Annotated in this window: 46 protein-coding genes and 1 pseudogene (2 of these 47 only partly in view); 20 read left to right on the top strand and 27 right to left on the bottom strand. The window is 47.1% G+C overall.

The genetic code is table 11. The features are described from left to right. The 4 genes from J2X05_RS10520 to J2X05_RS10505 all read left to right on the top strand — a co-directional run. Nucleotides 1–70 carry the end of a glutaminyl-peptide cyclotransferase gene (locus tag J2X05_RS10520; protein ID WP_310072199.1) on the top strand. Its footprint begins 728 nt before the window's first position, so 70 of the gene's 798 nt are visible here — the last part of the coding sequence; its start codon lies beyond the left edge, outside the window; its stop codon occupies nucleotides 68–70. Between the two features lie 262 nt (nucleotides 71–332). After that, on the top strand, nucleotides 333–1,793 hold the full coding sequence (locus tag J2X05_RS10515; RefSeq protein WP_310072196.1) for a DUF5666 domain-containing protein: 1,461 nt from the start codon (nucleotides 333–335) through the stop codon (nucleotides 1,791–1,793). Between the two features lie 140 nt (nucleotides 1,794–1,933). Then, nucleotides 1,934–2,815 (top strand): DUF6502 family protein, encoded by an 882-nt coding sequence (locus J2X05_RS10510; protein WP_310072194.1) that lies wholly within the window; start codon nucleotides 1,934–1,936, stop codon nucleotides 2,813–2,815. Next, on the top strand, nucleotides 2,815–4,281 hold the full coding sequence (locus J2X05_RS10505; protein WP_310072192.1) for a DUF5666 domain-containing protein: 1,467 nt from the start codon (nucleotides 2,815–2,817) through the stop codon (nucleotides 4,279–4,281). The genes J2X05_RS10510 and J2X05_RS10505 overlap by 1 nt, the downstream gene beginning before the upstream one ends. Before the next feature lie 98 nt (nucleotides 4,282–4,379). On the opposite strand, the gene J2X05_RS10500 is transcribed toward J2X05_RS10505, so the two are convergent. The 3 genes from J2X05_RS10500 to J2X05_RS10490 all read right to left on the bottom strand — a co-directional run bounded on the left by J2X05_RS10500 (nucleotide 4,380) and on the right by J2X05_RS10490 (nucleotide 8,219). After that, entirely contained in the window at nucleotides 4,380–6,224 is a 1,845-nt protein-coding gene (locus J2X05_RS10500) for a cellulose binding domain-containing protein (RefSeq protein ID WP_310072190.1), read from the bottom strand. 368 nt (nucleotides 6,225–6,592) lie between these two features. Then, nucleotides 6,593–7,411, bottom strand: coding sequence for an SDR family oxidoreductase (locus tag J2X05_RS10495; RefSeq protein ID WP_310072188.1), 819 nt, complete (start codon nucleotides 7,409–7,411; stop codon nucleotides 6,593–6,595). A gap of 28 nt (nucleotides 7,412–7,439) precedes the next feature. Continuing rightward, entirely contained in the window at nucleotides 7,440–8,219 is a 780-nt protein-coding gene (locus tag J2X05_RS10490; protein WP_310072186.1) for an enoyl-CoA hydratase, read from the bottom strand. A gap of 191 nt (nucleotides 8,220–8,410) precedes the next feature. Here J2X05_RS10490 and argS point away from each other — a divergent pair, with 191 nt between their 5' ends. Further along, complete coding sequence (gene argS, locus J2X05_RS10485) at nucleotides 8,411–10,168, top strand: arginine--tRNA ligase (protein ID WP_310072536.1); 1,758 nt, start codon at nucleotides 8,411–8,413, stop codon at nucleotides 10,166–10,168. A 97-nt stretch (nucleotides 10,169–10,265) separates the two neighbouring features. Here argS and J2X05_RS10480 read toward each other — a convergent pair whose 3' ends face one another. Next, nucleotides 10,266–11,795 carry an amidohydrolase family protein gene (locus tag J2X05_RS10480; RefSeq protein ID WP_310072185.1) on the bottom strand — a complete coding sequence of 510 codons (1,530 nt, stop codon included), beginning with the start codon at nucleotides 11,793–11,795 and terminating at the stop codon, nucleotides 10,266–10,268. Between the two features lie 152 nt (nucleotides 11,796–11,947). On the opposite strand from J2X05_RS10480, the gene J2X05_RS10475 reads away from it, so the two are divergent. From J2X05_RS10475 to J2X05_RS10460, 4 genes are all read left to right on the top strand, one after another. Next, nucleotides 11,948–13,120 (top strand): helix-turn-helix domain-containing protein, encoded by a 1,173-nt coding sequence (locus J2X05_RS10475; RefSeq protein ID WP_310072184.1) that lies wholly within the window; start codon nucleotides 11,948–11,950, stop codon nucleotides 13,118–13,120. An 80-nt stretch (nucleotides 13,121–13,200) separates the two neighbouring features. Continuing rightward, on the top strand, nucleotides 13,201–14,244 hold the full coding sequence (locus J2X05_RS10470; RefSeq protein WP_310072182.1) for an alpha/beta hydrolase: 1,044 nt from the start codon (nucleotides 13,201–13,203) through the stop codon (nucleotides 14,242–14,244). Nucleotides 14,245–14,479: 235 nt separating this feature from the next. Beyond that, complete coding sequence (locus J2X05_RS10465) at nucleotides 14,480–15,382, top strand: hypothetical protein (RefSeq protein WP_310072180.1); 903 nt, start codon at nucleotides 14,480–14,482, stop codon at nucleotides 15,380–15,382. A 67-nt stretch (nucleotides 15,383–15,449) separates the two neighbouring features. Further along, nucleotides 15,450–17,051, top strand: coding sequence for an SGNH/GDSL hydrolase family protein (locus J2X05_RS10460; RefSeq protein ID WP_310072179.1), 1,602 nt, complete (start codon nucleotides 15,450–15,452; stop codon nucleotides 17,049–17,051). A 118-nt stretch (nucleotides 17,052–17,169) separates the two neighbouring features. Here J2X05_RS10460 and rpoS read toward each other — a convergent pair whose 3' ends face one another. The 19 genes and pseudogenes from rpoS to J2X05_RS10365 all read right to left on the bottom strand — a co-directional run bounded on the left by rpoS (nucleotide 17,170) and on the right by J2X05_RS10365 (nucleotide 33,296). Further along, nucleotides 17,170–18,174 (bottom strand): RNA polymerase sigma factor RpoS, encoded by a 1,005-nt coding sequence (gene rpoS / locus J2X05_RS10455; RefSeq protein WP_310072177.1) that lies wholly within the window; start codon nucleotides 18,172–18,174, stop codon nucleotides 17,170–17,172. 147 nt (nucleotides 18,175–18,321) lie between these two features. Then, nucleotides 18,322–19,146, bottom strand: coding sequence for a peptidoglycan DD-metalloendopeptidase family protein (locus J2X05_RS10450; RefSeq protein WP_310072175.1), 825 nt, complete (start codon nucleotides 19,144–19,146; stop codon nucleotides 18,322–18,324). 236 nt (nucleotides 19,147–19,382) lie between these two features. Beyond that, nucleotides 19,383–20,057: a protein-L-isoaspartate(D-aspartate) O-methyltransferase gene (locus J2X05_RS10445; RefSeq protein WP_310072172.1), complete on the bottom strand. Its 675-nt coding sequence runs from the start codon at nucleotides 20,055–20,057 to the stop codon at nucleotides 19,383–19,385. Between the two features lie 116 nt (nucleotides 20,058–20,173). After that, on the bottom strand, nucleotides 20,174–21,154 hold the full coding sequence (gene truD, locus J2X05_RS10440) for a tRNA pseudouridine(13) synthase TruD (protein ID WP_310072171.1): 981 nt from the start codon (nucleotides 21,152–21,154) through the stop codon (nucleotides 20,174–20,176). Between the two features lie 13 nt (nucleotides 21,155–21,167). Beyond that, nucleotides 21,168–22,148, bottom strand: a complete 981-nt coding sequence (locus tag J2X05_RS10435; RefSeq protein ID WP_310072168.1) for a YheT family hydrolase — start codon at nucleotides 22,146–22,148, stop codon at nucleotides 21,168–21,170. A gap of 26 nt (nucleotides 22,149–22,174) precedes the next feature. Continuing rightward, the gene (gene ispF, locus J2X05_RS10430) at nucleotides 22,175–22,648 is read right to left on the bottom strand and encodes a 2-C-methyl-D-erythritol 2,4-cyclodiphosphate synthase (protein ID WP_310072534.1); all 474 of its coding nucleotides are present in this window, start codon (nucleotides 22,646–22,648) and stop codon (nucleotides 22,175–22,177) included. 41 nt (nucleotides 22,649–22,689) lie between these two features. Next, the gene (gene ispD, locus J2X05_RS10425) at nucleotides 22,690–23,403 is read right to left on the bottom strand and encodes a 2-C-methyl-D-erythritol 4-phosphate cytidylyltransferase (protein ID WP_310072167.1); all 714 of its coding nucleotides are present in this window, start codon (nucleotides 23,401–23,403) and stop codon (nucleotides 22,690–22,692) included. 47 nt (nucleotides 23,404–23,450) lie between these two features. After that, entirely contained in the window at nucleotides 23,451–23,729 is a 279-nt protein-coding gene (locus J2X05_RS10420; protein ID WP_310072165.1) for a septum formation initiator family protein, read from the bottom strand. A 92-nt stretch (nucleotides 23,730–23,821) separates the two neighbouring features. Then, entirely contained in the window at nucleotides 23,822–25,111 is a 1,290-nt protein-coding gene (eno, locus tag J2X05_RS10415; protein WP_310072163.1) for a phosphopyruvate hydratase, read from the bottom strand. Between the two features lie 60 nt (nucleotides 25,112–25,171). Beyond that, complete coding sequence (gene kdsA, locus J2X05_RS10410; RefSeq protein ID WP_310072161.1) at nucleotides 25,172–26,023, bottom strand: 3-deoxy-8-phosphooctulonate synthase; 852 nt, start codon at nucleotides 26,021–26,023, stop codon at nucleotides 25,172–25,174. Between the two features lie 77 nt (nucleotides 26,024–26,100). Then, on the bottom strand, nucleotides 26,101–27,720 hold the full coding sequence (gene pyrG, locus J2X05_RS10405; RefSeq protein WP_310072159.1) for a CTP synthase: 1,620 nt from the start codon (nucleotides 27,718–27,720) through the stop codon (nucleotides 26,101–26,103). 226 nt (nucleotides 27,721–27,946) lie between these two features. Beyond that, nucleotides 27,947–28,429, bottom strand: coding sequence for a regulatory protein RecX (locus tag J2X05_RS10400; RefSeq protein WP_310072157.1), 483 nt, complete (start codon nucleotides 28,427–28,429; stop codon nucleotides 27,947–27,949). 65 nt (nucleotides 28,430–28,494) lie between these two features. Continuing rightward, nucleotides 28,495–29,064 (bottom strand): DUF4136 domain-containing protein, encoded by a 570-nt coding sequence (locus J2X05_RS10395; RefSeq protein ID WP_310072154.1) that lies wholly within the window; start codon nucleotides 29,062–29,064, stop codon nucleotides 28,495–28,497. 214 nt (nucleotides 29,065–29,278) lie between these two features. Next, on the bottom strand, nucleotides 29,279–30,322 hold the full coding sequence (recA, locus tag J2X05_RS10390; protein ID WP_310072152.1) for a recombinase RecA: 1,044 nt from the start codon (nucleotides 30,320–30,322) through the stop codon (nucleotides 29,279–29,281). A gap of 207 nt (nucleotides 30,323–30,529) precedes the next feature. Further along, a complete protein-coding gene (locus J2X05_RS10385) occupies nucleotides 30,530–30,880 on the bottom strand; it encodes a DUF6488 family protein (RefSeq protein WP_310072150.1) in 351 nt (116 codons plus the stop codon). A gap of 518 nt (nucleotides 30,881–31,398) precedes the next feature. After that, nucleotides 31,399–31,878, bottom strand: a complete 480-nt coding sequence (locus tag J2X05_RS10380) for a hypothetical protein (protein ID WP_310072149.1) — start codon at nucleotides 31,876–31,878, stop codon at nucleotides 31,399–31,401. Nucleotides 31,879–31,974: 96 nt separating this feature from the next. Then, nucleotides 31,975–32,052: pseudogene (locus tag J2X05_RS10375) on the bottom strand (thrombospondin type 3 repeat-containing protein); the annotation flags it as partial. 28 nt (nucleotides 32,053–32,080) lie between these two features. After that, nucleotides 32,081–32,839 carry a hypothetical protein gene (locus tag J2X05_RS10370; protein WP_310072146.1) on the bottom strand — a complete coding sequence of 253 codons (759 nt, stop codon included), beginning with the start codon at nucleotides 32,837–32,839 and terminating at the stop codon, nucleotides 32,081–32,083. A gap of 10 nt (nucleotides 32,840–32,849) precedes the next feature. Further along, a complete protein-coding gene (locus J2X05_RS10365; RefSeq protein WP_310072144.1) occupies nucleotides 32,850–33,296 on the bottom strand; it encodes a TonB-dependent receptor domain-containing protein in 447 nt (148 codons plus the stop codon). A 245-nt stretch (nucleotides 33,297–33,541) separates the two neighbouring features. Here J2X05_RS10365 and J2X05_RS10360 point away from each other — a divergent pair, with 245 nt between their 5' ends. Together J2X05_RS10360 and J2X05_RS10355 are read left to right on the top strand one after the other, a co-directional pair. Beyond that, nucleotides 33,542–34,534: a hypothetical protein gene (locus tag J2X05_RS10360; RefSeq protein WP_310072142.1), complete on the top strand. Its 993-nt coding sequence runs from the start codon at nucleotides 33,542–33,544 to the stop codon at nucleotides 34,532–34,534. Nucleotides 34,535–34,550: 16 nt separating this feature from the next. Continuing rightward, nucleotides 34,551–35,642 carry a CARDB domain-containing protein gene (locus J2X05_RS10355; RefSeq protein WP_310072140.1) on the top strand — a complete coding sequence of 364 codons (1,092 nt, stop codon included), beginning with the start codon at nucleotides 34,551–34,553 and terminating at the stop codon, nucleotides 35,640–35,642. A gap of 98 nt (nucleotides 35,643–35,740) precedes the next feature. On the opposite strand, the gene J2X05_RS10350 is transcribed toward J2X05_RS10355, so the two are convergent. Beyond that, complete coding sequence (locus tag J2X05_RS10350; RefSeq protein ID WP_310072138.1) at nucleotides 35,741–36,334, bottom strand: hypothetical protein; 594 nt, start codon at nucleotides 36,332–36,334, stop codon at nucleotides 35,741–35,743. A 327-nt stretch (nucleotides 36,335–36,661) separates the two neighbouring features. Between J2X05_RS10350 and J2X05_RS10345 the strand changes: the two genes are divergently transcribed. Continuing rightward, nucleotides 36,662–38,788: a winged helix-turn-helix domain-containing protein gene (locus tag J2X05_RS10345; protein ID WP_310072136.1), complete on the top strand. Its 2,127-nt coding sequence runs from the start codon at nucleotides 36,662–36,664 to the stop codon at nucleotides 38,786–38,788. 134 nt (nucleotides 38,789–38,922) lie between these two features. On the opposite strand, the gene J2X05_RS10340 is transcribed toward J2X05_RS10345, so the two are convergent. The 3 genes from J2X05_RS10340 to J2X05_RS10330 form a co-directional block, all read right to left on the bottom strand. Next, nucleotides 38,923–40,029 (bottom strand): outer membrane beta-barrel protein, encoded by a 1,107-nt coding sequence (locus tag J2X05_RS10340; protein ID WP_310072135.1) that lies wholly within the window; start codon nucleotides 40,027–40,029, stop codon nucleotides 38,923–38,925. 76 nt (nucleotides 40,030–40,105) lie between these two features. Further along, nucleotides 40,106–42,394, bottom strand: a complete 2,289-nt coding sequence (locus J2X05_RS10335) for an Ig-like domain-containing protein (protein WP_310072133.1) — start codon at nucleotides 42,392–42,394, stop codon at nucleotides 40,106–40,108. Between the two features lie 328 nt (nucleotides 42,395–42,722). Beyond that, nucleotides 42,723–43,205, bottom strand: a complete 483-nt coding sequence (locus J2X05_RS10330) for a CinA family protein (protein ID WP_310072131.1) — start codon at nucleotides 43,203–43,205, stop codon at nucleotides 42,723–42,725. A gap of 136 nt (nucleotides 43,206–43,341) precedes the next feature. Between J2X05_RS10330 and J2X05_RS10325 the strand changes: the two genes are divergently transcribed. The 8 genes from J2X05_RS10325 to J2X05_RS10290 form a co-directional block, all read left to right on the top strand. After that, nucleotides 43,342–44,940, top strand: coding sequence for a protein kinase domain-containing protein (locus tag J2X05_RS10325; protein WP_310072129.1), 1,599 nt, complete (start codon nucleotides 43,342–43,344; stop codon nucleotides 44,938–44,940). A gap of 443 nt (nucleotides 44,941–45,383) precedes the next feature. Beyond that, a complete protein-coding gene (eat, locus tag J2X05_RS10320; RefSeq protein ID WP_310072127.1) occupies nucleotides 45,384–46,748 on the top strand; it encodes an ethanolamine permease in 1,365 nt (454 codons plus the stop codon). Between the two features lie 83 nt (nucleotides 46,749–46,831). Then, on the top strand, nucleotides 46,832–48,220 hold the full coding sequence (locus J2X05_RS10315; protein WP_310072125.1) for an ethanolamine ammonia-lyase subunit EutB: 1,389 nt from the start codon (nucleotides 46,832–46,834) through the stop codon (nucleotides 48,218–48,220). Next, entirely contained in the window at nucleotides 48,121–49,020 is a 900-nt protein-coding gene (gene eutC, locus J2X05_RS10310) for an ethanolamine ammonia-lyase subunit EutC (RefSeq protein WP_310072123.1), read from the top strand. Before J2X05_RS10315 ends, eutC begins: the two co-directional genes overlap by 100 nt. Nucleotides 49,021–49,242: 222 nt before the next feature. Continuing rightward, nucleotides 49,243–51,957 (top strand): TonB-dependent receptor, encoded by a 2,715-nt coding sequence (locus tag J2X05_RS10305; protein WP_310072121.1) that lies wholly within the window; start codon nucleotides 49,243–49,245, stop codon nucleotides 51,955–51,957. A gap of 117 nt (nucleotides 51,958–52,074) precedes the next feature. Continuing rightward, nucleotides 52,075–53,202, top strand: a complete 1,128-nt coding sequence (locus J2X05_RS10300; RefSeq protein WP_310072119.1) for a glycoside hydrolase family 53 protein — start codon at nucleotides 52,075–52,077, stop codon at nucleotides 53,200–53,202. 45 nt (nucleotides 53,203–53,247) lie between these two features. Continuing rightward, the gene (locus J2X05_RS10295; protein WP_310072117.1) at nucleotides 53,248–55,590 is read left to right on the top strand and encodes a glycoside hydrolase family 2 protein; all 2,343 of its coding nucleotides are present in this window, start codon (nucleotides 53,248–53,250) and stop codon (nucleotides 55,588–55,590) included. Nucleotides 55,591–55,941: 351 nt separating this feature from the next. Beyond that, nucleotides 55,942–57,671: the 5' portion of a hypothetical protein gene (locus J2X05_RS10290; protein WP_310072115.1), read on the top strand. The gene runs 1 nt beyond the window's last position; only the first 1,730 of its 1,731 coding nucleotides appear in the window; the start codon lies at nucleotides 55,942–55,944; the stop codon is cut by the window's right edge — 2 of its three bases fall inside, at nucleotides 57,670–57,671.

Below are 57,671 nucleotides of genomic sequence, written 5' to 3'. Positions count from 1 at the left end.
AAAACGGCAAGCATTCTGGATTACCGGCAAAAACTGGCCAAAAATGTTTTTAGTCCGCATCAACCATTAATCCCGCACTTTAATCTCCACTCCCGCCCAAACCACTAGGCCCGCAACCCGGGCCTGATGGTTTGTTTTACCTGTTTTTTCACCGTCTCCGATTGCAGGCGCATTGCTGCTTGAATTGTTCCGGCTTAACAAAAGCTTGACCTATCGCACATTAGATTTTTTTATCCAGCGATAAAATTGCCATAATTGGTATAAAAAATACCAAATATGGAAATTTAAACCAAAAGGTCATTAACAATGGCCGCTACTGAGAGGTAATAATCATGAACTACAAACTGGTTTCCCCCCTGTTAATCAGCTTGCTACTGGCCGCCTGTGGTGGCGGTGGCGGCAGCGCAAGCACTGACAATACCGGCATCAACAATAGTGTTGCCAATGGCGAGATTGCCCAAGGTATGGTGACGGGTTTCGGCAGCGTGATAGTAAATGGCGTACATTACGATGTGAAAGACGCCGAGATAGTGGTCGATGGAGAAACATTGGTTGAATCTGATCTGGAAGTTGGCCAGATAGTGCGGATCACCGGCAAGGTAGGCAGCGATGGCATCCACGGCACAGCAACAAAATTGGAAGGCGAGGCGCAATTGGTCGGCCCTATTACCAGTATCGACCTGGTTGCAGGCAGCCTGGTTGCCCTTGACCAAACCATACTGGTCACAGCCGATACGTTCTTTGATGACGATCTGAGCCTCGAGCTATTGGCTGTTGGCAAGGTGATCAAAGTCAGTGGCCAACTCAATACGGATGGCGTTTTGGTGGCAACACGTATCGATGTAAAAAATGGGCTCGCCAACAACAAATTCCAACTCTCCGGGGAAATTGCAAACCTGGACACCGCAGCCATGACATTTACCCTTAACGGAACATTGGTGGATTACAGCAAAGCAACACTCTCCCCCCTGCCCGATAAAACCCTGGTAAATGGGTTAAAAGTACGTGTCATCGGCAGTTTTAGCGGCGATGTATTTGTAGCAGTCGGAAATGTTCACCCTAGCTGCCTGGGCTTTAAACACCATGATGATTTTAAAAATCACACGGGCATTACCCTCAGTGGATTGGTGTCAGAACTGGTTACCGGTACCAGCTTCACGCTCGACGATACCAAGGTGCTCATCACTGCCGACACCCGATTTGATGGCGGCAGCGCGAGCGATTTAATCGATGGCATTCAGGTAAAAGTTTATGGAGCACTGGATGCAGAACAAAACCTGGTCGCTAAAAAAATAAAACTCAATTACAAGGCAAAAATTAGCCACAAAGGTTTGGTTGAGGCTATTGATCTGACCGCCCAAACGTTCACTGTCAACGGCATTCTTTTTGAAGTGACTAGCGATACCAGCTTCAACGACCGCAGCCGCAACAAAGTGCGCTTCTTTGATCTGGAAGATTTGGCAACTGGCGATACCCTGCACATCCGCGGCTACAAAGTCCCTGCGACAGCAACTGCCCCTGAGCGCAATATCGCCACCCGTGTTGAACGTCACAACCCCCACGCCTTTGGTGACAATGATTGGAAACTGGAAGTGGAAGGAATTGTTGAGGCCGTAGGGGATGGCAGCATTACCGTTGCTGGCCAAATAATTCAAGTGAACACTCTGACGCACCTTGAAGGCTTCGCTAATCTTGAGGATTTTTTCTCCAACGCCTTGGGCGCCACAATTGAAGTGAAAGCACTAACGATGAACGGTGTAGCCACTGCATTGAAAATTGAGCTTGAAGATTAAGGTCTAAGCATTCCCTGTGTGTTCTGCTATTGGGACACACGGGGCTTTTTCGCGAGAAAGATATATTTCTGTTAAATTTCGCAACTGAACAATTAACAACTCTGTGGAAACACTGAAATGCGATTTTTTCGGAAGCCTGTATGACAACCACCAAAGACACCGTACTCTCCGCTTGTCGGCAACTTATGCAACCGATTATCGGAATTCTACTGCGCAACGGTGTCACTCACAAAGAACTCGCGTCAATTTGCAAACAACTCTACGTTCAGGTCGCCTCAGAAGAATTCGGTATTCGCGGCCGCCACACCAATCTCTCACGTGTTGCCATGCTCACTGGAATCGACCGCAAAGAAGTTGCGCGCATTAAAGAAGCCTGGCAAAACAATGAACAAAGTGAACAAAACCAGCAGCACCAGGACCGCCTGACGCGCCTGCTTTCTGCATGGCATCAAGACCCGGACTTTAGCACTGCAGATCATCATCCACTGGCATTGACGATTGACGGAGACCGGCACAGTTTTGCGGCCCTCGCCCGCCGTTACGGTGGCGACCTGCCTGCAAGCGCACTATTAAAAGAATTAAAGCGCGTGGGTGTAGTTGCAGATGTTGATGGCAATCTAGATACCAGTGAACACAAAGTTATCGCCACCAAACGCTATTTTGTACCAGCGCAATCTGACCCGGGCGCACTCTTGCGCGCCGGTAGTGTGCTCCATGATATGGGTGCAACCTTGCATCACAACCTTTACAAAGCCAACCAGCAGAAACAGCAGCCACTGCGTTTTGAACGACGCGCAAGCAATGCGCAGATGCCCGTGGAAACAGCTGCCGCATTTCGCGAATTTGTGGAGCAAGAGGGCCAGGCATTTTTAGAAAAAATTGACGCTTGGCTCAGCGCACACGAACACAGCAATCCAGACAAAATTACCCCGCACCTGCGTTTAGGTGTGGGTACTTATTTATTCAGCAATCCCATTGAGCCTGAAGCCAATGAGGATGCCAGCAATGAGGAAGACAAATAATGTTGCGCGCAACTTATCTGATAGGATTTATTATCAGCCTGACACTCTCGCTATCAGGCTGCGGCAATTCCAGCGGCAGCCAGACTGCCGGTATTGATGGTAGTGGTGAACCCGTTGCCACCACCACTAACGGCACTATCGATGGTTTTGGCAGTGTGATTGTGAATGGCCTGCGCTACAACTCCGACAAAGCGCACATACTGGTCAATGGCGAAACCGCAATGGAAGATAACCTGCGCGTAGGTTATCAAGTGCGAATTATCGGCAGCATCGCCGCCGATGGCTTGGCTACGGCTGACAAAATTGAATTTACTCCGACACTGGTTGGCACCATCGAACAAATTGACCTTGCCAGCAATAATCTGGTGCTACTCGGGCAACAGGTGCACATCACCAACAACACTATTTTTGATGCAACCATTAGCCCTAACAACATCACAGGTTTAGCGATAGGAAATAAAATTCTTGTGAGTGGTTCGCAGGCTATTGATGGCAGCATCAGCGCCACCCGCATTGATGCAATTAGCGCAAACCAAATCCAGCTACTGGGCTTTGTGCGCGAACTGGATGAAAACAACAACACATTTAAACTCAACCAACAACAGGTCAGTTTTGCTGCAGCACAATTAACCAATGTTGATAACAACCGCCTGCAAAACGGGATGTTGGTAACCGCTATGGGGATGCTGGACACAGGTAAAAGATTACAAGCCACACGCATTACCAAACTCAACACCCAGTTTTCCAATTCAATAAAAAATGCAGATGTTGAAGGTTTTGTGACCCGTTTTGTTTCTATGACCGATTTTGATGTGGCAGGCACACGCATTACCACCAACGCCCAAACCCGCTATGAAAATGGCAGTGCAACCAGCCTGATGATCGGCGCTAAAATAGAAGCCAAAGGTAAACTCGATAGCACCGGAAAATTAGTTGCGGAAAAAATTGAATTTGAACCGCGCAGCAACAACAAACTCAGCGGTACGGTTACCAGCCTGCAAATTACCAATAACATTGGCATAGTCACCGGCCAATTGGAGCTGGATGGCACGCGCATCCAAACCACAATTAACACGCGCTATGAGGATAAAGGCCGCAGCAATGTGAAACGCTTTAACCTCGGCGCAATCCAAGTGGGCGATTATCTGGAGATTACCGGTTATTCAACCGACACCGGATTTATCGCCACCAAAATTGAACGTGAAGAAACAGATGAAGCAATGTTTGAACGCGAATTTGAGGGGCTGGTAATCAGTATTGGGGTTAATACTTTTACGCTTTTTGGGCGCACTATTACCACTGATGAGAACACCGAATTCCGCGATGCAAGCCGCACCAGAATCAGCGCCAATACTTTTTTTGCACAGGCAGTTGGAAAACGCGTGGAAGTGAATGTAGCCCAATCCAATGGGATATTTTTAGCTACCCGGGTTGAATTGGAAGACGATGACATATTGGACTTTTAAATCCCTAACAACACCATTAATAAATTCACTAACAAATTTATTAACACAACAAAGGATTTTTTTGAAAAAAGCCCCGCTGCTCGCGGGGCTTTTTTAATTTATAGACAAGGGCTACCGCGCACTACAGGAACCTGAGCCGCGCTAGCAGGCTTGGTTCCCTGGAAACCAAACTCTACCGTCTGACCAGGCTGAATAATGGCATTCCAATCCAAATTACCCGCTGCATAACTACCGGGAATTCCGCTATCCCACAGCTGGGCATTCCATAAATTAGTCACCTTGGAACCATCGGTGTATTGCCAATTGATCGACCAACGATTAATCGCGCGTGCACCGGTGTTTTTAATGCGAATCGCCGCCGTAAACCCGTTCTGCCATTGGCTATTCACAACGTAACTGCAAATAGCAGTAGGCGCCAGAGAGCTTGAGGAGCTGCGCGAAGAACTGGAGAGGCTGGAAGGTCTAATTGAACTCGACGATACGCTCGATGGTACAGACGAGCTGGATGGCTTAATAGAAGAACTTGATGACCTAATTATCGACGAACTTGAACTTGAGCTGATGCAATTATCCGAGTATGAATGCGACAGTGTTTTAGTTGCAGTACTTACTCCACCTTTACCATCACGCACGGTCACAGTGAAACGATAATTCGTGACAGGACGCATTCCATAAGTCAGCGTTGGGCCAGAAAAATAACTATTAGTAGCTGAATAGGGATTATAAACCTCCCATTCATAAGTTAACGTATCTCCATCAGGATCAGACGAGTTGGCTGCAGACAATTCTGCATTAACATAACCGCAACGTACCTGCTGAACACCACCCTCAAGTACTGCAAGAGGATTTTGATTAGCGATTGAGCTGCTACTGGACGACGAACTACTGGAATTAACAAAAATCGATGCAGGTTTAGCCGTTGATTTAATACCGTTGGCACCGTTAAAAAGTAAATTTCCCCAAACCGTTAAATTATTTACATCCCAATTATTGGCAAGATCTAAAGCCGGGTTCTGGTTACCACTCCAACTCCAACCAAAATAACCCGCACCATATTGTTCGGCATAATGCATCACAGCATCTTCCGGCAGATCATAAACGACAGCAGGACGAGGAGATGTGTTATTTGGATGATAATAAGAGGTGGGAGCGAAACCACCAACAACCAGGGGCGCACCAATTTGTGCAAAATTGGCAATATAATCCTGCACAGCCTCAGGGGTTGTGTAAGCGTCAAACATTTCTACCGAATAAAGAATTTTAGGCCCATAGATACCGTTGTTTGTATATTGTTTCGCAAATTCCAACATCCCCTTATTCTGATCCTGCCCCCAACCACTACCGTCAATCATTATCACAAAACTACGCAAAGACCCTTGGCCAAAATCACTGAGATAAGACTGCATGCGTGCAATATATTCAGACGAACTCATAGGGGATAGATACTGATTACCAAAGCCAAGAATGATGTAACTTTGTTGGCCAAGTATTGCCTCACGAATACCTGGCCAAGCCCAAAAGCTTGTCGCCGTAGAGGGGATGCCTGCATTAGCAAAATCCGGATAACCAGCGACATCATTTGGCTCTAAAACACAAATTACTTTGTTAGCTTTACATGCCTGGATAATTTCGCTCAATTGATTTCCCGTAATCAATGTCGCTTGATTATAGAGATTCGCATTAATTTCCACTTGCACGGCATTAGCACCTAATGCGGCAACATCTTTAATTGCTTGCACTGTCTTTTCAGGAGCCAATGCGTGCTCAATAGTAACGCCACGAAAAATAAATGGCTTACCATTAGGGTCTAGTAATTTTCCACCCTGAATACTCCACGGGTTAACAGCAGGAGACAACGCGAAGGCAGCAGAGGAAAGCATAGCGACAGCGGCGGCTAAGGATTTTATTATCAGTGAACGCTTTTTCGGGGAACAGTTTTTCATAGCATTTCCTTTTGAAATATAGCGGATAAATAATTGGATTTATGATTATTAAAAAGTTACTTACTCCACGGCAGATGTTATCTGCAAAAAGCCAACAACGCAGTGCCATGATGGTTGAGACCAGACTCTCTCATCGTTGAATAAAAAACTATTGATGAATGAAAAAACGCCTGATAATTATTAGGATAAAAACAGCAACCAATTGGTCTCTGTAGCTTTATTGTTGGCGAGGCACAGATTGCATTGATAAGGAGAAAGACGCAATCGATTTGAAATTTATTCAACCAGCAAAATTGCGACTTGATCTACAATTTTTGCTGGTTCTCACTAAAACTTTTGCCTATGAAAAGCAGCTTATAAAGCTGCGTTTATTTTGGCGTGGCTTTTAACATCTCCGCCAACCCGGCCCCCACCAATGCCGCCCCACCCTGCGCCCATCCACCATCAACCGGAATGACAGCGCCGGTGATATAGCTGGCAAAATCCGATGCTAAAAATAAACAGGCATTGGCAATATCATCAGTTGAACCCATACGTTGTAAAGGCACGGATTTGGTGACTGCTGCGCGTATTTTTTCATTCGGCGCCAAACGTTTCATACCTTCAGTGTTATCAATCGGGCCGGGAATAACCGAATTGATACGAATGCCTTCAGCGCCCCATTCCAAACATAAAGTACGCGTAATCATATCCACGCCCGCTTTAGCGGCACACACATGGCTCTGCCCCGCCATGGGAATTTCTGCTTGCGGCGCCGATATATTGATAATCGATGCCCCCGGTTTTTGCAGATGCGGATACACCGCTTGCATTACATGAAAGGTACCGAGCAAATCAATTTCGATAACCGAGCGAAAACCGTTGGGCGACATGCCCATCGCCAGCGCCGGAAAATTCCCTGCTGCACCAGATACCACCACATCCAATTTTCCCCAAGCGGCTGCGATTTCGGCAACGCCATTTTTTATCGCATCGGCTTCACGCACATCTGCTGCAAATCCGCGTGCATCTGCAGTGCCACAGGCTTTTAGCGATTGAATAGTATCGTCAACTTTTTCCTGTGCGCGGCTCACCACTGCAACCCGCGCACCGGCTTTGGCAAAAGTTTCCGCAATACCGCGATTAATACCGCTCGTACCACCAACAACAAGGACATTTTTATTTTTAAAATCAAAGGGCGTGCTCATAATATTTTTCCCAGCTGTTTTACCAAGATTAAAAACGTGAAAAATCCGGTGCGCGTTTTTCAAAAAATGCGGTGACAGATTCTTTGCATTCGTCGGATGCCAAACCTGCAGCAAACCCGGCATATTCAGTACTTAAGGATGCATCCACCGCAACATTGGTTGCCGCGCGCAGCAGGGCTTTAGTGCGCCGCACAGCGCCAGGCGGTTGCAGTGCGAGGCGCGCAATTTTCGCACGCGAATACTCCGTCAATTCATCCCAGGGAACGGCTTTGGTCACTAATCCTAATGCAGCTGCATCGGCACCAGAGAAGGGTTCGCCCAGTAAAAATAATTCCGCTGCTTTTTGTTGTCCCACCAACCGCGGCACCAAATAGCTACTCGCGTATTCCGGGCACAATCCCAAATTCACAAAAGGCAACTGCATACGCGCATCATCAGCGGCGTAAACCAGATCGCAATGCAAGAGCATGGTGGTACCAATGCCCACGGCATGGCCGCGCACCACGGCAACTACCGGTTTACCACAGTGGCGCAAGGCCTCCATAAAACGCACAACCGGATGGTTATCATGAATTTCAGGCTCATTCATAAAATCCATCAGGTCGTTGCCGCTGGTAAAAAATTCGTCGGTGCCGGTCAATACTAAAACGCGCACCTCGTTATCCGCATCAGCCGCTTTAATCAAATCGGCTAGCGCGCCATACATGGCGAGCGTCAGGGCATTTTTGCGCTCGGGGCGATTAAAACTCAGTGTCAAGACACGGCTATCGAGCTGGGTAAGAATCTGGGGAATCGGGCTAGTTATCATTATCGGATCCTTCTTGGGCAGAAGTGGAAAGTACAGATACAGGGTTGGATTCAAGAGTCGTATGAGTATAGACAAACTCATCCAGCCTGCGCTGGTGAACAGTCACAAGCCTATAAAAGATGGCATCACCCACCCTCGGCGGGTACAATTCGCCACCTTCCGTATTTAGCTACAGCGACCGAATTTACCCTATGAATATCCGCGAATTACTGAACCAAAAAGTCCTCCACGCCATGAAAGTTGTGGGAGTACCCTCTGAACTGCCCGCCCTGATTGCCCCCGGTAAAAAGGCCGGTTTTGGTGATTACCAAGCTAACTGCGCTATGGGCGCGGCCAAAGCCATGGGCACGAACCCGCGGGATTTGGCTGCTAAAATTGTTCAAGCAATGAAAGCAACGGCCGTACTTGAAAAGGATGAAACAATTGAGGAGCTGGAAATCGCCGGCCCCGGTTTTATCAATATCGACCTCAACCCTGAATGGCTGGGTGCTCAGATCGCCAAAGCGCAAAGCGATGCGCGGCTGCAGGTTGAGCAGGTCGCTGCCCCGCAAAATGTGGTGATCGATTATTCCGGCCCCAACCTCGCCAAAGAAATGCATGTGGGCCACTTGCGCTCCACCATTATTGGCGACTCCCTCGCTCGCCTGCTGGAATTCCAAGGGCACAATGTTATTCGCCAAAACCACGTAGGCGATTGGGGTACACAATTCGGTATGTTAATCGCCGAATTGGAAGAACAATTGGGAGCCAAAGGCGATGAAGCCATGGCACTCAAAGATTTGGAAGTGTTTTACCAGCAAGCCAAAAAACATTTTGATGACGACGAAGCCTTTGCCAATAAAGCGCGCGAATATGTTGTGCGCTTGCAATCCGGCGATGCGCAAATGTTAAAACTCTGGGAACAATTTAAAACCATTTCCCTGCACCACAGCACCGAGATTTACCAACAGCTCAACGTCACACTGAAAGACACTGATGTTCGCGGAGAAAGTTTTTACAACAATGACCTCGCGCCTGTTGTAAAAGAATTACAAGACCAAGGCCTCGCCGTAGAAAGTGACGGCGCCCAAGTCGTATTCCTGCAAGAACTCGCCGACAAAGAAGGCAATCCATCGCCAATGATTATCCAAAAACAAGGCGGTGGATTTTTGTATGCCACTACCGACTTGGCTGCACTGCGCTATCGCGTAAATACGTTAAAAGCCAATCGCATTATGTATTTTATTGATGCGCGCCAATCGCTGCATATGCAACAAGTATTTACGCTTTCACGCAAAGCAAAATTTGTGGATGAATCCGTAAGCCTTGAGCATTTGGCATTCGGCACCATGATGGGCAGCGATGGCAAACCCTTCAAAACCCGCACCGGCGGCACCGTTAAACTCGCCGAGTTATTAACCGAAGCCGTTGAACGCGCAGGCGCATTGGTAAGCGAAAAGAATCCCGATTTGTCTGCCGATGAAATCGCGGAAATCTCACGCAAGGTGGGCATCGGCTCAGTGAAATACGCCGACCTATGTAAAACCCGCACCAATGATTACATATTTAGCTGGGAATCCATGCTCAGCTTTGAGGGTAACACCGCACCTTATCTACAATACGCATTCACTCGTGTACAAAGTATTTTCCGCAAAGCCGGTGTTACTCCGGAGTCACTGACCAATGCGATTATCATTGGCACAGAGCAGGAAAAAACCCTGGCAATTAAATTACTGCAATTCAGTGAAGTTTTGGATCAAGTTGCACGCGAAGCCATGCCACACTTGCTCTGCACTTATTTGTATGAAATCGCCAGCCTCTACATGACCTTCTACGAAGCCTGCCCGATTTTGAAAGACGGTATAGCACCGGACGTGCGCGATAGCCGTTTGCGTTTGTGTCATTTGGTTGCGAAGACTATTGAGCAAGGGTTGGAATTGTTGGGGATTGAGGTGATGGAAAAGATGTAAATATTGCAATACAAAAGTGTTGCCAAAGCCCGGCATAACCGCCGGGCTTTTTTATGCATGCCAGAATGAAGGCAAGCCACTGAAGCGCAAAACCAATCTAATAACCAGCCGGATTTTTAATAAATTCCCATAATATTTTACATGCAATGCTCCAGCTCTTTGCCCTACTCTCAACCGTATCTGATATTTCGTCGAGCTTGTTACGATCATATAGATTCCCATTAAATATGACCGCCTCAATACTCTGCGTATTGCGAATATCTTCGAAAGGATTTTTATTGAGTAGGATCAGGTCTGCATTCATACCTGCGGCAACACTGCCGTATTCTTTTTGTAAACCAAAGTATTCAGCAGGCAAGATAGTCGCTGCTCGCAGCGCATCGACGGGTGAGAGACCAGCCATTACCAGTTGCTCTAATTCATTGTGCACAGTTATTCCAGCAACAATGTAATCTGTGCCTACTAACACTTTTACTTCAGCGCGATGAGCTGCCCCCGTCAACTCAAGTCCTTTGTGGTAAAAATCACGATAGGTTTTTCGCGCTTCCGGTGACGGTTCTTCACTAATAACCTTATTAACATCTTCAAGCCATTGCCATTTCATTAACGGATGCAAATAACGCAGAATGGGGTCTTCCAAAATAAGCGCTTCATCACCGTAAGCATCAACCCTGCGGGTGAGATGTGTAGGCACATACCAGGTACCTGAGTTTTTCATCGCGCTAAAAATAGCTGTAGCCATTTGTGGTTCATGCTCGTCCAACATTCGCCGCCGGTCTTCGCTCCACAATCCTTTGGCAACTGACTCTCGCAATGCTGCGCTGCCCGCAAAAGATTCATGCAAAATAAATCGCGCGTGTTCAATACTTTTTTGATGTTGCGCCGCTTCGATTGCACTTATCGCAAGCGGGCGATGCCCAACTACATCAATGCCCACTTTTTTTGCTTCATCAACCAACGCAAAATACGCTTCACGTGAAATGTAATTATAAACTTTGATCGCATCTACCTTGCCGGAATAATAGCGGACAAATTCCCTTGCCTGTTGCTCATTGGCGGTGCCGAAAAACTCAGGTAAACCTTTAATCTGATCGTGAATACCAGGGCCATTCAAATGCCAGCTTGAAATACCCTGCACACGCGGCCCCACCAACTCATCATTATTCGCTTGATGAGTCCAACGCTTAAAATCTTCAGGGCAGGCAGCAAATGGATCATCAGCTTTTGGGCAACTCGCCATATCCCGCACATTGGTAACGCCATAACCAATGTAAAGAGGCAGATCCAATAAGGGAGTTACCTTGAAAATATGGGTGTGCATATCCCATAGGGAGGGCATCAAAAATTGATTGGCACCATTAATACGAATAGCATTTTCTGGAATAGCGACATTATTTGCAGCACCAACAATTCGGATCTTTTTACGCTCTATTATGACGGTTTGATTAGGCAGGATTACACCGCCAGCAACATCTACGACGGACGTGTTTATTATTGCGATTGGAGCATTAGTTTTAACAGCTTCCACTGTGGCAGGAGGCAAAAGTACACCAATAGCAAACAGTGCAGACAACAGTAAAATAAATACTAACAAATAGAGAGTGGCTTGTTTTAATATCCTGATCATCAATATTTCCATTTATTCATTATGTAAACCCAAGGTAAGTAGGTGTATCTTAACGACTATTGCAGTAAAGGAAATGATCTATCTATTCAAAGTTTCAAAAATACCAGGCATAGCATTCTGACTTAAGTTTTCAATCACAGCCGTGAGGAATCGTGAATACATTCCAAACCTCCTTATTTGCCATCGCCATAGGTTACTGCCTCTTGAGTGCAACGGGGTTACGCAGTTTATTGCCGCAATGGCGGCTGCGGTATTTCTCAGTATTCCTGCTGTTAGAAGCACTCGGGTTTGGCTTTGAATGGTTGATGTTACACCCGAGCACAGGATTCAAATCCTTGTGGCTTGGAGGACTGATGTTGTTGTCGTTGTTGATTGCCCCTTGCCTGTGGTTGTCTACGCTGGAAATTACCCGCCAGCAAACACCAAGCCCCTTTGTTTTGCCTAAATTACACAAATGTTTGTTGGCGATAGCAAGCTTGTGTTTGCTTCCCCTGCTCTTGTCCGCGCACGCTGGTAATGAATTCGGTAATGCGGTTGCACCGGCATCAGCTTATCAGGCGATGTTTATTCATGGTTGTATGTTGGTATGCATCGCTATATTTACCCTACAAGTTCCGATGCTTGTGGTGCGAATTCGATTAATGTTGCAGAAATATGAACAACAGGTTTTTGCGAATGTTTCCAACCCGCATGAATATTCGTTGCAGGCAATAAAATGGCTGCTGTTGATTTTGGTGGTGAAGTGGATGATGGCAATCCTGCGTACATTGCACTGCATGTATATCGGGCCGGTGGGTGGACTGGGAATAAATCTGTTTATGACGATAGAGATTATTTTTACCCTGCGCGCCCTTTTTGGCCTAACGCGACTTAAGCCTTTAGCATTAACCCCTGCATCGTCAGAAGATGTAAATCTGGCACCTTCCGCCAAAAGTAATACAGAGAAATACACCAATTCGCCGTTAGACGAAGGGATAAGACGCCGCATCAAAACCAAATTGTTCGCAGCGATGGAAAACGAAAAGCTTTACACGCAACCAGGTTTCAGCCTGAAACAACTGAGCGAGCAGTTGCGTGAGAGTCCGCATTATTTATCCCAAGTAATTAATCAAGATCTGCAAACCAATTTTTATGAGTGGGTCAACAGTTACAGGATCAATGCCGCCAAACAGGCGTTATTAACTTATCCAGACAAAACTATTCTCACCATTGCTGAAGACGCAGGTTTTAATTCCAAATCCACATTCAATACCGCATTTCGCCAACAGACGCAGATGACACCCAGCGAATACCGCGCCCGCAACTTGAAAATGGCGAGCGAATAGCGTTCGTCCCGATCGGATCAGCCGCTGATCACTGCATTACGGGGTAGCCTCCAGGAAACTATCTGCCACTGGAGGCGCTTATGAACACCGCTACAATATTCTTCTGCCTGTTACTACTGACTATTGGCATGGATGCTGAGGCTACCGATAGCCAAATTACCGACTTCACGATCAAATCGACCGCCCTGGATGGAAATCTTATTGGTATTAAGCGCGAGCGAAATATCAAAGTTTATCTTCCTGCCTCTTATCAACAAGGTAAACACCGCTATCCCGTCATTTACTATTTCCATAGTTTGGGATGGAGCAATACGAAATTTTTTGAGGATGGAAAAGTACAACGTACATTGGATGAGGCCATCCGCACAGGCCGCCTGAAGGACTGCATCCTTGTCGCCGGGGATTTCACAGGCCCTGGCTTGGGAAGTTTTTACAGTAACGCGCCCAGCAGCGGCCGCTGGATGGACCACATTATTCAGGAATTGATACCAGCCATAGACCAGCGCTTCCGCACCAATCCATCTTCAGCTGCACGCGCAGCCGTCGGGGATATGATCGGCGGTTATGCCGCCATTAAGCTGGCAATGGATTACCCCGGCTTATTCGGCAGTGTTTACGCTATGCATCCGTTCGGCACAGCGACAGGGGAAACGCTGATGCAATCCAAGCCTGACTGGCGCCAGATGAATCAGGCTAAGAACTGGAAAGATCTTGAATCCAATATTTATTCGCGGGTATTTATGCTGATGGCACAGGCGTATTTACCTAATCCGGATAAACCGCCCTTCTATGCTGACTTGATGGTGGAATTAAAAGGCGATCAATTAATTACCAACACCACCCATGTCGCCATGCTGCGCGATAATTTTTTATTGGACAGCCGCCTACCTACACGCGCAGAAAATTTGCTCCAGCTACACGGCTTCAAAATGGACTGGGGACGTTATGACGACAACCCAGACCATGTGTATGCCAACCAAAAATTCACACGTATATTGGACGATTTTGGTGTTCAACATCAGGCAGAGGAGTACAGTGGCAATGCGTGGAACCAATACTGGGAGGGAGAGGAAAGGTTTATTAACGATGTCATTCCATTCTTAAACCGTCATTTGGCACCTTAAGCTGGCGGGTTAGAGTTAACCCTCTAAATTGGTATGTGTTCACACTGCGAAATGAGGTGATTTTATTATCACCTCAAAAGCTTGAAGCCATCAGGAAAATGTAATCTAATCCAGCTTCAAAAAAACAGCTATCAACAAGAACGTTAAAACAATAACCAGCTGTGCATACTCCGGCAAGTCCTCGGTCAGATTTACCTCACACCCCACTAAAGAATCCGTATTTACGGAGGTAAAGATGAAACTGGTAAGCATAATACTTGCGACGCTATTTTTATTGGTATCAGTACGATACGGCGTGCTCTATCTGGATCACCAAACCCTGCAGCAGCAGTTAACGCAGCAACAAGTAGACTTTGATGCTCGCTTGCAGGAAGAGCGCGAAACCTATCAGAAAAAAATTGATAGTTTGCAGGAGTTTATTGCCTTTGGGCAAAACACCTTACACTCCACCAAACAAGCTCCCCTGACGGCAAACCCTGTTGTTACGTCTTCCAAGCTGGACGAGTTTGCCAGCATCCAGCAAGAAAACCTCAAGCGCACTCTGGAAAAAAAATATGTGCTGTTGATGTCGCAATTGGGCTTGGCGGGACAAGCGCGCAATGAGCTACAAGAATTATTATTACAGCGAGAACAAATTTTGGGGGCATCCAGTATCGGCTATTATTCATCTCAAGCGGATACCGAAGAAGCAATTCGCAAACAGCAAGAAAGTCTGGCAGAAATAGATCGCCAAATTGCCCAACTGCTCAGCTCACCTGAAGATAGAAAAACCTATGATTTGCTAAAAGATTCTGCTTACGAGCAATATCAGATGAACAACTTTTTTGATCAAGTACAAGCAGGCTCGCCTATCCCCAGTGAAAAACGCGACGCACTCCTACTCAGTAAACTGGAGCAAAAACAAGAGTTTTCCCAATATTTGGAAACAACAGGCCAAACCATTGCAAACGCATCTGCAGCAGAAAAACCTTTTTTAATCGAAAAAGCACATGAAGCGCTGCTCGATTATAAAGACAATTATTTGGCAACGGCGCGTGCAAGCCTGAATGAAGCGCAATACGACGCCCTGCGCGCACACGAACAAAAACATTTTGATGAGATGTGGGAAAGCTTAAAAGCAGGATGGGGAGCACAGTAAAATCACCAACATTAGAGATATGCACCACCCACTATCTTCTCATTACATTGAACGATCCGGATTTGCTATGAATTACTACAAAAAAAAGCTCTTTGCTACTCGCTGTCGCTCCCTCTTGATAGGACTCAGTATTTTATTGACTTGCTGCCAGAGTATTCCCAAATCACCGCACTTAACAGGACTGGTGATTGAGCAAGAACCATTAACTGACGCACAAGTACAATTAATCGATGCAAATGGTAAACAACTACAAACAACTACTGACGCTTCCGGACGTTATGAATTTCCTCTAGCTGGCATTACTGCACCGCTACTGCTTTCTGCTGTTAGCGAAGGCAATGCAGAAGACTGCACCAAAAATTCAATTTTACGCCCCATCTGCATGGCAGCCGTTATTGAAAAAATAAATCCCAATCAGCATCAAATTGGCAACATCAATCCACTGACCGATCGTATCGTCTCAGATCTGGCGGTAGCGCTGGGCTTTATTGGTCCGCAGCAATGGGTAAACAGCAAAAAAATAGGCGCGTTCAACCCCATCCAATTGCATGCAGCACAAAATGAATTGCGCAAAGGTTTTAAACAAGCGCTGCAATTACTAGACGTTAAGAATAGCGGGAGTTTTAATCCTGCAACTTATTCCATTCAGCCAGATGATAAGTTGATTGAATTATTTTCACTGATTCATCACAACCGCAATTACGACAACAATACCGGCGAAACCGGCCATACCACGTTGGCAGATATTAGCTTTCGGCCAATTGTGGGGCTGTTGCCTCAGGGTGCCTATGAGCCTTTTGATTTGCTGCGGGCGCAACAGGAGTTAGTGCAAATTAACAATGCAAATCGCCGTATTTTTATTGTGGGCGATTCAACCTCTGCGGTTTACGAGCAACTACGTTTTCCACGCATGGGATGGGGACAAGCATTTGAAGCTAGGTTCAACCAAGATAGCGGGATAAAAGTGATTACCGGATCACGCGCTGGCCGCAGCTCGCGCGATTTTTTTAATGGCCGCTGGTTTGCACAGATGGAACCGCTGATCCGGGCCGGCGATTATGTCTTTATCAACCATGGCCATAACGACCAGAATTGCGATTCCAGTAAACCAATACGTGGGGCAGCGGACGTAAATAATCTCTGCACCTACCCCAACAACAGCGAAGGACAACCACAATTTCCCAATGAGCAACCCGAACTTTCATTCCAGCACTCACTTGAACGATATATAAAAATTGCACGGGAACGCGGTGCAATACCGGTATTGTTTACCCCCACTACACGCATTAAAAATGCACAGGGGCAGCAAACCACACCCGTGGTACACAGTCACGTTACCAAACAAAATAACAAAAACGGTTATTTGTACACCGGCGACTACACTCAAACTATTAAAGACACTGCCACCGCTAACGCAGTGCCGCTGATTGATCTGGAAGCAGCAAGCATTCAATTTGTGAATGGTTTGGCAGCCAATGAATGGAAACATTATTGGCTGGTTGTTGACCCCGCCACCAATAGTTTTTATGCCAATGGCGCCCCTGGCAGCATTGAGGCACCCGATGGAACCCACTTTCAAAAAAATGGAGCAGAAATAATAGCAACTTTGGTGGCTCAGGAAATAAAACAGAATCGGGAACTAATAGATTTGGGAGGGGGGTTAAAATAAAGCCATGAACACGAAACAATAAAACATGCTAACGCTGATGCAGGATTCATTTTTACTTAACAAAAAAACCTGAGTGATTAGCTCAGGTTTTTCACTCAAAAAATATCACCGAGAAAAATTAAACGCTAAACAAAGCGGCACTATCCAAACCTTGTTTTTCCATGATATCGCGCAAACGCTTTAATGCCTCTACTTGAATTTGGCGAACCCGCTCGCGAGTCAAACCTATTTCAAGACCCACTTCTTCAAGTGTACTGACTTCGTAACCACGCAAGCCAAAACGGCGCGCAAGAACTTCACGTTGCTTTTCGGTTAACTCATCCAACCAATGGTCGAGACTGGTAGTCAAATCCGCATCTTGCAAAAGTGCTGCAGGGTCTGACACATGAGTGTCTGCGATGGTATCCACAATTGCGCGGTCAGATGAATTACCGATAGGTGCATCAATTGAAGTAACGCGCTCATTCAGACTCAACATATGCTCAACATCAGCTACTGGTTTATCGAGCAGATTGGCAATTTCTTCCGGCGTTGGCTCATGATCCAGTTTTTGCGACAGCTCGCGCGCCGCGCGCAGATAAATATTTAATTCTTTAACAACATGAATGGGCAAACGAATTGTGCGAGTCTGATTCATAATCGCACGTTCAATGGTTTGGCGAATCCACCAAGTGGCGTAGGTTGAAAAGCGGAAACCGCGCTCTGGGTCAAATTTTTCAACAGCGCGGATCAACCCGAGATTGCCTTCTTCAATCAAATCAAGAAGCGCCAGACCACGGTTAACATAGCGACGGGAGATTTTTACAACAAGGCGGAGGTTACTTTCAATCATGCGCTTGCGCGCTGCTTCATCACCTTTCAGCGCTTTACGTGCAAAAAATACTTCTTCTTCGGCGCTTAGCAGGGGGGAAAATCCAATTTCGTTAAGATAAATCTGGGTAGCATCAAGTGTCTTGTTGTACTTATCATCGATAATTCGTTCACTTACATTGGCCGATGAAGACTTGGGTAATTCGTCATCTTCTTCAGCCAACATCAACTCTGCTTCATCCAACTCTACATCCGGTGCAATAAATACATCATCGCGATCAAATGTGGTTGTGTCCCTATTTTGTAAAGTCATTTTTTCAGCCCCTTATATCAATTTTTATTTAACCGGCTGGCTTTTTGTAAGTCATCCAGCTCGCTCAAGCTGTACCTCTGCACATAGATGCCATATGTTCTGAGATATTATCCGTAAGTTCCCGTTCTAACTTATGAATGTGACACTTTAGCGTCGTGGCAGAAACTTTAACGGATCTACCGGAGTACCATCACGACGAATTTCAAAGTGAAGCTTTACTCTGTCGGTACCACTCGAACCCATATCGGCAATTCTTTGCCCAGCTTTAACAAAATCACCTTCTTTTACTAACAACCTATCGTTGTGGGCATAGGCGCTGAGGAAAGTTTCATTGTGCTTGACGATAAGTAACTTGCCGTACCCGCGCAGTCCGCTTCCGGAATAAACAACCTGTCCACCAGCAGCTGCAAGCACAGGCTCTCCCAATTTACCGCCAAGATCAATACCCTTATTTAACGCGTTACTGCCCTGAAATGATGAAATTAATGGCCCCTTAACAGGCCAGCGCCATTGTGGTGCGCCCCAGGCCTGTGTTTTGCTGGTGGAATTGGCACTTTTGACTGTTCTATTTTCTTGACGATTATTAGTATTTTTTAGCGTTGAAACAGGTTTTTTAGTTACTGCCGGGCTCACTCTGGCATCACCCTTTCCCGACTGTTGTTTTCCTGCTATCGCTCCCCCTGTTCCAGCAATATCCAACCGGATTACTTGTGAAGGGCGAATGACATAAGGAGGATAAATCCGATTATGCTTAGCGAGGATTTCGTATTTCAAACCGTAACGCCAAGCAATTGAAAACAAGGTATCACCGGGGATAACCACATGTGTTTTAGGTCGAATAACAGAAGATTTGGATCTATCAAATACAGGGGCAGGAGAATGGGAGGCACAGGAAACCAGCAGCAATAGAGCGATCAGTATTACGAACAGTTTTAATGATTTAACCCGGTAATTAGATGACACTTCCGACATGAAATCACTCAAGAACTATGGTTGTTTTTTGATCGCTCTTATACGATTTAGAACTTAATAATCGAAATTTATTTTAAAATTATCTAATATTTTTATAAAAACGTGCACAAAAAGAGGATTTAAACAACTAAAACACTGGGTAGATGAGTAAATTCGCACGTTTCCTATTCATTATTGGTGCATTTCTAAACATGCAACGTATCGTTACTTACAAACTTTAGACTTAAGATTAAGTATTAGCGTGAAGTACCTGAAAGAAAAGGAACAAATTTAACAGGCTCCAATATCTGGGTAATATAGTTCTCTGTCTCGCCATCGCGAAGAATGAGGTGCAGTTGCTGCTCCCTTCCACCAATCGGTATTACGAGTACACCACCGGGTGCCAACTGCTTCAGTAGTTCGTCAGGAACAGCCTGCGGCGCTGCAGTGCTGAGAATAGCATCGTATGGGCCAGCTTCCGGCCAGCCAAAACCACCGTCAGCATGACGCAATTGCACATTACGTAACCCCAACTGACGCAAGCGCTCGCGGGCTTTGTCCTGCAGAGGTTTGATCCTTTCTACACTGTAAACATTTGGCACTAATTGTGCGAGAACGCTTGTCTGGTAACCAGAACCAGTGCCGACTTCCAATACTTTATTGAGCTTGCCACCTGCCGCTCCCAGCAGTATTTCTGTCATGCGCGCCACTATGTAAGGTTGGGATATGGTCTGACCATGGCCGATAGGCAGTGCCGTATCTTCATAGGCGCGATGAGCAAGGGCTTCGTCAAGGAATATATGACGCGGGGTATTAAGCAATACATCTAACACACGCATATTGGTGACGCCCTGATCGCGTAAACGCTGAATAAGACGCTCACGGGTGCGTAGCGAGGTCATGCCTACACCTTGCATCAATAAGTTAGTCATCCCCAGATTCTCTCCTATTTTTATACAGCGGCAACGCAAATAATAAATGCACAATTAACCAGCTGGCGCCGAAACAACCAAAGCAGCAACTATACCATGGGTTGCGACGTTTCCTGCTAGGCGGGATCAGACACTTCCGTCGATTGGTTCTGGAGCTGGGCAAGCTCGTGCAAAATCGCCGTAGCAAACTCACCGGCATCGAGCGAAAAATGCAATACCAGATCATTATCAACCCAAGACCAACTGGCGTTACGGGGGATCAATTGCAGTGAGCGACGCTCTTGCGAGAGACCCGCATGCTCAAGACCATCACACCAGGCAGCCCAATTCGCCAACGCATTTTGCTCTAACTCAAGCAGCGCACCCGATACCAGTGGTCGCCCCCTACCCCAAAGTGGCCCAGAGGGCTGGGGGTTGATATCCCCTTCGATCTGGTTTGCCCAATTATTAGCAAGTACACGCGCGGCGAGTACCTGATTGAATAAATAGGAGCGCGCGGCTGATAACATCAAACCGCGTTTTTGCTTGTCGCGATAACGCTTTCCACCCACAAGGATAGCTTCAGCCTCGCGTAAATTATTTCCACCCAGCCCAAAACGCTGCTCACCAAAATAATTGGGTACACCTTGCGCAAAAACAGCATCAACTTTTTGTTGTAGCAGGTTGCGATCTTCTGTCTGCACATCGCGCAAGCGGATCACAAAATTGTTCTGCTGGTGCTCACCACGGCGCAACTTGGTTTGATGTCTGGATGCAGATAAGAGTTGGATCGACTCCGTATTCAACAATCTCCAATCGGGCTCAGGAGCCTTGGGAAGATAAACACTAAACCATTGGGCTGTCACCGCATGGCGATCTTTGCGCCCACAATAACCGACGTCAGTTACATTGACATTGGCAAGCTCGGCAATTTTTCCAGCGACCCACGCAGTATTTTCGCCACGCTTAACAATGTGCAAAAAAACATGTTCGCCTGCCCCTGAAGGAACATAACCCAACTCTTCATCAACTTGAAAATCTTCAGGTTGTGCACGAAAAATTGCAGCTGCAGTTAACGCCCCATAAGCGCGGGGAAACTCCAATGAAAACTCTGTCAAAACTTTACCTGTATTATGAAAGTGATTTAAAAAAACCTAAAAATCGCGTATCCAACCACCACTCCAGCCGATCACTTAAAAAACCAACATGACCACCGGAGCGCGTAATCTCCAAGGTCAATAACGAATGGCGCTGAGCAAGCGCAAGCGGAATGCAATCCGCATTCAAAAATGGATCATTCAACGCAGCCACCATTAAACAAGGCACAGCAATTTTTTCGAGTGACGGTTTGGCGCTGGCGGCAGCGTGAAGCTCTGCTGCATTTTTATAACCATTTAAAGGGGCTGAAAAAAAATCATCATAATCGCAAAATTTTTTAACTTTCGAATAGTGCGACAAATCCAGTTTCCCCGTAAATTTAAACGCCTTTCGTTTAAGGCGCCATTTCATACTGGTAACAAAATACAAGCGATACATCAGATTGCGCCAGCGATCCAAAGTACTCACACAAGCATGTAAATCTATGGGTACTGATGCAGCGCAGACTGCTTTAATTCCCCTAGCCTGCGCATTTTCGCCTTGATCACCAAGCCATTTGAGCACAATATTTCCGCCAAGCGAGTAAGCCGCGAGATAAATTTCTGTGTAACCATTACCTTCAGCCCAAGCCACTACCGCCTCAAAATCCTGTATCGAGCCAGCAAAATATAATTTTTCAGTTGTATTGTCTGGCTTTCCACATCCACGCAAATTCCAGGCAAGTACATCAACAGCTGCGCCAGCAACACCTGACTCAAGCGCCGCTTCGGCCATACCGAGGATATAATTTTGCGCGTTACTTCCCTCAAGCCCATGCGAAAGGATTAATAATCTTTTTTGTGGCTGCAATCCAGACAAATACATATTGGCGCTGAGATTATCACCATCTAGTGTGGGAATAATCAAAGAAGAAGCATCTAACCTGATATGACGTAATAACACCGGCAACTGGGTTTGCAGGTCGCCATTGAACATCCACCAGGGAGAGCGAAAACCAGATTCTATTAACGGCATGAAAAATCCTTATTCAATAATGTAATTTACGCTTTTTCCAACAAGACCACTGCGTAGCAAGCAATACCTTCTTCGCGCCCAGCAAAACCCAAGCGTTCAGTCGTGGTTGCCTTAACATTGATTTGATTTAATTCGCTCTGCAAATCGGCAGCAATGGTTTCGACCATACGGGGAATATAATTCGCCATACGCGGTGCCTGCGCAACTATCGTCATATCGGCATTAGCAATTTTCCAACCCTGCAGCCCTACTTTTGCATAAACCATACGCAACAGGGAACGACTATCGGCATTACGATATTGCATATCTGTATCTGGAAAATGCTTACCTATATCACCTAATGCCGCAGCACCCAGCAATGCATCGCACAACGCATGCAAGAGCACATCACCGTCCGAGTGGGCAACCAAACCATGATGATGTGGAATAACCACACCACCAATAACAATTTTATCGCCGGGACCAAAAGCATGGACATCGTAACCATGACCAATACGCATAGACATATTAAATTTCCGTAACTAAATGAAGAATAAACGGGCTAGATCTGTTGCTGTAAGAGCATAGCAGCAATTGCCAAATCTTCCGGTCGCGTAATTTTTATATTATCGCTGCGCCCTTGCACCATTAACGGCTGATAACCATAGGATTCCAGTGCCGAGGATTCGTCGGTAATTAATTTGCCTTCCGCCAACCCACGCTGCAGGCAATCGCGCAACAAGCCCAAGCGAAACATTTGCGGTGTCTGCGCCTGCCATAATAAACGCCGATCGACAGTAGAATCGATAATAGAATTATTCACTTGTTTTAAAGTATCGCTAACCGGCACGCCTAAGATGCCGCCGACGGGGTGTGTTTTTACTTGCTCAATCAAATGCAAAACACTCTGTACATGAACACAAGGGCGAGCGGCATCATGCACCAATACCCAATCATTGGGAGATGCGTTATCGAACAATTGTTCCAATGCATTTAATACCGAGTCGCAGCGTTCTGCGCCGCCTGCAACACGCTGAATACGATTATTTTGTGCGAGGGATAAATCATTCCAATAATTGTCATCAGCGCCCAACACCAAATAAATACCAGCGATATTCGGCAGTGCCAATAAACGCTCCAAGGTATGCTCTATAACCGTTTTCCCAACAAGTGGTAAATATTGTTTTGGGCAATCAGCTCCCATTCGAGCGCCTACACCGGCAGCCGGAACGACAATCCAATAAGCGGGACTTTGGGGTGATGATGAGTGATTCATGAGGGAATATCGAAATTGGATAGTTAATAAAATGTAGTTATTGGCAACTACTGCTCTTCATCCAAAATCATAAAAAAAGTTTCGTCTTTTTTGATCAGGCCTATATCGTTACGCGCACGTTCTTCGATGGTGTCGAGTCCCGTTTTTAATTCTTCTACCTCAACATCCAGAATGCGGTTACGTTCACGCATACGATCATTTTCAGCTTGCTGCAATTTGATATCAGCCTCCAAGCGATGCGCCTGTGCCAAACTGCCGTCACCGATCCACAAACGGTATTGCAGCCCGGCAAGCAATATGATCAATACACCTAATAGCCATTTCATAACATTGCGCAATCTTGTCAAACGTTAATAACGGTTTAATTAGCATCAAAAAAACAAAGGCCGAGTAGTCGGCCTTTGTTTTTCAAATCAACTTACGACTTGAATTCTGCGCGACCCTTGTAAGGTGCAGCAGCACCCAATTCAGCCTCAATGCGCAGCAAGCGGTTGTACTTGGAAACGCGGTCTGAACGGCACAGAGAACCAGTCTTAATTTGACCAGCTGCAGTCGCAACAGCCAAATCAGCGATGGTGGTATCTTCAGTTTCGCCTGAACGGTGAGAGATAACAGCAGTGTAACCGGCATCTTGTGCCATCTTGATAGCATCAAGTGTCTCGGACAAAGAGCCAATTTGGTTAAATTTGATCAGAATCGAGTTAGCAATTTTCTTCTCAATACCTTCTTTTAAAATTTTGGTGTTGGTAACAAACAGGTCATCACCTACCAACTGGATTTTGTGGCCAATTTTTTGGGTCAGATCTGCCCAGCCAGCCCAGTCGCTTTCGTCTTTACCGTCTTCGATAGAAATAATTGGGTAGCGTGCAGCCAGATCAGCCAAATAATCCGAAAATTCGTTAGTGGTAAATACACGGCCTTCACCAGCCAAATCGTATTTGCCATCTTTGTAGAATTCAGTAGAAGCGCAGTCCAGAGCCAGGGTTACGTTGTCACCCAGTTTGTAGCCCGCCTTCTCAACAGCTTCAGCAATAATTTTCAGCGCGTCCTCGTTAGATGGTAGGTTTGGTGCGAAACCACCTTCATCACCTACTGAAGTGCTCAAGCCTTTATCGTGCAGGATTTTTTTCAGCGTGTGAAAAATCTCAGCGCCAACACGCAGAGCTTCAGCAAAAGTTTTAGCTCCTACAGGCTGAACCATAAATTCCTGGATATCAACGTTGTTGTCTGCGTGCTCACCACCGTTGATGATGTTCATCATAGGAACTGGCATGGAGTATTTACCAGGAGTGCCATTCAAGTCAGCAATATGTGCATAGAGTGGAACTTTTTTGGAGATCGCAGCTGCTTTGGCATTTGCCAAAGACACAGCAAGGATAGCGTTTGCACCTAAAACCGTTTTGAAGTCAGTGCCGTCTGCTTTGATCATTGCATTATCAAGTGCACGTTGATCAAGAGCATCGAAACCCACTACCAAATTTTTAATAGTGGTGTTGATATTGTTAACTGCTTTTAAAACACCTTTACCCAAATAACGGGATTTATCACCATCACGCAATTCCAATGCTTCACGCGAACCGGTTGAAGCGCCTGATGGTGCAGTCGCCGAACCTACAGAACCATCAGCCAAAATAACTTCAGCCATCACAGTTGGGTTGCCGCGGCTATCCAAAATTTCAAAAGCTTTGATATCAACAATCTTAGTCATTCGTTTTCTCCAGAGTGTGTTTCTACAAAATGAGTTAGTGTCTATTACTTTTACGGTCTATTAGTTAATGTCGAGTGGCGGAAAATTTTTCACCACATCATCAATAGATTTCATTTGCTGCAGGAAGGGTTGCAGTTTATCGAGCGGTAACGCGCTGGGACCATCGCACTTGGCGTTATCGGGATCAGGATGAGCCTCCAGAAATAAACCAGCCAAACCAACTGCCACACCTGCACGCGCCAATTCAGCAACTTGATGGCGACGACCGCTCGATGCAGCGCCCATAGGATCGCGGCATTGCAATGAATGGGTTACATCAAAAATCACCGGGGCATTGCCGCTGACTTCACGCATGGTACGGAAGCCCAACATATCGACAACCAAGTTGTCATAACCGAAGTTGGTGCCGCGATCACAGAGAATAATTTTATCATTGCCGCACTCACCAAATTTTTCGACGATATTTTTCATTTGGCCTGGGCTTAAGAATTGCGGTTTTTTGATATTAATCACCGCGCCGGTTTTGGCCATAGCGACGACCAAATCCGTTTGACGGGCGAGAAAAGCAGGTAATTGAATAACATCTGCAACTTCCGCAACAGGTGCACATTGATAAATTTCGTGCACATCAGTAATCACTGGGATATTAAAGGTTTGTTTGATCTCTTGAAAAATCTTCAACCCCTCTTCCATTCCCGGCCCGCGGTAGGAGTGAATGGAAGAGCGATTTGCCTTATCAAATGAAGCTTTAAAAACGTAGGGAATTCCAAGCTTTTGCGTAACCTGCACATAAGTTTCTGCCACATGCATGGCCATATCGCGCGATTCAAGTACATTCATGCCACCAAACAATACAAACGGCAGTGAATTACCAACACTCAGATTGCCAACTTTTACTATTTCTTGAGACACAGGTATTCCTTTCAGAATAGTTTTAAAATCAATCAATAATCTTTACAAAAAGGGGCGCATGTATCTGCGCCCCAAGATTATTTTTTATTTGCCAAAGCCGCTTTTACAAACGCCGTAAACAATGGATGTCCATCGCGCGGAGTAGAGGTAAATTCCGGGTGGAATTGACAAGCAACAAACCAGGGGTGATCTGGAATTTCTACCATCTCTACCAAGGTATCATCGGCCGACCAACCGCCGATTTTCAAACCGGCTTTTTGCAATTGATCAACATAATTGTTGTTAACTTCATAGCGATGGCGATGGCGCTCAACAATCACATCGGCGCCATAAACTTTGCGCGCATTTGAACCGGCAACCAAGCGGCATTCTTGTGCACCCAAACGCATGGTACCACCAAGGTCAGAGGACTCATCACGCTTTTCAACTTCGCCTTCCGAGGTGATCCACTCGGTAATCAAACCGATAACCGGATGCGGGGAATTGCGATCAAACTCTGTAGAATTGGCACCTTTCAAACCCAACACATTGCGTGCAAATTCAATCACAACTGATTGCATCCCCAAGCAAATCCCGAGATATGGCACTTTATTTTCGCGCGCATACTGAACGGCCATTAATTTGCCCTCCACGCCGCGCTCACCAAAACCACCGGGAACCAAAATCGCATCGGCATCTTTTAAAATATCTACGCCTTCATTTTCAACACGCTCGGCATCGATGTAATTAATGTTCACTTTGGTATGGGTATGTATACCCGCATGAGTCAGCGCTTCAATTAGCGACTTGTAGGCGTCCAGTAATTCCATGTATTTACCAACCATGGAAATAGTAACGGAGTTCACTGGATTTAATTTACCTTCCACTACCTTGTCCCACTCACTCAAGTCAGCGACGGGACACTGCAAACCCAGCAGCTCAACAACAATCTGATCCAAACCATAGCTTTGCAGTAGACGGGGAATCGAATAAATGGTGTCTGCATCGGGAAGCGGCACGACCGCACGCTCGGCCACGTTGGTGAACAGAGAAATTTTGCGGCGCGAGTCCTCGTCCACCAAGCGTTCAGAGCGGCATAGCAAAATATCTGGCTGCAAACCGATTGAACGCAACTCTTTCACCGAGTGCTGGGTTGGCTTGGTTTTGGTTTCGCCAGCGGTGGCGATATAAGGCACAAGGGTCAAATGCATCAACAAAGCACGGGAACCCATTTCTACTTTTAGCTGGCGCACCGCTTCCAGAAAGGGTTGGGATTCGATATCGCCAACAGTACCGCCGATCTCAACCAAAGCGACATCAACATCGCGTCCACCTTCAAGAATGCGGCGCTTGATTTCATCGGTAATATGGGGAATAACCTGTACGGTGCCGCCCAAATAATCACCACGGCGCTCTTTGCGCAACACTGTCTCGTACACGCGGCCAGTAGTGAAGTTGTTGCGACGCGTCATTTTGGTACGGATAAAACGCTCGTAGTGACCCAGATCCAGATCTGTCTCGGCGCCATCTTCGGTAACAAACACCTCTCCATGCTGGAAGGGGCTCATAGTGCCCGGATCTACGTTGATATAGGGGTCGAGCTTCATGATGGTTACTTTGAGGCCACGAGCCTCAAGGATCGCCGCCAGGGAAGCCGAGGCGATGCCTTTGCCCAATGAGGAAACAACACCACCAGTTACGAATATATAGCGCGTCATGTAAAACCTGATTAACTGTGAAAAATGCGGAGCGGAATGGAGATAAATGCCAACAGCAGCGCTCGTTGCGAGGCAGGGGGATTTATCGTTCAGGACGGGGCGCCAGAGTAACAGAAAGGCCTTTTCGGCTCAATGAAAAGCTCGCCGGAGTAGCAAACCTGTAGACGAATCAAATAATTAGAACAAAGAAGAAACACATCAGCAAACAGCCACATAAGCCGGATTTTCACCAGTCGTCGCTAGTTGCTACAGTAAATACTGCCTGGATATGGCGGCTGGAAAAGCCGCGCGAGTGTAAAAAGCGCATTTGCTTTGCCCGCTCGCGGGCATCAGCAGGTATAGTGCCGCGAAATTTTTTCCGCCATGTGTCATGTGCAAGCTCAAACCACAAAACATCAGCATCATCGACAAACCGGCCAATCAGTCCGGGATCAACACCCTTTTCACGCAATTCCATCTTAATAATAACCGGCCCCTTCCCCTGCCTCTGACGCATGGCAACAAAAGCTTGGGCAAAGCGCTCATCGGATTGCAGATTTAGCTCGATCAACCCCGCAATAGCCTCGTCAATCAACTCCACAGTTGCAAATTTGCGCCCTAACTTCTCTTTCAACTCTTTAGCAGAATGTTCGCGCAGCGCTAAAAGGTTCATCGCGTTGAAGCGAATGTCACTTAATGTAGGGACTACCCCAGGGACTACTTGTTGCATAGAATAAATCCAGTGCTAATAAAAATGGCCGCAACAGCGGCCATTTGGATCATTGCACCACGGGCTTAATTAACCGGTGGAAACTGGGCAATTACCTCTGTGACAGCACGACTCAACACTTCACGCTGTTGCTGGGGCGCCATACTGCGACTTAAACGTTTCTCGGAAACTCCACGCCAAATAGGCTTTTCAGTTTTTGCATCGACAACATCAATAATCAAGCTGCCTTGATTGTACACGCGCAAACCAGTACCCGGACCATGAAAGAAAGGTGATGGATAGCGATAAGGGCGGCCATAGTAGCCAAACCCGTAAAGATCATCGTAGCTGCGGGGATCGATCTTCTCTTCGATGACCACGTGATAACTCACAATAAAATCAGGTTTTGCGCCTGTCGCCGCATTTTGATAGCGCTTACCTAACTCACCTTCCAACGCAGAATGAATATGGCTCAAGGTAAACGGCGAAACCAGAATACTATCTTTAGTGTCCTGCTTGGTCTCCGCCACATCAAAAGTCTTTAGTGATGAAAAATCAAAATCCGCTTGATGGTCCGTTTCTACTCTGGGCTGCGTGGTGCAACCAGCAAAAACCAATGCGCTTAACGCTACCAACAACACACCTATTTGTTTCATTACTAACACCACCTTTAATATCGCCTGACTGAATATCGAATATCGTCTTAACTTACACATCCACCCTATTAATTTTGTGCAAATTTTCAATTCCAGTTTACCACTGTAGCCACAACATAGTGAGTAGCATTAATCAATGCAAGCGCACAGATTTAAATACAAAAACCTCCGCTGCCCAAACGCAAACGGAGGTTTTTAACAGCCCTACAGGTACTTACATTTCCACATCGTCAGTCACTTCACTACCACCTGGACTTAATGAGAGTGCCGGGGTAGCCAGGAGTTCCGTTCTGACTTTGTGCTCAAGCTCTTTGGAAATAACCGGATTTTCCTGTAAAAACTTCATCACATTGTTTTTACCTTGACCAATCTTGTTACCCTGATAACTGTACCAAGCTCCGGCCTTATCGATTAAACCCAGCTTAACGCCATAATCAACAATTTCGCCCATGCGGTTAATTCCCGAGCCATAAAGGATCTGGAATTCAGCTTGTTTAAATGGTGGTGCAACCTTGTTCTTCACCACTTTTACACGGGTTTCTGAACCGATGACTTCTTCACCCTCTTTCACGGCACCTATACGGCGGATATCCAAACGCACAGATGCATAGAATTTCAACGCATTACCACCCGTAGTGGTTTCAGGGTTACCGAACATAACACCGATTTTCATACGGATCTGATTGATAAAAATCACCAGGCAGTTGGCGTTTTTGATATTACCGGTAATTTTGCGCAACGCTTGCGACATCAAACGTGCCTGCAGACCCACATGGTGATCACCCATTTCGCCTTCGATTTCTGCGCGAGGTGTCAAAGCAGCAACCGAATCGACCACCAATACATCAACCGCGCCAGAGCGCACCAGCATATCGGTGACTTCCAAGGCCTGCTCGCCGGTATCCGGCTGGGAGATAATCAAGTCTTCGACATTGACGCCGAGCTTGGATGCATAAATAGGATCGAGCGCATGTTCGGCATCGATAAACGCACAAGTACCGCCGGCGCGCTGGGCCTCAGCAATAACTTGCAGCGTCAGGGTTGTTTTGCCGGAAGATTCAGGGCCGTAGATTTCAATAATCCGGCCTTTAGGTAAGCCGCCAATCCCCAGCGCCACATCAAGCCCAAGGGAACCGGTAGAAATTGCAGGAATGGCGACTTGCTCTTTGTCGCCCATACGCATCACGGTACCTTTACCAAATTGACGTTCGATTTGGCTCAATGCGGCCTGCAGCGCCTTCTCTTTATTCGCATCCATCTGACACCTCAACATAAAAAATAATGAAACACGTTGTTATGAAATTACTATGAAATCTGTTGAACCACTCTATCCGGCAGCTCTTTAGGGTCGCTCTTTTTGCAACCAGGTAGATTCAAGATCACACCATTGGGGATAGCATACAGCAAAAAACTGTATGCGCAAACAGTACTAGCCTTTTATACAGTACTTTTGAGTCAATGCTTATTACTCCAGGCCTTTGAACTCGCCGGTAAAGTTCGCATTGGACACGTCGCCATTGGATGTCATCAGCACATACAAGGTCTTTTGCTCAATGTCGTTAGTGACAGCAACTATGCAGTAGCCATCACCTTTCCTGTGCAGCTTTGCATTTTTGGCAGGTACGTTACGCCAGCTTTCAGGAAGCTTACCGAAACCAAACCCACCATCTTCCTGAGTTAACTGCACTGAATAATCCTTTCCAACAATAATGGCAGCGGGTTCGGTAATGAAACTGTGATCATGGCCTTCATGCGCCATTGCCACTGGAATATTGCATAACACACCAACCAATAAAAAGGAGATCAACGTTTTCATCAAGCCGTTTCCTGTGAGGGTTAAAAAAACGAAATATTCAAGCCTGGCAACTATATCAACAATTGCACGAGGCGGAATGGCACCGGCGATTAGTTCGCCGGTGCCGCCCAACTAACGTGGTAAGTGAGCAAGCGCGGACACCAGGCCAACCTGTTGGAAAGGTGTTGGGGAATAATCGGTTGGCGATCAGCATTCCGGTCACAGCTGTAACCGCGAGTGCATCCACTACCCGAGCACCTTTGCTTTGCTCTTTGGCGTGTTGGCGCTTGCGCTTTTTCACAAAAAAGATAAAGCCGGTGGCGATACATACTCAGCCGGCCAAAACACCAAACACCTACAACCAGCGCTGCAGCCAATGGCGAAAATGCTGCAAATGCAAACCGGTAAGAAATTCATTGATATGGACAACCACTGCTGGCATAGATCGGCAAAGCCACCACGCCGGTGAGATTGTGCAAATCCAGAATGGTGCGGGACTTGCTCTTATTGGGACGAAAAGTAAATACCCCGAGGAACGATTATAATGGCGGCGGCGCTACGCACATGGCATACACGTCAAGTGAATTGAGCGCGCCGACTACCGCGCCCTGGCTGATTTCTACTGAATCAAAATTATTGCTGGTATTGACTAATAATAGATATTTGCCCGGCTCGTTAAACACCCCCAACAATTGCAGACTTACCGCACTACCCAAACCGAAGGTTTGTTGTTGGGTACCGTTATTGAGTGTAGTGATTCTGATTTTTCCCAGAATCGACAAATCCAGCAAACCAACAGGAGCTGAAACTATAACGCCAACTCTTTTGCTGCCGGTGTAAGTCGTTGCGGGGCCATGGGTTGCGCGGGCGTAGACTTCTGCTGCGGTGCCGACCAGGGTTACCAGCGTGCCCGCGTTGGTGAGGCTGGAATCGATAATATTATTTGCATTCAACACACCGCAGCCAACGCACAACACACCGCGTGCCCCCGACGAAATAGTAACATCAGCTTGATTCATGGGTTTAAATAATGCGGTGGGACCACAGGCGATATTTTCAGTGGCATCGCAACTATCACCGATTCCATCGCCGTCGATATCACCCTGGGCGAGATTGGCAACGCTAGGGCAATTATCGACTCCGTTAAGAACGCCATCATTGTCGATATCACTATCGCATACGTCACCGGTCCCATCGCCATCGGTATTGAGTTGGTTGGTGTTAGCGACGCTTGGGCAATTGTCGGAAACATCGGTAACTGAGCACCAACCCCATTACCATCTCTTTATTGTTCTGGGTATTTTTACCAAAATATTTAATTGAATGAATATCACCTCCCAAGCTTGAAAACGCCGACTGCCATCGCCCTAAAGCAGGCAACCCCATCCGACTGAATATTTTTTCATACCAGGTTGGCGATGCTTCAAGTATCACAAAAATCCGGATTGGCGTATTTCCACAGCGCTGCGTCAGCAAAATTTGCATTAAGGATTTTAACCATTCAGCATCCACTCCATGTGAGAGGCCATCAATAACAATCATCAGCGGGGTTGATCTATCCCAATAGATTGCATTGACAAGCTCTTCAACCTGTTGGTCGCTGGCAATTAACCGGTAATTATCAATCGCTGGCATTACTTTGGATTTGAGCGCAATACTCTCTTCACTATCGATATCAACCCAGGAAAATTGGGGCCAATCATGCCGCTCACTGAGCCGATGAAAACGCGTACTCAAACCAGCACCGCACTCAACGCCCAATCCTTTGGGGTGCTGATTAAAAAATGCGAGGCAGCGCTGATCCAGCCAATGATTCGCACGCAAATAGCGGCGTTCATCCAACGGACAAAAGCGCACACCCGCATCGATATTTAATAAACGGCTCAACACAATCGCCGCTCGATCATAAAAATACATTTCAGGCCAAAATTGAACCGCATCGGCGCGCGCATTCAATGCCATCATTTCTGTACTGACCATAAGGCACCATTTAAAAATTCGCCCGTAAGGTAATACGCATATTGCGCGGCTCACCGCAGCGATTGGAGACGGCGGATAAATATGAGTAACACTTTTTATCCAGCGCATTGTCGGCGTTCACAGCAACAGTGAAAGTGTCGTTAATCGGATAGCTCGCCATCAGATTCACTAATAAATAATCATCCTGACGCGCAGACACAGCACTGTAGCGACTCGCGCTCCACACACTTTGATAATTAACTCCACCACCAATGGTTAACTCATTGAGACATTGATAAGTCGCAAACAAACGTGCGATGTGCTCAGGTGTAGCTTCATTAAGGACGCGCCCTTGAAACGAGCACAGTTTTCGGAAAGGGGTAACGCGATTAGCCTTTTGCTGCATCGATAGATACTCTTCTATGATAAGAAAACGTATAACAATCAGAATCAACCACCAATTGATAATAATTATCATTAGAGTATCATTTGCATTATGCTGTCATCAAGCCTATCGTGCAAAACAACAGCCATTGCCTGAGCCAGGATTTCAGGCTTGCTGTGAAATAATGCCCAAATCCCAAGAGGAATATTTCCTCGCCCACGCCCGCAACTCCCCCTACTCTGGCGACTAGAACATTAAGGATTCTGAATGTTCTTTAGCAGAGCTTGATTGCACCCTGTAACCAAGCCGTGTTGTTAATCACTAGAAGGAGTTTCGTCATGAAGCCGCAATTGTTTTTGGGGCTGGCAACAGCCTGTTCCCTGTTTCTCTCCAGCCAAACCCTGATGGCCCACAGCGCTGCCGATGCAGATGCCGGTGGTCTGCGCGAATTGATGGCGCAGAGCGCTGCAGTCGCTTATGGCAAAGTCGTTGATATCCAGTACCGCAATTCCGAACCAACCCGCGAAGAACCCAAAGGTGTTCCACACACATTTGTGACCTACGAGATAGGTAAAGTATTTCGCGGTTATCTGCCGGAAAAAATTACCCTGCGCGTTCCCGGAGGTGCCGATGGCAGTGGTGGTGCTTACACCGAAACTACTGCACCCACATTTGCACGCGGCGAAGCCGATGTATTGTTTATTCCCGGTGGTGAACCTGGCGATTGCCAATTGGTGAATTGTGTAGAAGGCCGCTTCCGCGTCATTGAAGACCGCATCTACAGTGGCTTTGGTGTGCCGCTGGTAGGCGCAGAAAAATCGTTGGAATTTGGCGGCAAACCGCGTTTTGAAGTCAACACCATGGAAATGCCCCGCCCTGCATTCGATAAAGTGATCAAACAACCCGACGCCGCGCGTTGGATTGCTGCGAATCAAATTGATAGCAAAGGATTGGAAGAACTGCGCAAAAAATATGAAGCAGAAGCACCGGCTTTATATCGCATCAACATGAATGTTGAAGGCATTACCAAAGCAGATGATTACTCAGGCGAAGCGCCTGCAGAGGTGATGAAAAAATATCGCGAACCGCTAATCACAGATGAGTTTTTTGCATTGATCGAACACTTCAACGCAGAGCTGGGCCAGCCCGAACAACGCGTTGTACCGGCCAATCCGAAACTCGCCTTTACTGTTAAGCCTCCGGTGGCTGCCGCAGTAAAAGAAGTGGCTATCACCGAGCCAAAACCTAGCGATGAAGAATTGAAATTCCGTGGTCAAACGGAAAACCTTGTGCGCAAGACTGCCACAACTTCACCACTAACCGTTAAGTAATATAGGGAGACATATCATGTTACGGTTTAATTTATTAATCAGCTCATTAATTGTATTGCTCGCACAACCCGCACTGAGCGCATCCTGGCTGGAGTGCGATGGCGATAGCGGTAAAAAATTGCGCTGGGGTGGCAACTCAACTAGTGCGCGGATCAACACCATTAGTTTTAACGGCAGCAACTTAACCGCAGTGCAACGCGGCATTAATGCTACCAATGCCAACCCATCACCTTTTGTTGTGAATGCGACAACTGAAACCGGCGGTGTCAGCCGGGGCAACGGCCAAAATGAAATTTACGCAAACAGTATTTCGCCACCGGGCGTAGCGCAAATGAATTACCACTGTTATTGGTTTTTTGGTTGGCACTATGGTTTGGATGAAGTAGATATTGTGTTGGATTCGGATCGTACCTGGACCAGTTCTACCGCAAAATCATCCAACTTCACCTATACAGGTTCAGCACGCCCGATTGATTCGGTCATCACGCACGAAGCCGGACACTTCCTCGGTTTGATGCACGTGAATTGGGAATACAACGTGATGGGCGATTCATGGCGTCACCACCACACCAATGGCACCACGGCGAATATTTATTTTGGTGAAGATGCATCGCACGGCTCACGCGTTTTGTACGGTAACCAAAGCAGTACTTTCAACGATGTGTCTGTAGCCCACTGGCGCCGTACCGGTGCCGATGGTGAGTATTCCAGCCATGACCGTGTAAGAGTGCGCAACAGTGCCAATACCGCGACCTTAACCGGCATCACCATTGCGGGTGAACCTGGCTTCCGCGTAACCCGTGGCACTACTGTGCGCCCGGAATTTACACTGGAAAATAATGGTAAAACCACGCAAAGCAACATCAGCTTCGGAATTTATGTCTCCAACAATGATTTCATCAGCACGGGCGATAGACGGCTTGGCGGTGGCACATTCGGCTCCCTCAGCCCGGATGATGTACACACCACAACTATCCCGGTATTTATTCCGAGCGATTTAACGGTGGGGCAAAATTATTGGATCGGGATTATCATCGACGAGAACAATGACATATCCGAAACCAATGGCGATAACAACATGGCTTATATTCCTATTCGGATTCAATAAACCACTGCTACTTTTATGGTTTATCATGCGTAGAAAACCCGCCAGAACTGAATTGTTCTGGTGGGTTTTTGTTTATCAGCAACGCCTGAATTTACTACTTACTTAATCTGGGGCGACACCCAGGCCACTACATCTTTACTCAAATCCTTTAAGCATTTACGCGTTGCGGAGCAGACAGTCGTTCCGGTTCCCAAGTCCAATACGTTGGTCGATGGAGTAAATTCATTAAGCGTCATGATGGCGCAAGTGTGTTTGGCAGTGACCATATCATTCTTACCTTTGATCAAGGCAACAGTAACCTGCACCTTGGGAAGCGGGTTACTTTGCTTGGTACCGAATTGACGCTCTTCATTTCCCAACACCAGCTTTTCAATGTCGATGGCCACCACCGGGATCACGCCATTGAGAATTTTGTCCGCAGTGCCCACAGGCTCAAGCTGTATGCCATCGCTTTTGGCTTGCTCGACAAGATTTTTCACCAGTACCTTATCGATATTGCAGGGAAACTCTGACTGCTTATAGTTGTAGCCCTTCACATTAAAGCCGATGTTTTGGTTGATGTAGACCAGCGGAGCCTTGGCATCACCCGGAGCTGACTCAGGCGCAGCGAAGGAAAGCAGCGGACAGAGAAGAAGCGCAGGCATGAGCAGTGACATTTTTATTTGTGAGGACTTAATGAATGAAAGTTTCATAACCTTACCTTTTGCGGTTGTGATGTAAGAGGACACTCATCGATACAGCAGAGGATGTGTGTGAATTGAATATATTGCAAATAGCGATGAAAACACTGACCATACAAAAACTTCGCGCTTACCTTTTGCTTACCAAATTTTTCTATTTAAAAATCAATAAGATAGAATTTATCCAAACACGCACATTACTTGTATTCACCCGTTCATATCTTGCAAAATTACACCCATGCCGCAGCTTACCGAATACACTGCGCCGCAAGCAGACTAATAAGAAAAACTTACCAGAAAAGGGTTAACCATGCTGACTGCAACAGGTTCCGGACTGCTATGAACGCCCATCAAGAGACCAGCTTTATGCTGGGCGAAGTGAAAGTATCGCCTTCACACAACACACTTTGGGCACACAACCAAAGCATCAAACTACAACCCAAAGCGATGGAGGTATTACATTACCTCGCACGCAACCAAAGCCGTGTGATCAGTAATGAAGAACTGATTGAACAGTTATGGGAAGGCCGCGTCGTCACCCATGGTTCAGTGCAAAAAAGTATTAACGCGCTGCGTAGTGCATTGTGCGAGCTGATTGGTGATCAGGAATTGATTGCCCATTATTCAAAGCGCGGCTATCAATTGATGGTAGAGCCGCAGTTTCTTGCTCATGCTTTAACCGATACGACAAATGAACCCAGTGCAGTTGCAACACAGGCAAGTAACACACACAACCTGTGGCAGTGGCGTGTTGCCGGCGCGGCATTAGTCGTGCTGGTGGCGATCGCAATACTCTATAAGACGATCAACTGGAATACCCTTTACCTACCGCACAACCACCAAACGGATTTCCACACAACCCAGGGCTACACTAACGAGACAGGACATGAGCGCAGCGCGACGCCGCACCCGGATAATCGACATCTCGCCTATATCCGCGAAAAATTACTTACTGATAAGCTGACTGAAACCGAAAGCGAAATTGTGATCCGCAATGCGGAAGGTCAAGACTGGCGTATTGCCAATAGTAATGGCAATTGGTTCAAGCTGGCTTGGTCACCGACCGGTAATAATTTGGTAGCGATTGAAGTAAAACGCCGCGACGGCTTGCCACTGGGAACACAATTTTATCAACCATCCAATTACCTTTATTCTTTTCATATTTTCACTCTGGACCTTACACAAGAGCGACTATTAGAGAAGCAGCAACTTAGCCAATGGCAAGGGCAAATTTTCAGTGTGACCTGGTGGGATGAAAATACGCTGGAGATTGTGGCCAAACAAGGCCCCAACTCCGGCAATGGCCGCTACCGCTATTCCATTCTAGATCAGCAATTAGCATTGTTGGATGAAGTTGAAGGCGCCGCTAACCCGGTTGCCAGCGCTGTGCTCAATCAAAAGACGGCAATTGCCAGCAGGTATAAAAACAAAATCCAGATCGATTTTCTAAACGCGCAACAAGAGCGTATCAGTCGCGTGAAGTTAGAGGTTACCGCAGCGGATATCACCTGGATCCCCGATGGTAGTGGAGTACTGATATATGCCGAAGAGGAACGGAAACTAATCGCGGTATATTTGGATGGAAAACAAACCCCCATTCCATTAGCGGATAACAAAGACAAAATTTTCTCGCGCCCACATTACAGCGCTGATGGCAATGGCATCTTTTATACGGAAGAAAAACGCAGCTCCAATATTTTATTGGTCGCACTCGACGGAGCCAAAACCCGGCTCACTGAAAATACTGACTTTAATTATGCAGCCAGCTTTTCCCCCAATGGTGAAAAAGTTGTCTATGCCTCGGTGCGCAACAATCAAATCCATTTATGGTTAGTGGAGAATGGGCAAGAACGCCAACTCACCACTCAGCCTGCGCCGAAAAAAGTCGATAGTATTATTTGGTCTGATGATGGCGAGCACATTGTCTTCAACGCCGATAACCAGATTTATCATCACAACCTGCTTACCCATAAAACGGCATTATTACTAAGCGGCACCGATACTATCGAACCTATCGCCTACTTCCCCACAATCAATCGGCTTTTTGCACTCAAGCACAACGGCGAAATCAGAAACCTCTGGCGCATTGAAGGCGAACAGTGGAAGCAGCTCACTTTTGGCGCTGTGGGCTCGGCAATCGAATACGGTGGGGATATTTATTTCCAATACGTTAGCGAAAACGGCCTGTGGGCGTTGCGCGGCAAAAATGACACACTTGAACGCGTAACCGCTAACCTCGATGAATACAGCAAATTGCTTAAAGCCGGCAACAAAGGCATTTATTTCATGAGTGGTGGAGTTTGCCAGGAATCCGATATCTACTACCTGGATTATGCAGCAGCCAGCAAATCGACTTTTTTAATACAGGAAAGTAGTGCCGTCTCGACCACGTCGTTCAATATCGATAAAGGTTTGCTGCAAACAGAGTGTTATTTGCCAGAGGCAAATATTGTGTTGCTGAAGTAATGGATATTTCCAAAGGATGGATAGTGTGTAAATCACTAACTAATAAACATTAAAAAACCGCCGACAATTGGATTATGTCGGTGGTTTTTTATTTTCCTATCAGCTGTTACTTAATAGTAGACAGCAGATTTCCGCTAGGGAGTTACTTCACGCACGATAGTCATTTTTTCAATTTCTACGCGGCGATTCGGACTTAAGCAACTAATCAGCGCCGCTTTGTTTTGTTCATCACACATCACTACCGGATCAGCTTCACCACGGCCTTCTGCACGCAGACGGCTCGATTCTATGCCTTTGTTCATCAAGTAATCTTTAACCGCAATTGCACGGCGCTCAGACAACTTTTGATTGTAATCATCGGAACCCAAACGATCTGTATAGCCGACGATAACAATTTCATCCGGTGATCCATCTCCTTTTAATGCAGTCGCGATTTCATCGAGTTTTGCTTGCGGTTGACGCACCGCTGAACTATCGAAGGTAAATAATTCATTTGCCGACAAGGTATATTTTTCTGTGCGCGGAGCAGGCGGTGTCGGCGCAACCGGTGTACGAACAGGTTCCGGTTTTTGCACTACAGCAATCGGCGCTGATTTTACGCCAAAGCGATAAACCAAACCGATCGACACCAAATCAATATCGCCTTTATTACCTACAGCGTCGTTAATGCGATAACGTTCAGCTTCGATGCGCATTGCAAGTGCATCGGTGAATACATATTGCACACCAGCACCCAATTTTAAATTGGTATCACGTTCATCCGCGCGTGGGCTGAGTACATTTACCGCTCCCGTTCCACTGAAGTGGTCTTTAGCTTCGGCATAATTAGCACCTACCCTACCGAATGCAGAAAACTTTTCGCTGAATGGAATAAACCCTAGCAAGTCGAGATTAATGCCGCGGAGTTTCATGTGACCGTCCAAAGTCCCCGCTGGCATTGTGGTCGCGGTATAGCTGAATTCACCCAAATCGAAATAGCCGCCTTCCAATGCGAAATTGCGATTGAGTTGATAACCACCAAACAACTTGTAGCCGGTATCGCGGTCATCATTCTCAATCATGATTTCAGAGAAACCACCGTCTAACAAATTCCCGGTGATTCGATCATTGTCGATGTCAGCAGTCGACTGGCCGATGTTAGCTCCCATATACCAACCCGCATCGTCTGCTTGAGTAACGGAGCTAATGATTGCCGTAAGTGATATCAGACCCAACATCCCTGACGCTTTAATAAATTTCATAGGTTATTCCTCAACAATTTAATGACTCTATGAAGTCGGTAGTGCACGGCACTTACCGACGCCAATTACTGATCGACTACGGATTAGGTACATTGATGATCGTGTTGACCATCGTCACTGACGCATTCAACGAAATGACCCGACCATTGATGGTGACGACTGCAACATTACCGTCGGTAGAAATCGCAGCGCCTGCTTGTGAAATAACGGTACCGACCATGGTTCCACCACCAGCGGCGTTGATAGTTGCTGCGGTTCCCACTTGCCAGAACACGTTCTTCGCTTGCGCGCCATTCACCAGCAAGATGCTTTGCGGTGCAGCAGCGCCGGGGCCACCGACCCTAAGGGTGCTGGCCATTTGAAATACCCAGGTCGCATTGGTATCGCCTTGTGCATCGAGAGTTAAGTCACCACCCTCCACCATAAATGAACCCGCAGCGGCGGTATAAACACCAGGTACTAACACCAGATTGGCGAGGTTGCCCGCACCTTGGTCTGGACCGCCCGGTTGGGCGACGAGAGCGTTGTAGGCGATCAATGCATCAGCACGCGCTTCTTCTGCTATTAACGCTGTGACTGCAGTGCCTTCCGTCGGGCAGGCAACTGTCGGTGGTGGTGCGGAGGTGTAAATTTTTCCATTAACAGTGCCGATATTCAGATCCGTTTCGGTGTAGGTGCAACCAACGCCGTTATCGTGAAAACCCGTTACCGCGGTAGACACGGCAGTGGTACCTATATCGCCGTTAATAATGGTCAGAATGCCCTGATTGGTAGTACCAGCCGAGCCGCCAAAAGTACCAAAAGTAGCTATTGAGCCTAATGGAATGATTACCGGGGGGATGGTCGAGCAATCCACGGCAGTAAAATCCCAGCTGTAGTCATTGGTCATGGCGTTGGCAGGAATGGCCAAATCTGTCACACCATTCGCGCCACCTTTCAATGTCGCGGTGTAGGTAACGCCGGGAACGAGATCGTTTAGCGGATCAAAACTGGCGATGCGACCAGTTGCTGCATCAACAACTACGGCCGTTGCAATCACTGGCGTCTTGGCGACTGTCGCTTCGGTAACCGTAAAGGTCGATGAGTTGACACTGATGGGATTCATGCGCACGCCGGACGGAACCATAAACGTAGCGTTGATAGCTGCGTCGGGGCACACATTTCCGGCATTGTCGGCGGGATTAGTATTGGTGACGGATACCTTCCCTGCCGCAGTTGCTTCGGCAGAGGTCGTAAACATCCACACATAATTGCTCGCCGCCGGTAAAGCAGCTTGATTGCCCGCTAATGCGTTTCCGGCCAGATCAGTCGCCACGCTGGTGATTTGCGCGGTGTAAGTGGTGTTCGTCATAAGTGCCATCGCTGGTGCAAACACCATCGTTTTGGTACCCACGGAATAACTCAGGTTACCAGCAGGATTAACGCAGGGCGCAACGCAGGTAAGGCTAAAACTGGTTGAAGAAATACTCGCTGGCGCCATGTTTTCTGAAAACACCGCATTGATGGCCATGTTGGTGGGCACACCGGTGGTAGGACCAGGCGATGTCGTTGCAGGCACCGTGAAGGTAACGCGCGGACGAGTCGTATCAGCAGTGCTCCCTGTTGTAAAAGTCCATACAAAAGGCGACGCCAAAAGCGCACCGGTCACAAGACTACTAACACCACTCACACTCGCGGTATAAACCGTCATAGGCTCAAGCTGCATTCCCGGCGTAAGCGTAAAAGTGGCGACGCGATTGGTCGGGTCACGCGAAACTGAGCCGGTTGGGCTGACACAAGGTGCGGCGCAGGTCACCATAAAATTTGCGTTCGTAACTGATGCAATGGCTTCACTGAAGTCGGCACTGATAATCGTGTTATTGATTGATACACCCGCGCTATTCGCGCCAGGTGCAACAGCTGTTACCGTAACGGCGGTCGATGCAGCACCAGTCGTAAAATTCCAGCTGTGGGGGCTTTTAAGCGTAAGACCGGTAGCAAGACTTTTAGCACCGGTGATAGTTACTGTGTACTGGGTCATGCCCATTAAATCGGCGACGGGAGTGAAAGTTGCGATGCGGTTAGTGCTATCAATGCTCACCGCTCCCACCGGATTAGTACAGGGCGAAGCGCAGGTCACCACTACACTCGCTCCACCACCGACAACCGCCACCGCTTCGTTAAATGTGGCGGTAATCATCGGGTCATATACCAATACATCGTTGGCATTTGCGGCGGGAGTTACTGTGGTGACTGAAGGCGCAAGTGCCGCGTTGGCGCTAGATCCCAATACATCATCCTTACCGCCACAAGCGGTCATTAAGGTAATGGCGCATAGCGGGATCATCCATTTAAGTCGCATAGAGTCGTTCTTTAATATGTTCATTTTTTGCCGTCCTGGTTATGATTTTTAGTGCTGAACCGATTCACGACCGTTTATACAAAACTGTCGCCGAATGAGCGATTGATGGGAAAATCGTGCGTGAAAAATAAATGAGAGGGATCGCGTGATTGACAGCCAACAACGCAATAATTAAGCAGATGCTACAGAGGGAAATTTTTTATGTCTGTTCGCCGGCGCACCTAGCGGGTTGGGAATGGATTTCAAACTCTAACTATGAACAATGGGATGAGGTGAAAAATAAGTTGGAAATACCAGAAAGATAAATTCGATAATCACACCCCTGAAATTGAATATGTTTTTTCAAAATGAACTAAACCAAAATCATCACACCCTCCAACGCCAAAACCACTGCCTGTTTTTGCACCTCCGCCCTATCCCCATCAAAATGTTTTAACTCCGTTTTAATTTCACCCGTTGCAGTAACCCAGGCAAACCAAACAGTGCCAACCGGTTTCTCAGGCGAACCACCGCTTGGCCCCGCAACACCGCTAATCGCAACCGCAATATCAGCGCCCGACAATGCGAGTACACCGCGCGCCATTTCGATGACTACGGCTTCGCTGACCGCGCCTTCGCGTGCGAGTGTTTCGCTGGATACACCGAGCAGTTTTTCTTTTGCGGCGTTCGCATAACTGACGATGCCGTATTCAAACCAGGCGGAGCTGCCGGAAATTGCGGTGATGGCAGCGGCGACTCCGCCGCCAGTGCAGGATTCTGCAGTGGCAATGCGCCAGTTACGCTGGAGTAATTGTTCGCCGAGACGTTGGCTTAATTGATGTAGATGATCATCCATTGTGTGACCCTGTTTGAGTGCGGATAGGATGGCGATAGTGTGCCGCCATTTAGGCATTGATGCCAGCGGGAAACTTTTAAACGCATGCGACAGGGCGATCTATACTCCAAGCCATATAACTTGTGAGAGATTGAGCGTGCAGACAATTCCGGGGTATCACATCAAAACGCTGATTGGCGAGGGCGGTATGGCCAAAGTGTATTTGGCGGTACAAAAATCGCTCGACCGGCCGGTGGCGATTAAAGTGTTGGACGCAAGTTTGAATCAAGATCCAATCATCCAACAGCAGTTTGAACAGGAATCCACATTGGTGGCGCGTCTTAGCCATCCGAATATTATTCAAATTATCGACAAAGGGATTAGCGAGCAGCAACTGCCCTACTTTGTGATGCCTTACGTGAAAAGTGTTTCGCTCGAAACCGTATTGCCGCGCAAAGATATTAGCCTCACGCGAAAATTAAATATTTTAATCCAGCTCTGTAGCGCACTCGGTTATGCGCATCGCAATGGTGTGGTGCATCGCGATATCAAACCGGCCAATATTTTGGTGGATTACGACGGCCATGCCTATTTGGTGGATTTTGGAATCGCCGGATACTTTACTGCGAACAAAGGGGCCGCCAACGCCAGCAGCGAGACAACAGATCCTGATCAGGAACGGATTATGGGTACGGGTGCTTACATGGCACCTGAGCAGCACAATGGAACATCGCACACCAATCAGCTAAGCGATATTTATTCGCTCGGCGTGCTTATGCATGAATTGATTTTTGGTGTGGTGCCTGTGCTCGCTAATGAACAAACCTATGCAGAGCAACTCACAGATAAACACCAAATGACCGCTGCATTGCGGCCGTTGATTAATCGCTGTATTGAAGCCAACCCCAACCAACGCCCCACCAGTGTCGATGAAATTCGCCAGCAATTATTATTGATTTCCCAGGGGCGACATTTACAGGGTAACCGCTGGGGCAACGAATCCACTCGCGATAATATTCCGCCCAATTACACCCTGCTCGATGTATTAAAAGAAAACCCCTTCGGTGCGACCTATTTGGTTAATGATCCCAATCGCCAGCGTTTTCTCGTGATAAAAAAACAAAACCTCGATCATCTGGGCAATGCGCCGCAATACGCGGCGAAATTAACGCAAGTGCAACATCCACATATCGCACGAATTTTCGGCACTGGAAAAAATCCACGCGTATTTATCAGCGCAATGGAATATTTACCCGGTGGCAGCTTGCAGGAGCGGCTCACACAATCGCTGAGCTTGGGGCAGTGTTTAACCATTGCACAACAACTTTGCAACTCCCTCGCCTGCGCGCACTCCTACGGAATCGTGCACGGTAATTTGCGCCCCAGCAACGTGTTATTTGCCGAAAAAAATCATTTGAAACTGAGTGACTTTGGTTTTCCGGCGCACAGTTATGGCGATGGCACCCACTGGTATCAACCCGCCAATGAACCTGCCTCCACCGGTGCTGACGTTTACGCATTAGGCGCGATACTGTTCCAATTATTCACCGGAAAATTGCCGGTACCTGATTTATGGGGCTGGAAAAATGCGTGGCGTTTACGCAAGGCGCCGGCCAAAGTACGTCGATTGATTTTGCAAATCATCCACCTCAACCCACGTAAACGCATCGCCAGTGCAGAACTGGCAGGCGCGGCATTTAACCAAGCGCAGGGTGAACAAAAAACCCAAGTGTTGGAAAAAATGGTGGGAATCTAGGAATTCTCCGAAATAAAACTTATCGTCATACCCGCGAACGCGGGTATCCAGAGGCATCAATAAAATTAGAAGCTGGATACGTGCGTTCGCAGGTATGACGAACAAACTATAAAGCGCTATTTTGGTGCCACTTATCAATTCACCAATCAAATACCTGACCACTTGTGCAGCATAAAAAGTTGTCGCAATTGGCCAGCTTTTTTGTGAAGAATTTATGACGGCAACAAAGTGCAGGTATTAAAACTGTACTAATTAATGGTTATTCAAATACTTAGCAGCTAGTCAACAATTAAACCCAACACACTTACGCTAGCGGTTTTTTCATCTTTTATGTCGCTGGTACGAATCCTGCTGAATGCCCTTCTATGGTTCCCGTAACAGGGACATATCCGTGATCGTACAATCCACAAAGTAATCCATAAACAGATACAGAGGGCGTAGCGATGAGTACAAGTCTGAAGAGTTCTTTAAATGCGTGGCACCTCTGGGGGCTAGCAGTGGGGCTGGTGATTTCTGGTGAATATTTTGGCTGGAGTTACGGGTGGGATAAAGCGGGCACGCTCGGCTTTTTAGTGACTACCGTGATGATCGCGATTATGTACACCACGTTTATTTTTAGTTTCACCGAATTATCGACTGCAATTCCCCACGCTGGTGGGCCTTTCGCTTACGCGCGCCGCGCCTTTGGCCCCAAGATGGCATTTGTCGCAGGCTTTGCAACGCTGATTGAATTTGTATTTGCACCACCCGCGATTGCAATGGCGATTGGGGCTTATTTAAATGTGCAATTTCCCGAGGTGAATCCAAAAACCTTTGCGATATGTGCTTACGCTATTTTTGTGGGTTTAAATATTGTCGGTGTGCGCATCGCTGCAACCTTTGAATTATTTGTTGTTGTTCTGGCGATTTTTGAATTGCTGGTATTTATGGGCGTAGTAGCACCCGGATTCTCCATCTCTAATTTTGTCGCCAACGGTTGGGCAGGTGAAACAGAATTCAGTGCTGGTGCCATCACCGGCATAGTCGCCGCGATTCCATTTGCGATCTGGTTTTTCCTTGCGATTGAAGGTGTGGCTATGGCCGCAGAAGAAGCAAAAGATCCGCGCCGCACTATTCCCCGCGCCTATATCGCAGGCATTTTAACGCTGGTTGTGCTGGCAATGGGCGTGATGGTATTTGCAGGCGGCGTAGGCGATTGGCGTACTCTCTCCAATATCAATGATCCTCTACCGCAAGCAATGAAAGTGATTGTCGGCGAAAACAGTAACTGGTTGCACATGTTAGTGTGGATTGGTTTATTCGGTTTGGTCGCTTCCTTTCACGGTATTATTCTCGGTTATTCACGCCAAATTTTTGCGCTGGCGCGCGCTGGCTATATGCCCACCTATTTTTCAGTTGTGAACGAAAAATTCAACACACCGCACAGGGCGATTATCGCTGGAGCTGTGGTGGGTATCATCGCCATTATGAGCGACGACTTGCAATTTAATGGTATGACGCTCACCGCCAACCTGATCACCATGGCGGTGTTTGGTGCGATTGTGATGTACATAGTATCCATGATGAGCTTATTTGCACTGCGTAAAAAAGAACCGAATCTGGATCGCCCGTTTATCGCCATTGCATACCCAGCCTTCCCTGCCATTGCGCTCGGCTTGGCGATTATTTGTTTAGTCACCATGATTTATTTTAATCCACAACTGGCTTTACTTTTTGTGGTGTTGATGGCACTGGCGTTCGCGTATTTCAGCATGACCCAAGCGAAGCGCGATGCATCTTCTGATAATGCAATTGCAACATCGGTGTAATAGCCTGAAGCTCGCAAAAAAAAGATCTGCTAAGCTTGAGCCATCTGGCTCAAGCACATGCATCTATAAATACGGGTCGCAGTATGCAATACAAACACACTCTGGGTTTACAGACCTATGAGTTTCGCGATTTAAAAGAGGTGATGGCGAAAGCCTCACCAGCCCGCTCCGGCGATTATCTCGCCGGCGTTGCAGCAGCGACTTATGTGGAACGCATGGCCGCGCGCATGTGTTTAGCTGAAGTACCGCTCGCACAGTTCCTGCAAGAATTATTAATTCCCTATGAGAGCGATGAAGTCACGCGCTTGATTATCGATACACACGATAAAAAAGCCTTTGCCGAAATCAGTCACCTGACTGTTGCAGATTTTCGCAATTGGCTGCTGTCCGATATCGCCACTACTGAAACACTCACACGCGTTGCACCCGGAATCACACCAGAAATGGCCGCTGCCGTGAGCAAATTAATGCGCAACCAGGATTTAATTCTGGTCGCCAAAAAATGTTCAGTCATCACCCGCTTTCGCAATACTATTGGCCTGCCAGGCCATATTTCTGCGCGCTTGCAACCTAATCACCCGACCGATGATCCACGCGGCATTGCGGCGTCATTAATTGATGGTTTGCTGTACGGATCAGGCGATGCAGTGATTGGGATTAATCCCGCGACTGATAATTTATCGGCGCTGATGGAGCTGTATCATTTAGTTGATGGCGTAATCCAGCAATTTGAAATCCCCACGCAGTCCTGCATCCTCACCCATGTGACCAACCAGATCCAGTTGATTGAAAAAGGCGCACCGGTAGATTTGGTTTTTCAATCTATCGCTGGCACTGAATTGGCGAATAAAAGTTTTGGTATCGATATCGCGCTATTAGCAGAAGCGCGCGACGCGGCACGCTCACTCAAGCGCGGCACCATTGGCGACAACGTGATGTATTTTGAAACGGGCCAAGGCTCGGCATTGTCGGCCAATGCCAATCACGGCGTTGACCAACAAACCTGCGAAGCGCGCGCTTATGCGATTGCACGGCATTTATCACCGCTGCTTACCAACACCGTTGTGGGTTTTATCGGCCCGGAATATTTATACGATGGCAAACAAATTATTCGTGCGGGATTAGAAGATCATTTCTGCGGAAAATTATTGGGTGTGCCTTTAGGATGCGATGTGTGTTACACCAATCACGCCGAAGCCGATCAGGATGATATGGATACATTAATGACACTGCTCGCCAATGCGGGGCTGACCTTTTTAATGGGCATCCCCGGCGCCGATGACATTATGCTGAATTACCAAACCACGTCGTTTCACGACACGCTCTATTTGCGCAAAATTCTCGGCTTAAAAGCCGCGCCGGAGTTTGAACAATGGCTCAAGAAAATGAACATCATGGATTCAGCGGGACAAGTGCGTCCCATCAGCCAACAGCATCCACTCTTACAACAATTCCCCAGCAAGTTGGCGTAACAGCGCCAATTAGTGTTGATGATCCCTGGCAGGATTTAAAACAATTCACCCACGCGCGCATCGCTCTCGGGCGCACCGGTAGCAGCTTAACCACTAAAGCCGTGTTGGATTTTAGTTGCGCCCATGCCATGGCGCGCGATGCGGTGCATCTTGCATTGGATTTGAATTCGCTTGCTGATCAATTGCACGCTCAAGGTTTAAAAACACTGCAGGTTCACAGCCGCGCAACTGATCGGCATAGCTATTTATTACGTCCGGATTTTGGACGGCGCCTGGATGAAACGAGCGTTTCGTTTTTGAAAGATTATTCACGGCAACACTATGCTGAAAAACCAATCGATTTATTATTGGTTGTTGGCGATGGCCTTTCCTCTATGGCAGTTACCCAACAGGCAGCAAAACTTATCGCCGAAATTCAATCACAGATTCCACCACATTGGACTTTAGGCCCAATCGTCATCGCCCAACAGGCGCGGGTTGCACTGGCGGATGAGGTCAGCGAATTGTTAAATGCGCGCATGGTGGCCATGCTGATTGGGGAGCGCCCAGGATTAAGTTCGCCCGATAGCCTCGGGGTTTACCTCACCCATAACGCCAAAGTCGGCTGCACGGATGCCGATCGAAATTGCATTTCCAATGTGCGCTCCGAAGGCTTGGTTCACGCTGCTGCTGCGAAAAAATTATTGTGGTTATGCGAAGCGGCAATACGCATGCAATGCTCTGGCGTTGCGTTAAAAGATGAAAGTGATACCGGCGGATTTATTGCGGCTGCACCAGTGTTACTGGTAGAAAAAGAATAAACGTTAACCTGTCGCTCGATTCTATTAAGTATCAACTCCAGTATTCTCGACAAAACCCTTCCGCCGTATTTACCCCCACATAGCCCCCCCCCAAGGGGCAAAAAATCTTGTTTAGAACTAGTCATATAATTAGATGAATGCAGTTTCCTCTTGACAGCTTTTAACTGATCAGTAAAAATTAAGCCTATAAATATGATATATATAACAAACGAGAGAGAAACCATGAAACACACCCCATCGAATACGTTCGTACGCACCAGTCTGTTTGTTGCCGTAAGCCTGTTAGCCCCCATTGCCGCGGCGCAGAGCACCGCTAGTCAGGAAGACTTGGTAGAAGAAGTTGTCGTTACCGGCAAATTCCTTAAAAGCTTGCAAACTGCCGCCGAAATCAAACGCAACTCGGCGAGTGTGGTAGAGGCGATTTCCGCGGAAGATATCGGTCAACTGCCCGATGTGTCGATCAGCGACTCATTAAAACGCCTGCCCGGCCTGGCGCAAGACCGCGACCGCGGTAATGGCAGCCAGATTTCGATCCGCGGTATGGGCGGCATGCTCGGCTTTACCACCCTGAATGGCCGCGAGGTTGCGATTCTGGAAGAGACACGCAACATCCGCTACGACCAATTCCCCTCCGAATTGATCAATGCGGCCCAAGTCTACAAAACCCCGCAAGCCTGGATTGCTGAAGGCGGCGTATCGGGTACCGTAAATCTGGACACGATCAAGCCGCTGGATTACGACTCCACCAAAGTGGTAGTCGATTTGCGTGCAACCTCTTCCGAACTGGGCAAAGACGTTGATGATGCTGCGAATAATGGCATCGGCCAACGCGTCAGCATTTCCTATATCGACCAATTCCTCGATGACACCCTTGGTGTGGCCATTGGCTATTCAGGCCGTTCTGAATCCATCGCCACCCAACGCGCCGAGCTGTGGAACTACGGTGATACCTGGCACAACACCCAATGGAACAGCGAGTTGGGCGCAAACGTGATCGCGCCTTGGGGTGGTTCTGCGCTGGTGCGTGGCGGTGAAGACGAACGCCAAGGTGTGATGGGCGCTGTCCAATGGCAACCTACCGAGAATCTGGAAATCGCCTATGACGGCTTCTGGTCTTCATTTGATATCAGCGAAAACCAACGCGGTTTTGATTTCCAAATTAGCAATAATTTCGACAACCAGTGGGACCTGATCAGCACAGTCCCAACGGCCTACACCAACAGCAACCTGGGCGCTGGCGCTGTAGATTTAATTTCCGGCACTGTTAACCTCAGCTCCCTGCGCAATCTGAACGAAGAATACGTGCAAGACGATGAACTCACGAGCCACGGTGTAAACGTGAAGTGGTCGCAAGATTTGTGGACAGTCGCTGCCGACGCTGGCATTTCTGAAACCAGCCGCGACAAACGTTGGGCCACAGTGCGCACTGAAAACAGCGCTCCCGGCCGCGCAACCTTTGGTGCGACTAACGACGGCCGTATGACATTCAAATTGTTGGACGCGTCATTAACTGATACCAGCACCAATAATGTCGCCAATATTCAAGTACAACCCCAAGCTGAAGGCGGCGATGAACTCAGTTCATTCAAATTGGATTTCACCCGCGACTTTGATAATGGCTTTGTGCAAGCCGTTAAATTTGGTGCTGCTATTTCCAGCCGCGATAAATTTGAGCATGGCCAAATTTGGTCACAGAGCGTTACACAAAACGCTGGTGCTGCCATTCCGGCCAGCGCGATTATCGATGCAAAAAGTGCAAGCTACTGGAGCGACCTTCCCGACTATCTGAGTGTTGATCGCAATGCAGTCATCAACAATTATTTCGGCGGCCTGAAAAATCCGACACCGGGGGATGCGGATGATTTAATTTCCAGCTGGGATGTCAGTGAAGATATCAGCGCGCAATACGTGCAATTGGATATGGGCACTGAAGTATTCGGATTGGCACTTACCGGTAATCTCGGCGTGCGCAATGTAGAAACTGAAACCACTTCCAGCGGTTATCAGCAAGGAGAAGATGTTTGGGTAGAAGTCACTCCCGGTAATTGGCAGCCGCAACCCGTCGTCAACGCAGTGTCAGTCGACCACGACTACAGCGATGTATTGCCGAGCACCAACTGGACATTGAACCTGAACGATGAACAATTAATTCGTTTCGCTGCCGCCAAAACCATGGCACGCGCACCGGTTAACATGATGAGCCCGAGTCTCAATTTGAATGAAGATTTGTGGGGTTCAAACCCGGGTGAATCCACTTCCGGTAATCCAAAACTCGATCCATTCCGCGCTGATCAAGCGGACCTTTCTTACGAATGGTACTACGCCGAAGGTTCACAATTTGCTGCAACGCTTTTTTATAAAGATTTGGAAAGTTTTATCGCTCGCGCTGCCGATGCAGAAACTGTGGTGAGCAATGGTAAAGAATACAAAGTATCGCGCCCCATTAACGGCAGCGGCGGTTACATCCGCGGCTACGAATTATTGTGGCAACAATCGTTTGATTTCTTGCCGGCACCTTTTAATGGTTTGGGGATTTACACCAACTACTCGCACAACGAATCCAACGTTGAACAGTTTGTACCGCTGAACAGCGATTACAAAGCCGGATTGACAGGTTTATCGGAAGATGTTGCCAACTTCACGCTCTGGTATTACCTGAATGGATTTGAAGCACGCACTTCCTACAGCTATCGCAGTGAATTCCAACGCGATATCAATCTGGTGATGGGCGAAGAAGGCATGAACGATGCGGAAGGCTATTGGGATTTGAGTTTGTCTTACGAATTCAACGACCACTACAAAGTCTACTTCCAAGTGCAAAACCTCACCGACGAGCCGTACAAGACCTATGGTTTGGAGTCCAACAATCCAAACCACATCAACAAATATGAAGAGTTTGGCACTCGCTACTCAGTTGGTTTGAACTGGAAACTCTAGCGCGTTTTGTTGGTAAACCTGCTTTAACTTGTTAATGGAACTCTCCCTTATTGTGCGGCTGCTTCGGCAGCCGTGTTTTTTTGGGAACCACAATTCCACAACACATAGATGAGCTAGATGATGATTAAAAAATTACTGCTTCTTGCCATAGGTTTTATCGCCGCAGGCACTTTGGCAAACACACCTGTACCAATTAATGCAAAGCCCTTTTACGTCGGTGCTGATCTATCTTATGTCAATGAAATGGAAGATTGCGGCGCAACCTATTACGACAAAGGTAAAAAACAAGATCCCTTTGCACTCTTTGCCAAAAAAAGTGCTGACCTAGTGCGTGTGCGCCTATGGCATGACGCCGACTGGACGAAATACTCTGACCTCGCCGATGTGAGTAAAACACTACAACGCGCGAAAGATAATAAAATGAAAACCCTGCTGGATTTTCATTATTCCGATACTTGGACTGACCCCGAAAAACAATTTATTCCCAAAGCCTGGGCGCATATCACCGATACCAATCAACTCGCTCAAGCGCTATACGACTACACGACGGAGACACTCGCTGCTCTCGATAAAAAAAATCTGTTACCCGACATGGTGCAAGTTGGTAACGAAACCAATATCGAAATATTGCAACAAGAGAACTCCATAGTACACGGCATTCCCAATTGGCAACGCAATGCACAATTATTAAATAGCGGCATTAAAGCCGTGCGCGATTACAGCAAACAATCCCAAAAACCTATCCAGATTGTATTGCATATCGCCCAACCGGAAAACGCGCTCTGGTGGTTTAAACAAGCAAGCGAAAATGGTGTGACCGATTTCGATATTATTGGCCTCTCCTATTATCCGCAGTGGTCCACTTATAAACTGCCGGACTTGCCGGATGCCATTAAAGAATTAAAAAACACCTATCACAAAGAGGTGATGATTGTAGAAACCGCTTACCCCTGGACGCTGCATAATTTTGACAAGGCTGGCAATGTATTGGGTGAAAAAGCGGTGCAGCCCGAATATCCTGCCAGCGCTAAAGGCCAGCTGCTTTATCTGCTAACATTAACCCAATTGGTAAAAGCTTCAGGTGGATTGGGTGTTATCTACTGGGAACCGGCTTGGGTCAGCACTCGCTGCAAAACCCTGTGGGGCAAAGGTTCGCATTGGGAAAATGCCAGCTTTTTTGATGCAACACGCCACAACAATGCCCTACCCGCGTTTTTATTTTTTTCGGCAGACTATACCGAATAATGTAATTACCCACATAATTCAAAAAAAATACGAGTGAGAGAGAATATGATTAACAAAAAAATTCACATCTATACCTTAGCGCTGTGTGGTTTAATCGCTTCCTGTTCGCCAGCGCCGCAACATAAATCGCCTGTTGGTGATACGCTCTACGATAAAGACTGGCAATTTTTCCGCAGCAACAACGCACTCGATCTGGCAACAGCGCAACAGCAAAAAGAATGGGAACCTGTGCAAATCCCGCACACACCCAAAATCGAGCCACTAGTGGTAAACGAACAATTCCAGGGGGATGCCTGGTATAAAAAAACCATCGCAACAGAAGAGAGCTGGAAAGGCAAACAAATCTCATTAAAATTCGAAGCAGCAATGAATGTTGCTGAAGTTTGGTTAAACGGCGAAAAACTCATTACCCATGTCGGTGGATATTTGCCCTTCACGGTTAATCTCACCGAAAAACTAAAGTGGGATACACCCAATGAATTGATGGTGCGGCTGGATAATCGCGACAATCCCATTACCGGCCCAAAACCATTAAAGGATTTGGATTTTAATACCTACGGAGGTATTTATCGCCACGTGTATTTGCAGGTTAATAATGATCTGCACATTACCGACGCGGTTGCTGCCGGAAAAACCGCCAGTGGTGGAATTTTTGTAAGCTATCCACAAGTTACGGCCGAACAAGCCACTATCAGAATCAAAACCCATCTCGCCAACGCGCACATTGATCCGAAAAAATTCCGTGTTGTGCAAAAATTATTGGCTGGCGATAAAGTAGTCGTTGACCAAACTGGCGAACTGCAAACGGTGAACGGAAAAACAGATGCCGAAAACACTATTGATTTAGTGCTTGCCAATCCGCAACTTTGGTCACCCAAAACACCTAATCTCTACCATCTGGTTACCCGTGTTTATGAAGGCGATTCGTTGGTAGACGAACAGACCACACGCATAGGTATACGCGAATTCAAGTGGGTAAAAAATCATTTATTGATCAATGGCGAGGCAACATTCCTGCGCGGGGTAAATCGCCATCAAGAGTATCCTTACGTTGGTTACGCAACGTCTGATGCAGCAGATTATCGCGATGCTGTCAAAATAAAATCCGCCGGATTTGATTACGTACGCCTCTCACATTACCCGCACTCACCTGCGTTTATGGCAGCGGCTGACGAGTTAGGTTTAGTTCTCCTGGATTCAATTTTAGGTTGGCAATATTTTTCTGAAGACCCGGCATTTCAGGCGCAAATTCAACAAACCTGCCGGGATTTAATTCGCCGTGACCGCAATCACCCGTCGGTAATGGCTTGGGAGTGCTCGCTAAATGAATCCTGGATGACTGAGCCTTTTATCGATTCATTAACCAAAATTATTGATGAAGAATATCCAGGCGCTATGTCTGCTGGCTGGCAGGAATACGGTTACGATATTTATTTGCAAGCGCGCCAACATCGCTTGGAACACTACAAAGAACCGAGCAAGCCCTACATCGTAAGCGAATACGGTGATTGGGAATACTACGCCATGAATGCCGGTTTAAACCAAACCGAATGGGCAAATTTGCTGCAGGCAGATCGCTCCAGCCGCCAATTATTAAGCGATGGCGAAACACGTTTGTTGCAGCAGGCATCCAACATTCAAGAAGCTCACAACGATAACTTCAATACACCGGCATTTGCTGACGGCTACTGGGTGATGTTTGATTACAACCGTGGTTACGCGCCGGATTTGGAAAGCTCGGGCATTATGAGTATTGATCGCCTACCAAAATACAGTTACTACTTCTACCAAAGCCAGCGCGATGCCAGTGAAGTATCTGACAAATTTACTTCAGGCCCCATGGTATTCATCGCCAGCGAATGGAATGAAAAATCTGATGCTAATGTGCGTGTATTTAGTAATGCGGATGAAGTGGAACTGCTACTTAACGGAAAAATTATCGCCAAACAAACGCCGGACAAAAACGATAACAGCAAAAATCTGAAAAACCCACCCTTTAATTTTGCACTGGAAAAATACGAAGCAGGCGAATTAAAAGCCATTGGTTACATTAATGGCAAAGCCGTTGCGGAACATAAAGTGGTAACCGCAGGTACTGCAACGAATATTCGCTTAACGGTAGATACCAGCGGAAAAGCACCCCAAGCTGGCGTTAAAGACATTGTGTTTGTATATGCGCAATTAGTTGATAGCAAAGGCAATCTGGTACGCACAAATAATATCCCGGTTACCTTTGGAATTAGCGGCAATGCAAAACTGATCAGTCCGGTAGAAGTTAGCACCAGCAGCGGTATCGCAAGCGCATTAGTTGAACTTGGTGATTCACTGGATAACATCAATATTAGTGCTACTAGTGATAATTTAGCCGGCACCAATTTAAAACTCTAACAGCCTGTTGAAATTATTGATGTCTAAATGGCGTTATCCCAGAAAGGATGACGCCATTTTTTATGGGCAGTTATGTTCATAACAGCGGGCATATCACAAATATAAAAATACTTCAGTGTGAATTACACCAACAGCTTTTAGTTGACTAGCGGATATTTATCGCGCAAGATCCGCGTCAAAATTATAAAGCCCTCCTACGATGGGCTGATGCAATGCTTCCACCCACTCCCCCTACGCAGTAATTCCTCTAGCTAACTTCACCCTGCGCTGATTTGCGCTGAATTTGCTTTGCTCCGCTTTTTCTGCGGCGCACAGACTTATTTCAATTTTTATCCTATCTATGAGGGACATATGTACAACAAAATTGCATTCATTTTGATTTCATCTTCCATGCTCGCTGCATGTGGCGGTGGCGGAAACACAAATAGCACATCAAAACCCAGCTCCGTAGCCAACGTCAGTTCCATACCCGCGCCCAGCTCTACACCAACGTCCAGTTCTGCACCCGCTGCGAGTTCAACTGCAGCAGCGATTGTCCTGCAGGGACAATTTAAGGACACGAGTATTTCCGGCGTGCGCTTTGTTTCAGGCGCGCAGACAGGCATGACCAACAGCACGGGAATATTTACCTACGAGCAGGGAAAATCCATCAGTTTTTCAATCGGCGGCATAACACTCGGCAGCACCTTGGGGAAACCATTGATTACGCCCATCGATTTGGTTGAGAACGGTAGCTCCACTCATCAAACCGTACAAAATATGGTGCGCTTTTTGTTGATGCTCGATGCCGATGCCTACAGCGAAAATGGCATTCAACTTTCAACCGCACTACAAACGGCAGCAAACAACTGGACGCAAATTGATTTTAGTGCCCCCATGTTTGAACAAAACATGACTACTATTATGACGGCAGCCTCGGCCGCCGATGGAGGCACACATCAACTACCCGACACTACCGATGCAAAAGAACATCTGGAAGCCACTCACCTGTGCAATTATTCGGGCATTTATCAGGGCACCTTCACAGCAGACAACAGCAACGGCAAGCTCGCGTTTTTCGTCAATGCATTAAATGGCGAAGTGAATGGATTTGCGCTGCCGGAAAACACCCTTGAACCTACCGAATTGAGCGCGATAACACCGCTGCAATACAATCAAACAGCAGCGTTTGAAACAGGCAATAGCAGCGATAAGAGCAGCTATAACGCCCAATTTATTTCAGCCAATGACATCACCGGCACATGGAAAAAAGAAACGCGCAGCGGATCTGTCAGCGCAACGCGCGTGGGCGGTGCGAGTAATGCCGTTTATCGTTTTAGCGCGAGTTTTAACGGCAATAATACCGGCCTGCTGAGTATTGATATTGATGCAGCCAATAAAGTCACCGGCTCAGCTTACAATCTTAAAACCCATGAAACCCAAACGCTCGGCGGCCAATTAACCGGCCCCTGGTTAACCATCGCCACTGCCGACAAAACACAGCTGCAAGGGTTGTTGGGTATTGAGTCCGGCCTTTTGGTTGGCACCTGGGTAAATACTACCAAGGGCACATCAGGAAATTTTTCTGGCAGCGGCTGCCAACTAAATCCGGTGTCGCTGTCTATTAATGGTTTCCGCAACTGGAAACTGGGCAGCAACACCGGCTCCAAACAGTTGATCCCGGCCACGGGGACAGATCCATTGGTATTGCTGGATAGCACACCAGTAGCCATGGTGCGCATGACCGTAGCACCCTGGGGTGAAATGTCATTTCCGATAACCGGTTTTGACAAAGCCGGCGAGGCCGAATCGGTTGACCTGAGCAATTCAAGCTTTATCGATATCACCTACCAATCCAACCAAAGTGTTAACTTGCAGTTGCGCCAATATGCTGTGCACGGTGGAACACACAATCAAATAACACTGCCCGCCGCAACCGAGTTCACCAGCGTTCGCATTCCACTGAGCAATTTTGTCGGCGGTTTAACACCCCTGGATTTAACCAAAGTTGCCAAATTTAACTTCGCATTGTTGAGCAATAACGCCAACGATGGTTACGCAGAGTTGATTGTGAAACGATTTAAGATAGACAACTTTAACTA

The organism is Cellvibrio fibrivorans (genome assembly GCF_031457055.1).
GTDB lineage: Bacteria > Pseudomonadota > Gammaproteobacteria > Pseudomonadales > Cellvibrionaceae > Cellvibrio > Cellvibrio fibrivorans.
Note: the sequence above shows the minus strand (reverse complement) of the source record. Positions and strands in the feature narration are given on the sequence as shown.

Bases quoted from the DNA above. Each gene is read 5' to 3' on its own strand.
- J2X05_RS10305 (WP_310072121.1), top strand. From the start codon at position 49,243: ATGAAACACACCCCATCGAATACGTTCGTACGCACCAGTCTGTTTGTT.
- eutC (WP_310072123.1), top strand. From the start codon at position 48,121: ATGGCTCAAGAAAATGAACATCATGGATTCAGCGGGACAAGTGCGTCC.
- J2X05_RS10355 (WP_310072140.1), top strand. From the start codon at position 34,551: ATGTTACGGTTTAATTTATTAATCAGCTCATTAATTGTATTGCTCGCA.
- ispD (WP_310072167.1), bottom strand. From the start codon at position 23,403: ATGAATCACTCATCATCACCCCAAAGTCCCGCTTATTGGATTGTCGTT.
- J2X05_RS10435 (WP_310072168.1), bottom strand. From the start codon at position 22,148: ATGCCGTTAATAGAATCTGGTTTTCGCTCTCCCTGGTGGATGTTCAAT.
- J2X05_RS10465 (WP_310072180.1), top strand. From the start codon at position 14,480: ATGAAACTGGTAAGCATAATACTTGCGACGCTATTTTTATTGGTATCA.
- J2X05_RS10395 (WP_310072154.1), bottom strand. From the start codon at position 29,064: ATGAAACAAATAGGTGTGTTGTTGGTAGCGTTAAGCGCATTGGTTTTT.
- pyrG (WP_310072159.1), bottom strand. From the start codon at position 27,720: ATGACGCGCTATATATTCGTAACTGGTGGTGTTGTTTCCTCATTGGGC.
- argS (WP_310072536.1), top strand. From the start codon at position 8,411: ATGAATATCCGCGAATTACTGAACCAAAAAGTCCTCCACGCCATGAAA.
- eat (WP_310072127.1), top strand. From the start codon at position 45,384: ATGAGTACAAGTCTGAAGAGTTCTTTAAATGCGTGGCACCTCTGGGGG.
- J2X05_RS10510 (WP_310072194.1), top strand. From the start codon at position 1,934: ATGACAACCACCAAAGACACCGTACTCTCCGCTTGTCGGCAACTTATG.
- J2X05_RS10335 (WP_310072133.1), bottom strand. From the start codon at position 42,394: ATGAACATATTAAAGAACGACTCTATGCGACTTAAATGGATGATCCCG.
- J2X05_RS10315 (WP_310072125.1), top strand. From the start codon at position 46,832: ATGCAATACAAACACACTCTGGGTTTACAGACCTATGAGTTTCGCGAT.
- eno (WP_310072163.1), bottom strand. From the start codon at position 25,111: ATGACTAAGATTGTTGATATCAAAGCTTTTGAAATTTTGGATAGCCGC.
- recA (WP_310072152.1), bottom strand. From the start codon at position 30,322: ATGGATGCGAATAAAGAGAAGGCGCTGCAGGCCGCATTGAGCCAAATC.
- J2X05_RS10480 (WP_310072185.1), bottom strand. From the start codon at position 11,795: ATGATCAGGATATTAAAACAAGCCACTCTCTATTTGTTAGTATTTATT.
- J2X05_RS10470 (WP_310072182.1), top strand. From the start codon at position 13,201: ATGAACACCGCTACAATATTCTTCTGCCTGTTACTACTGACTATTGGC.
- ispF (WP_310072534.1), bottom strand. From the start codon at position 22,648: ATGCGTATTGGTCATGGTTACGATGTCCATGCTTTTGGTCCCGGCGAT.
- J2X05_RS10450 (WP_310072175.1), bottom strand. From the start codon at position 19,146: ATGTCGGAAGTGTCATCTAATTACCGGGTTAAATCATTAAAACTGTTC.
- J2X05_RS10330 (WP_310072131.1), bottom strand. From the start codon at position 43,205: ATGGATGATCATCTACATCAATTAAGCCAACGTCTCGGCGAACAATTA.
- J2X05_RS10505 (WP_310072192.1), top strand. From the start codon at position 2,815: ATGTTGCGCGCAACTTATCTGATAGGATTTATTATCAGCCTGACACTC.
- J2X05_RS10300 (WP_310072119.1), top strand. From the start codon at position 52,075: ATGATGATTAAAAAATTACTGCTTCTTGCCATAGGTTTTATCGCCGCA.
- J2X05_RS10495 (WP_310072188.1), bottom strand. From the start codon at position 7,411: ATGAGCACGCCCTTTGATTTTAAAAATAAAAATGTCCTTGTTGTTGGT.
- rpoS (WP_310072177.1), bottom strand. From the start codon at position 18,174: ATGACTTTACAAAATAGGGACACAACCACATTTGATCGCGATGATGTA.
- J2X05_RS10360 (WP_310072142.1), top strand. From the start codon at position 33,542: ATGAAGCCGCAATTGTTTTTGGGGCTGGCAACAGCCTGTTCCCTGTTT.
- J2X05_RS10350 (WP_310072138.1), bottom strand. From the start codon at position 36,334: ATGAAACTTTCATTCATTAAGTCCTCACAAATAAAAATGTCACTGCTC.
- J2X05_RS10400 (WP_310072157.1), bottom strand. From the start codon at position 28,429: ATGCAACAAGTAGTCCCTGGGGTAGTCCCTACATTAAGTGACATTCGC.
- J2X05_RS10295 (WP_310072117.1), top strand. From the start codon at position 53,248: ATGATTAACAAAAAAATTCACATCTATACCTTAGCGCTGTGTGGTTTA.
- J2X05_RS10380 (WP_310072149.1), bottom strand. From the start codon at position 31,878: ATGAATCAAGCTGATGTTACTATTTCGTCGGGGGCACGCGGTGTGTTG.
- J2X05_RS10370 (WP_310072146.1), bottom strand. From the start codon at position 32,839: ATGGTCAGTACAGAAATGATGGCATTGAATGCGCGCGCCGATGCGGTT.
- J2X05_RS10515 (WP_310072196.1), top strand. From the start codon at position 333: ATGAACTACAAACTGGTTTCCCCCCTGTTAATCAGCTTGCTACTGGCC.
- J2X05_RS10385 (WP_310072150.1), bottom strand. From the start codon at position 30,880: ATGAAAACGTTGATCTCCTTTTTATTGGTTGGTGTGTTATGCAATATT.
- J2X05_RS10490 (WP_310072186.1), bottom strand. From the start codon at position 8,219: ATGATAACTAGCCCGATTCCCCAGATTCTTACCCAGCTCGATAGCCGT.
- J2X05_RS10345 (WP_310072136.1), top strand. From the start codon at position 36,662: ATGAACGCCCATCAAGAGACCAGCTTTATGCTGGGCGAAGTGAAAGTA.
- J2X05_RS10420 (WP_310072165.1), bottom strand. From the start codon at position 23,729: ATGAAATGGCTATTAGGTGTATTGATCATATTGCTTGCCGGGCTGCAA.
- J2X05_RS10445 (WP_310072172.1), bottom strand. From the start codon at position 20,057: ATGACTAACTTATTGATGCAAGGTGTAGGCATGACCTCGCTACGCACC.
- J2X05_RS10340 (WP_310072135.1), bottom strand. From the start codon at position 40,029: ATGAAATTTATTAAAGCGTCAGGGATGTTGGGTCTGATATCACTTACG.
- J2X05_RS10365 (WP_310072144.1), bottom strand. From the start codon at position 33,296: ATGATAATTATTATCAATTGGTGGTTGATTCTGATTGTTATACGTTTT.
- J2X05_RS10460 (WP_310072179.1), top strand. From the start codon at position 15,450: ATGAATTACTACAAAAAAAAGCTCTTTGCTACTCGCTGTCGCTCCCTC.
- J2X05_RS10500 (WP_310072190.1), bottom strand. From the start codon at position 6,224: ATGAAAAACTGTTCCCCGAAAAAGCGTTCACTGATAATAAAATCCTTA.